Source organism: Blastomonas sp. AAP25, from assembly GCF_001295965.1.
Classification (GTDB): Bacteria; Pseudomonadota; Alphaproteobacteria; order Sphingomonadales; family Sphingomonadaceae; genus Blastomonas; species Blastomonas fulva.
Window position 1 is genome coordinate 57,001 of the sequence record NZ_LJHP01000014.1, and the last position, 53,556, is coordinate 110,556.

Below are 53,556 nucleotides of genomic sequence, written 5' to 3' on the forward strand. Positions count from 1 at the left end.
GGAATTGATGTCCGCAGGCGCGGGCACCACCCGCAGCACGGGATCGCGACACTCGGTCAGGCGATCGGTGGTCTCAGTCATGGAATTACCCCCCGGTTGGCACCCGGCACTCCGGCCCCCGGTCACGGAGACTCGGGATCGAGCGCGTCGTCTATCGATTCGTCATGGCCGGTGCCGCTGGAAAGGAACACCAGCCCCATCAGCGCCGCGGTCAGCAACATCGTGAAGCCTATGCCCAGCGCCGCAGCGATGTACATGTGGATCGAGACCGTTCCGTGCAGCATGAACAGCACGCCCAATATGCTCACCACCGCCAACGCCGTGGCCGCCGCCATCCAGCCCATCACCCGCCAGTAGCGGCGCCAGGCGAAGCGGGCATATTCGGGATCATCGAGATTGGAAAAGCGGGGCATGGAAGGGGATATAGGTCGAGATGCCTTTTCTTTCCAAGCATTTCGTGGGACCATCGCTCTGCTTGAGTCGCCATGGCGGACCTCGTTGCATTGCCGCCTTTGTCAGAGGGACCGGGCGTAACGCTTAGGAGGGCGCATGTCATGACCATTGCCAATATTCTGTCCGGGCGCGATGGCGCGGTCCACCAATGCACCTGCAATGCCACCGTGCGCGATGCGGCCAACCTGCTCGCGGAAAAGCGCATCGGCGCGCTGCCGATCGTGCGCGACGGCGAGGTGGTTGGCATCTTCTCCGAGCGCGATCTGGTCTACCGGCTGCATTCCGACGGCCCCGATATTCTCGATCAGCCGGTCGAAAAGGCGATGACCGCGCCCGCGATCACCGTTGCCCCCGACACTGCGGTGATGTCCGCGCTCTCGCTGATGACGCGCAGGCGGATCCGCCATCTGCCGGTGGTCGAAGGCACGACTTTGATCGGCTTCGTCTCGATCGGCGATCTGGTGAAGTACCGCATCGACAAGATCGAAAGCGAGGCCGCGGCGCTGAGGGATTACATCCAGAGCGTTTGAGGGCTGCTGTTCTCCAGTTTTTTGCCCGTCATTCCCGCGAACGCGGCAATCCCGCTTTGTCTGGCCCCTCGGGCAGAAGCGGGCCCCCGCCTTCGCGGGGGGTGACGACAAAAGGGCTTGGGCCGAGCACCAACCCCTATCGCATCAGCCCGCCCAGCAGATTGCGCGCGAACCGGCCGAGGCCCGGAAAGCCGAACGCCTTGCCCAGTTCGGTCGCGACCGTGCCCGCAGCGGCACTCGCCGCGCTGGCACCCGGGCGCGCGCTGCTCTTCTTGCCGCGGATGGCGCCTGCAATCACCGCGCCGGCCGAGGCGGCTGCCGCCCCGGCTGCGGCATTGCCCGCCTTGGCCCAGATCGATGTCGTCTTGCGCGGCTGCTTCGCAACTTCGTCCTTGCCCTTGGCCTCGACTTCCTCGGCGACCGCGGCAGCGTCGGCTGCCTTCTGTGCGAGCACCTCCATCGCCGATTCGCGCTCGATCCGCGTGTCGTACTTGCCGTCATAGGGCGAGACCGACTGGATGATCGCGCGCTCCTTCGGGGTCAGCGGGCCGAGCCGCGAGCGCGGCGGCTTGATCAGCGTGCGCTGGGTGATCGAGGGCGAGCCGTCCTCGAGCAATGTCGAGACCAGGGCCTCGCCGGTCTTGAGTTCGGTGATCGCGGTTTCGACGTCGAGATCGGGGTTGATTCGGAAGGTGTCCGCTGCCGCCTTGATCGCCTTCTGGTCGCGCGGGGTGAAGGCGCGCAGCGCGTGCTGCACCCGGTTGCCCAGCTGGCCTGCGACCTTTTCAGGAATATCGATCGGGTTCTGGGTGATGAAATAGACGCCCACCCCCTTGGAACGGATCAGCCGGACGACTTGCTCGATCTTCTCCTCGAGCGCCTGGGGGACGTCATCGAACAGCAGATGCGCCTCGTCGAAGAAGAACACGAGCTTGGGTTTTTCGGGATCGCCGACCTCGGGGAGAGTCTCGAACAGCTCGGACAGCAGCCACAACAGGAAGGTCGCATAGAGCTTGGGGCTCTGCATCAATTTGTCGGCGGCAAGCACGTTGATATAGCCACGGCCCTGGTCGTCGCAGCACAGGAAATCGTCGATCTCGAGCGCGGGTTCACCGAAGAACTGGCCTGCACCCTGGCTTTCCAGCTGGAGCAGTTGCCGCTGGATGGTGCCAACACTCGCCTTGGTGACATTGCCGAACCGGGCGGACAGCTCGCTCGCATTCTCGGCGGTATAGGCGAGCACCGATTGCAGATCGGCCAGATCGAGCAGCAGCAGCCCCTTTTCATCGGCATAGCGGAAGGCGATGTTGAGCACGCCTTCCTGCGTGTCGTTCAATCCCATCAGCCGCGCGAGCAGCAGCGGCCCCATCTCGCTGATCGTGGTGCGGATCGGGTGGCCCTGTTCGCCGTAAAGGTCCCAGAAGATCGCGGGGTTGTCCGAATAGGCAAAGCCCTCGAGCCCGATCTCGGCGGCGCGCGAGACAAGCTTGTCATGCGCCTTGTGGGTGGGCGAGCCCGGCATCGCGATCCCGGCAAGGTCCCCCTTCACATCGGCGACGAATACCGGAACGCCCTCGGCCGAAAAGCTCTCGGCGATCCCCTGCAATGTCACGGTCTTGCCGGTGCCGGTGGCGCCCGCCACCATGCCGTGCCGGTTGGCACGGGCAAGCACGAGCACCTGCCGCTCCCCGCCGCCAAGGCCTAGAAAGATATCGGACATAGGTGGTGCTCCCCGCAGCTGCTGTTTGCGGATGTATGCCGCGAGAGCAGGGGCAAGTCGAGGGAGGTTACAAGAGTATGCACGTTGCGCGGCAGTTCAGGCCCACCCCGGCTTCGGCTTTGCCTCAGCCACCCCTCCCGCAAGCGGTAGGGGAGAATGTTGCGCTGTCCCTCTCCCCTCCCGCTTGCGGGAGGGGAGAGGGACAGCGCGGCTTGCCGCGCGGGGTGGGCGTGTAAAGACCTAGATCCACCCGCCCAGTTCGCGGCGCACCAAAGTCTCGAGCATGTCCATGCCCTCGCCGCTGGCGTTGAGGCACGGCAGGTAGGCAAACTTCTCGCCGCCGGCGTGTTCGAACTGCTCGCGGCCCTGGATCGCCAGCTCCTCGAGCGTCTCGAGGCAATCGACCGAAAAGCCGGGCGCGACCACCGCGATGCGCTTGACGCCCTTCTTGCCCAGCGCCTCGAGCGTCGCGTCGGTCGCGGGCTCGAGCCATTTGGCGCGGCCGAAGCGCGACTGGAACGAGACGACCAGCTCGCGCCCCATCGCCTCGCTCAAAAGCCGCGCGGTCTTGCGACACTGGCAGTGATAGGGATCGCCCAGATGCAGCGTGCGCAATGGCATGCCGTGGAAGCTGGTGACGATTTCTTCGGGCTCGAAATCGAGCGAGGCGATCGCGTGCTCGATGTTGCGCTTGAGCGCATCGATGTGCGCCGGGTCATCATGATAGGCGGGCAAAGTGCGGATCGCGGGCTGCCAGCGCATCGCCTGCAGCACCTCGAACGCCTTGTCGTTGGCGGTGCCGGTGGTCGCGCCCGAATATTGCGGATAGAGTGGGGCGAGCAGGATGCGGTCGCAGCCTGCCTCCTTCATCGCCTTGATCCGCGATTCGATCGAGGGCTGGCCATAGCGCATCGCGTAATCGACCAGCACCGCATCGCCCAGTCGGCCTTTGAGCGCCTCGGCCTGCCTTCGCGAATACACCGCGAGCGGCGAGCCCTGGTCGGTCCAGACCTCGGCATAGGCAGCCGCCGATTTCTGCGGGCGGGTGTTGAGGATCACCCCGCGCAGCAAGGGCTGCCAGACGATCGCGGGGATTTCCACCACGCGCTTGTCGGAGAGGAACTCGCCCAGATAATCGCGCACCGCCTTGGTGGTCGGCGCGGCAGGTGTGCCCAGATTGATCAGCAGCACGCCGATGCGGGGCTTCAGGATCGGCGGGTGATCGGCATCGGGCTGCATCCCCGACCTGGAAATATCGAAATCGCTCACAGGCCACCTGACAGCAATGGCAGCTGGCGGAAGCGCAGGCCGGTGGCAGAGGCGAGCGCGTTGGCAATCGCGGGTGCGACAGCAGGCACGCCGATCTCGCCAAGGCCCGCAGGCGGCTCCTGGCTCTCGATAAAGTCCACGCGGATCTCCGGTATGTCGGCCAGTTGCGGCAGGGAAAGGTCTCTCAAGGCTCTGGCATCGGGATAACCATCGGTCCAGCCGGTGGCGCACCCCATCGCCATCGCAAGGCCGAATATCATGCCGCCCTCGATCTGTTGCAAGGCTATGTCGTGATTGATGATGCGCCCGGCATCGACCACCGCGGACAATCGCTCGACCCGAAAGCCGCCGCGCGCGCCTGCGCCATCTGTGCCGCTGCCGCCGCGCGAGGCGCTGGCGACGACCGCGATGTGCGCGCCGTTCCAGCTGCAGCAGGCGACGCCCTGGCCGCTGTTGTCGAGCCCGCCATCCCATTCTGCCAGCCCCGCGACGCGCGTCAGGCAGTTGGCAAGGCGGATGTTCTGCCCCAGCATCTGCACCCGGTACGACAAGGGCTCGCGCCGCGCCTGGGCGGCCAGCTCGTCGATGAACGATTCGGTGACGAACACGCCATAGCTCGCGCCATTGCCGCGCCAGCGCCCAGTGGGGATGTCGATGCGTACCGGATAATGATCGATCGCAAGGTTGGCGATGTCATAAGGCACCATCGCGCCGGAAACCGCCATCCGGTCGGCATCGCCGCTGGTGTCGGCAATCGCCTCCATGCCGTGCGAATCGTTGAACAGCCGCTGCGCCGATTCGCGCGCGCTGGGCGGGCAGGCGATCTTGACCGAGAGCGCGGCGATGTTCGCCTGTTCGTCGATCAGCGCCGCGACGCGCGCCGCGACAGGCGTGCGGACGGGATCGCGCACCGCCTCTTCCTGACGCGAGCGGGTGAGCTGCACGGGCCGACGCAGGTCGCGCGCCAGGATCGCGGCAGGCGCGACCAGATCGTCATCGAGCCTGCGGTCGAACGATCCCCCTGCGGGCATGGGATAAATCTGCACATTGGCCAGCGCGATGCCCAGCGCCTTGGCCGCGCGCCGCCGTGCGGCTGCCGGGGCCTGACTCGCCACCCACAGTTCCAGCCGGTTGTCGGCAAAGCGCGCGGTGACCGCGCCGGTTTCGAGCGTCGCATGCGGCGCGGCGGCGATGGCATAGCGCGCCGCCAGCCCCCCGCCCCCGGCAAAGCCCGCATCGCCCTCGCCGCGTTCGATCATCCGATAGCCGGTGCCCGAATCGCCGCCCTTGCCCTCGATCGCCTTGGCGAGCAATTCAGCGACATCTTCGCCGCTGCGCCGTTTGCCGCTGTGGCGGAAGCGCGGGCGCAGGCGGTTGACCGCCCTGTCCGCCGCCCACCAGCTGGTCGCCGCCGCCGCGACCCAGTCTTCGCTCTGGACGATGTCGATCAGCCCGGTCACCCCATCGGCCAGCTTGCGGTCGACGCTGACCAGGGCGGTCGCGCCTACCGGTCCCTGACGAATCGCGGCATAGACCATGTCGGGCAGGCGGACATCGCCTGCAAAGGTGGCGCTGCCATCGACCTTGCCGGGAAGATCGAGCCGCGCAAAGGGCGGCGCATCGCCCACCGGCTCGGCGCGGACATTGCCCGGCAGCGTGGTGCGCAACGGCGCAGGATCGGGAACGGCATAGCCCACTGCCTCGGCAGCGAGTTCGGCGAAGCGCAGCTTCTCGTTGCCCCAGACGACGAAGCCGTCGCGGGTATCGGTTTCCTCGACCGTTGCGCCCCAGCGGTCCGCTGCCGCCTGACACAGCAGCGAGCGCGCGGTCGCAGCCGCCGCGCGGTATCCCGCCTCATAAGCGGTGACCTCGGTATCGCCTGCGGTCACCACGAACTCGCGCATCGCGGCCCAGCGGCGCACCAGAATGTCGTTGGCATCGGGCTGCAGCGCCAGCACCGGGGGCAGCAGCAGCGGCGCCCATTCGCTCGCGAGCATGGTGTTGGCGAACACCGGAACCGGCGGCGCGGGCTCTATCGCGATCGTCCGCCAGTCCGCGCCCAGCTCTTCGGCAACGATCTGCGCGAGCACGGTGCCCACCCCCTGCCCCATTTCGCAATGCGGATTGCTGACGATCACGGTGCCGTTGGCGGCGATGCGAAGATAGGCGCCGAACACCGCCTCGTCGCCGATCAGCGCGGGCGGATTGTCATAACGGCGCGGCCACAGCGCCCAGGCGACCGTCAGTCCGGTGCCCGCGGCTGCGGTGATCAGCAGGCCGCGCCGCGTGATCTGCACCATGTTCAGCCTGCCGGCCCGAACCGGTTGTCGATCCAGGTCGAGATGCGGCCTGCAATCGCGGCGAAGCTGTCGGAGATCAGCCCCTCGCCCGATGCCGGCGGCACGCCCGCATCGCTCGACCGGCGGATCACCATGTCGAGCGGAACGCGGCCCAGGAACGGCAGGTTCATCGATTTGGCCGCCGCTTCCGCGCCGCCGATGCCGAAGGGATCGGACAATTCGCCGCAATGCGGGCAGACATAGCCCGCCATGTTCTCGATCAGCCCGATGATCGGAATGCTGCCCTGTTCGAACAGGCTGATCGCGCGCACCGCGTCCATCAGCGCCAGATCCTGCGGGGTGGAGACGATCACCGCGCCAGCCGGCTTGTGCTTCTGCAGCATCGAAAGCTGCACATCGCCGGTTCCCGGTGGCAGATCGACGATGATGTCGGTGACATCGCCCCATTGCGCGTTGATCAGCTGGTCGAGCGCCTTGCCCGCCATCGGCCCGCGCCAGGCGATGGCCTGACCCTGCGGCACGATATGGCCCATCGAGAGCAGAGGCACGCCATAATCGTTGGGCACCGGCACCAGTTTGTCGTCGCGCGCGGTGGGTTTGACATCCTCGCAATCGAACAGGCGCGGCTGGCTGGGGCCGTAGATATCGGCATCGACCAATCCGACCTTGCGCCCGGCGCGGTGCATCGCCACCGCCAGATTGGCGGAAAAGGTGGACTTGCCCACCCCGCCCTTGCCCGAGCCGACCACGATCAGCCGCGGCGGGCGGCGCTCTGCGGTCATCGCCACCTGAACCTTGGTGACGCCCTCGATCTTGAGCAGCGCGCCCTTGAGCGCGATCTCCATGCGGTCGCGCGCGAGGCCATCGAGCCCGCCGACATCGAGCACCAGCGAGACCACGCCGCCTTCGCGCAGCCGCACGCCACTTGCCCTGCCCTCGCTCGCCGCGGCTGCAGCGGTTTCAATTTCGTTCAGCTCTGCCATATTCGTCCCAAGCGCATAAAGCGGCGCACCATCATCCGGCAAGCCCCTGCCCTGCCTAGACGAAATGCGCGTGTCCGCAAAACAGATGCGCATGAAACCCCTGTTTTTATCGGAGTCACGTCCTATAAAGAGAGTATGACAAGACTGACCGGCTGGTTTTCCAACATTGCGACTATGGCCAACAACAGCCCCTGGGGCGGCGGATCGGGAGGTTCGGGCGGCCCCGGCGATTCCGGATCCGGCGGTGGCGCAGACAATGGCAGCGGTGGGGGTCCGCGCAATCCGTGGCAGCCCGCAGGGGCCAGTCCGACCGGTGGCCGCAAGGCATCCAATATCGAAGAGCTGTTCAAGCGGCGCGGCGGTGGCGGCGGCGGTTTTGGTGGCGGCGGCTTTGGCGGTCTGCCCCGGCGTCCCAACGGCAAGAGCTATCTTCCCATCGCCATCGGCCTGATCTTCGTGCTGTGGCTGCTGCTCACCAGCATCCACCGTGTCGGCCCGCAGGAGCGCGGCGTGGTCTCGTTCCTCGGCTCCTATTCGCGCACGCTGGAACCCGGCATCGCGATGACGCTGCCCTCGCCGGTGGAATCGTTCGAGGTCGTCGATGTCCAGAACATCCGCACCATCGATATCCCCGCCGCAGGCACGCAGGAAAACCTGATCCTTACCGGCGACCAGAACCTGGTGGACCTTGCCTATTCGGTGCGCTGGACGATCAAGGACCCCACGCTTTACCTGTTCCAGCTGGCCGATCCTGAAGCGACCATCCGCGAGGCGGCAGAAGCCGCGATGCGCGCCAGCGTGGCCGAAGTGACGCTCGATGATGCGATCGGCCCTGGCCGTATCGAGGTCGAGCAGAAGGTTGAGCAGCGGATGAAGGAGCTGCTCGACGGCTATCGCTCGGGCATTCAGGTGCAAGGCGTCGCGATCAAGAAGGCCGACCCGCCCGAAGCCGTCAACGAAGCGTTCAAGGCGGTGTCCGCCGCGCAGCAGGAAGCACAGACCTTCCTCAACGAGGCGCGCGCTTATGCCCAGCAGCTCACCGCTGCCGCGCAGGGCGAGGCCGCCGCGTTCGATAAGGTCTACGAGGAATACCGCATGGCGCCCGAAGTGACGCGTCGGCGCATGTATTACGAAACCATGGAGCGGGTACTGTCCAAGCTTGACAAGACGATCATCGAACCGGGCAATGTCGTCCCCTATCTGCCGCTGCCGGAACTGCGCAAGCGGGTGGAAGCGACCCCTGCGCCGCCTGTGCCAGCGACCGGGGAGGCACGCTGATGGGATCGATGATGCAACGCCCGATGCTGCTGCTCGGCCTGCTCGCATTGCTGCTGATCGTGCTGGCAAGTTCGGTCGCGGTGGTGCCCGAAACCAAGCAGGCGGTGATCGTCCGCTTCGGACAGCCGGTGCGCACCTTCAACGTCTATCGCGAGAACGAGGAATTCGGCCAGACCGGCGCGGGCCTCATCGCGCGCATCCCGTTTGCCGAACAGATCGTCTGGGTCGACAAGCGCGTGATCGCGGTCGAGATGGAGCAGCAGCAGGTGCTCTCCACCGACCAGTTGCGGCTTGAGGTCGATGCCTATGCGCGCTTCCGGATCGTCGACCCCGAGCGGATGTACGTCTCTGCCGGAAGCGTCGAGCGCGTCGCTGCTGAGCTTCGCCCGATCCTGGGATCGGCGCTGCGCAACGAGCTGGGCAAGCGCCAGTTTGCAGCCTTGCTGAGCCCCGAGCGCGGCGGCATCATGGACCGCATCCAGGCCGGGCTTGACCGCATCGCATCGCAGTACGGCGCGCAGATCGTCGACGTGCAGATCAAGCGCGCCGACCTGCCGCAGGGCACCCCGCTGCAGAGCGCGTTTCAGCGGATGCGCACCGCGCGCGAGCAGGAAGCACGCACCATCACCGCGCAGGGCCAGAAGAACGCGCAGATCATCCGCGCCGAGGCCGATGCATCCGCATCGCGTACCTATGCCAACAGCTTTGGCAAGGATGCGTCCTTCTATGAATTCTACCGTGCAATGCAGAGCTATGAACGGACGTTCCTGGGTGGATCGGGCGAAACCTCGATCATCCTGTCGCCCAACAACGAATATCTGCGCGAATTCCAGGGTCGGGGTAATCGCTAAACCGGTGCGGCGCACCTGATGCGCCGCATCATTCAATCTGCGTTCAGGCGCGGGTTGCAAACCGGACGTACCAAGGTTTTGCACCGGCTTGTCGGTGTTCTGGGGAAGCCGGTGGTCGCGTCTTAAGACATGAAGAGGAATCACACGTGCGATACGCTTATGCAGTGACGTCAGCCCTTTTGCTCGGTGGCAGCGCCGTCGTGCTGGCCACCGGCCAGCCACTGGGCGCGCAGGTCGCCCAGAACGACCAGAGCGCGATGATGGCAGCCGCCCCGCGCCCCGGCGCGCCGATGAGCTTTGCTGACCTCACCGAACAGCTGCAACCTGCGGTGGTCAACATCTCCACCCGCCAGCGGGTGCGCGTGGCCAACAATCCCTTTGCCGGAACCCCGTTCGGCGGCCTGTTCGGCGCGCCCGAAGGCGGTGGTGGTGGCGGCACCCGCGAGGCGCAGTCGCTGGGATCGGGCTTCATCATCTCGGCCGATGGCTATGTCGTCACCAACAACCACGTGATCGCAGCCGAAGGCAATGCCTCGGTCGAATCGATCACCGTGACCATGCCCGACGGCACCGAATACCCCGCCCGGCTGATCGGCCGCGATCCGCAGTCGGACCTTGCCGTGCTCAAGATCTCGGGCACCAGGCCCTTCCCGTTCGTGCGCTTTGGCGATTCGACCAAGGCGCGTGTCGGCGACTGGATCCTCGCGATCGGCAACCCCTTCGGCCTGGGCGGTACGGTGACCTCGGGAATCATCTCGGCGGTCTATCGCAACACCGGCCAGGGCGGCGCCTATGACCGCTATCTGCAGACCGACGCCGCGATCAACCGGGGCAATTCGGGTGGCCCGATGTTCGACCTCAACGGCAACGTCATCGGCATCAACAACGCGATCATCTCGCCCACCGGCGGCAGCGTCGGCATCGGCTTTGCGATCCCTGCCGAAGTCGCCGCACCCATCGTCGAGAAGCTGCGCAGCGGAACCGCGATCGAGCGCGGCTATCTGGGCGTCGGCATCACGCCGCTGACCGATGATCTTGCCGCCTCGCTGGGCCTGCCCAAGAAGCGCGGCGAGTTCATCCAGCGCGTCGAACCGGGTGAACCGGCGGAGAAGGCCGGGCTGAAGGCCGGCGATGTCGTGGTGTCGGTCGACGGCAAGGACGTGACTCCCGATCAGACGCTGTCGTTCATCGTCGCCAACACCGCCCCGGGCAAGCGTATCCCCGTCGTGGTGGTGCGCAACGGGGAGCGGATGACGCTGACCGCCACGGTCGGCAAGCGTCCGAGCGAAGAGGAGCTCAACGCACAGGCGTTCAACCCCGAAGCTGCCGAAGACTTCTCCGATCAGGACGAACAGGTTAGCGAGCAGGCCACCCGCCAGGCGCTGGCCATGGCGGTGACCGAACTGACCCCGCAGATCGCGCGGCAGATCGGCGTTCCGCCCGAGCTCAAGGGTGTCGTTGTGGCCGCGGTCGATCCTTCGGGCGATGCCGCGACCAAGGGCATCCGCCGCGGTGACGTGATCCTCTCGATCAACAACCGTCCGGTCGCGACCGGAGCGGATGTCGACCGGGTGATCGCCGAGGCGCGCGCTGCCAACCGCGAAGCCGTGCTGCTGCGCGTCCAGCGCCGCACCGGCCAACCGCAGTTCCTGCCGGTACGCCTGCGCACGAAGTAAGGGCGGCTCAGGGCGAAAACGGACAAGGGGCGGTACCATAGGGTGCCGCCCCTTTTCGTTGAGCATTGGGCTAGCTTCATCGCCGTCACCCCCGCGAACGCTGGGGTCCCGCTTTTGTGAAGCCGTTTGTGCAGAAGCGGGATTCCCGCGTTCGCGGGAATGACGAGATCGTACACCCACCGCGCCCACGCTTTTCGCGAGCGTCAACTTGTCTTGCCTGCCGCGGCTTCCTAGTGTGGCCGCGAAAGCCTTGATTCACGGGCGAGACAGGAGAGTATGCATGGGCAGAATTGCAATCGTAACCGGCGGAACGCGCGGCATTGGCGAGGCGATCAGCCTGGCGCTCAAGGATGCAGGCGCACGGGTTATCGCCAGCTACGGTGGCAATGACGAAGCCGCCAGCGCCTTTTCCAAGCGGACCGGTATCGCTGTGCAGAAATGGGATGTCGGTGACCACCAGCAGAGCATGGATGCGGTCGCCAAGATCGAAGCCGATCACGGCCCTGTCGACATCCTGGTTAACAATGCCGGCATCACCCGCGACGCGACGATGATGAAGATGACCTGGGAGCAGTGGGACGAGGTGATCCGCGTCGACCTCACCGGTTGCTTCAACATGGCCAAGGCGTGCTTCCCCGGCATGCGCACCCGCGGCTGGGGCCGCATCGTCAACATCGGATCGGTCAACGGCCAGGGCGGCCAGATCGGCCAGGTCAACTATGCCGCTGCCAAATCGGGCATCCACGGGTTCACAAAGTCGCTGGCGATGGAAGGCGCGCGCTATGGCGTCACCGCCAACGCGATCGCGCCGGGCTATATCGCCACCGAAATGCTCTCGACCATTCCGCAGAACGTGATGGACAAGATCGTGGCGCAGATCCCGGTCGGACGTCTGGGCCAGGCAGAGGAAATCGCGCGCGGCGTCGTCTTCCTCACCGCCGAGGAAGCCGCGTTCGTCACCGGATCGACGCTGTCGATCAACGGCGGCCAGCACATGTACTGATCGCCCACAAGGCACAGATCACCAAAGGGCCGTGCAGCGATGCGCGGCCCTTTTGCGTTTCAGGGCCAGTGTCGTTCAGGGTTTCGCCATCAGCCCGGCGATCAGCCCGCGCTTTGCGCCGCCGCCCGATTTGAGCACATTGCGCCGGAACAGCCGCGCGCCGAAGCGGATCAGCAGCAGCACCCACGCCGCCTGCCAGCCCAGGGCCAGCAGATGCTGCAGCACATCGGGCTCCTGCGCCGCGCGCGCCAGCATCGCGAAAGGCGAGCTGAACGGGAACGCCGCTGCAAAGATCTCGATCGGTTCGCCCAGCCGGGTGACCGAATAGGACGCGAGGAAGAAGAACAGCAATTGCCCCATCGTCGCGGGCATCGACAGCGTCTGCACCTCGCGCACCGTGGTCGCCATCGCGCCGATGCCGAGGAACAAAGATCCCAGCAGCAGATAGGCCATCGCGAAATAGGCAACGCCAAGGCCCAGGAACAAAGGCCATCCGGTCGCGGGCGCGGGCAGCTGCGGCATGCCGTTGCCCGCCGCCAGAATCGCAATCACCGCCAGCCCCGCCCAGCAGGCGATGCCGATCAGCGCCATGCCCAGCATCGCGAACAATTTGCCCAGAAAGATCGCATCGATCGGCACGGCGGCCGCGAGGATCTCGATGATCTTGTTGGTCTTTTCCTCGACCAGATTGGAGAGCACCATGCCGGCCAGCAGCATGGTGAGCAGCACCAGCAGGGCCTGACCGACCTGCGCGGTGACTAGACGCCCCTGCTCCTGCGCGCCCGAGCTTTGCGCGACCGCGCGAGTCTCAAGCTTTGCGGGCTTTGCCGCCTGCCCGGCGCGCGCGCGCTCGACCAGCAGCTCTAGCGGACCCTGCCAACGCTCGATCTCGGCTGCGGTGCCGATCAGCTGCGGGTCTGCGAGGCTTCCGGTGAGCACGCCCAGAAAGCGGGTGTCCTGTGTCGCATCGAGCAGGCGTTCGGGCTGCTCGGCCTGGCGCGCCACCAGCACCGGCACCCTGCCCTCGCCCAGTTGCGTGGCGAGTGCGGTGCGCGCCGCCAGCGCAGCCTCTGAATCGGGAGCGGACATCACCAGCGCGAAGCTGGGCCGGTCGATATCGCGTGCGACCTGCCCGCCGATGCTGCCCGCCGCAATGCCGATCGCGAGCGGAAAGACCGGGCCGAGCAGGAAGAAGAAGAACGCCTTGGAAAAGATGATCGCGGCGAAATCGCGCCTGGCGATCACCCAGGCAGCGCGCAAAAGTTCAGGCATCGGAACCCTCCTGCAGCGCTTCTTCCTCAAGCTGTCGCGCGGCATCGGCGCCTGCGATCGCGACAAAGGCATCGTGCAGCCCGGGGCGTTCGATCGACAGCGACTGGATCCCCGCCTCGCCTTCGATCAGCGCGCGCAGCAAGGGCTCGACCCCGGTTTCGGGAAGCGTGAAATGCCAGAAATGCCCCTCAGGCGCGGCATCGGCGGGCAGCGCCGCGCGCCATGGCCCGTCGAGCGACCGCGTCTCCAGCCGCACCTGCGGGCGCAACCGGTCGCGCGCCTCGGACACCGATCCGGTGAACGGCACCTTGCCGCCGGCAATGATCGCGATACGCTCGCACAGCCGTTCGGCATGTGCGATGACATGCGTGGAAAAGATCACGGTGACGCCCTTGTCGGCCTGCGCGCGGATCAGCCGCTCGAGCTTGGCCTGGTTGAGCGCGTCGAGCCCCGAGAACGGCTCGTCGAGCACGATCAGCTCGGGATCGTGCACCAGGGTGCCGAGCAGTTGGACCGTCTGCGCCATGCCCTTGGAGAGCGTGCGCACTTCCTTGTCGGCCGCCTTGCCCAGGCCATGCTCCTCGAGCATCGCCCTGCCCCGTTTGCGCCCCTCTGCGAGCGGCAGTCCGCGCAGCGCGCCCATGAAGGCGATCGCGTCATAGGCCTTCATCGAAGGATACAGCCCGCGCTCCTCGGGTAGATAGCCCACGCGCTTGGCGACATCGAGCGGATGATCGGTGCCCAGCAATGTCCGCGTGCCCTCGTCCGGATCGACGATGCCCAGCAGCATCCGCAAGGTGGTGGTCTTGCCTGCACCATTGGGTCCCAGGATGCCGAAGATGCTGCCGGCAGGAACGGTGAGGTCCACCCCGTCGACCGCGCGCTGACGCCCGAAGATCTTGACCAGCCCGCGCGCTTCGATGGCATTGGCGGTCACGGCTGGTCCTTGGGCATTGGGGTTTTGGGCGGGGTCAACGGATAGCCCATCGGTCTTGGTGGAAAGGCCTTAATCGGGTAGCGGACAAATATGGTTAGCGGCAAGAAAAACCTTGAGGCGGACATTGCAGCTGAGGCCGCGCGGCTGGGCTTTGCCGATTGCGCGATTGCGCCCGCGAGCCTGGGGCCGCAGACTGCCGCGCGGCTGCAAGACTGGCTCGCCAAGGGCTGCCATGGCGACATGCTGTGGATGGAGGCGCGCAGCGACCAGCGCGCAGACCCGGCCACCCTGTGGAGCGATGTCCGATCGGTGATCATGCTGGGGATGAGCTATGCGCCCGGTCGCGATCCCTTCGCGCTCGCCGAGCATCCGGGCCTAGGGCGGATATCGGTCTATGCGCAGGGCGGCGATTATCACAAGACGGTCAAGACCGCGCTCAAGGCGCTCGCGCGCTGGCTGGTCGAGCAAAGCGACGACGTTCAGGTCAAGGTGTTCGTCGATACCGCGCCGGTGATGGAAAAACCGCTGGCGATGGCGGCGGGGCTGGGCTGGCAGGGCAAGCACACCAATCTCGTCAGCCGCGAGCATGGTAGCTGGCTGTTCCTGGGCGCGATCTACACCACGCTCGAACTCGCGCCGAGCGGTGCGAGCGCCGACCTTTGCGGATCGTGCACCGCCTGCCAGGACGTCTGCCCGACAAACGCTTTTCCCGCGCCTTACAGGCTCGATGCGCGACGCTGCATCTCGTATCTCACGATCGAGCATGCCGGACCCATCCCCGCCGAATTGCGCGCTGGCATCGGCAACCATGTCTATGGCTGCGACGATTGCCTGGCGGTCTGCCCGTGGAACAAGTTTGCCGATGCCGCGCACCGCAACCAGGCGTTCCTGCCGCGCGCCGAGCTTGCCGCGCCCTCGCTCGCCGATCTGCTCGCGCTCGACGATGCGCAGTTCCGCGCTGTGTTCTCCGGATCACCGATCAAGCGCAGCGGGCGGGTGCGGATGGTGCGCAATGCGGCCGTGGCGGCGGGCAACAGCGGGGATCCGGCATTGGCCCCGGCGGTCGTGGCGCTGCTCGACGATGCCGACCCGGTGGTACGCGGCGCGGCGGTGTGGGCGCTGGCCGAGCTCGACTCGGCGCGCTGGGAGGCGGAGCGCGCTGCCCGCATCGCGCACGAGCAGGACGCGGACGTCCAGGCCGAATGGCGGCTTGCCGACGCGCCCGCGCCGGTCTAGGCGCAATTCCATCATGCGCCCGCCCTTCGATCACGTCCGCACCTGGATCTTCGATCTGGACAACACGCTCTACCCGGCGGAGACGGACCTGTTCGCGCTGATCGACGAGCGCATGGGGGCGTATGTCGCCGATCTGATGCAGGTCGATCTGGTCGAGGCGCGGCGCATCCAGAAAGACTATTATTACCAGCACGGCACCACGCTGGCCGGGCTGATGCTCGACCACGGCGTCGATCCGCACCATTTCCTCGATTATGTCCACGATATCGACATGGGCCGCATCGAGCCCTGCCCGGTTACCGCAGCAGGGCTGGCGCAACTTCCCGGGCGCAAGCTGATCTTCACCAACGGCGACGTGACCTATGCAGGCCGCGTGCTCGACCGGCTCGGCCTGCGCGACCAGTTCGAGGCAATCCACGACATCCACGCAACGCAATACCAGCCCAAACCGCATGCCGCAGCCTATGCAAGCCTGGTCGACAGCCTCGCGATCGATCCTGCAGCGGCGCTTTTCGTCGATGATCTCGCGCGCAACCTCAAGCCCGCCAAGCTGCTGGGCATGACTACGGTGTGGATGAACAACGGATCGGATGGCGGCACGCATGAGGCCGAACACGACTTTATCGACCATGAGATAAGCGCGCTGGGCGAGTGGCTCACCGCGCTGACACAGGAGACTGCCCGATGACCGACACACTCCAGACCCGCATCGAAGCCGCCTGGGACGGCCGCGACAGCCTCGACACCAGCCCCGGCAGCGCGGTGGGCCGTGATGTCGCTGAAGCCATCGCGCTGCTCGACAGCGGCGTGGCGCGCGTCGCCGAGCCCGACGGCAAGGGCGGCTGGCAGGTCAACCAGTGGCTCAAAAAGGCGGTGCTGCTCTCGTTCCGTTTGAACCCGATGGCAGAAATCAGCGGCGGCCCCGGCGGCGCGCACTGGTGGGACAAGGTGCCCAGCAAATTCGACGGCTGGCAGGCCGACGAGTTCAAGGCAGCGGGTTTCCGCGCGGTGCCCGGCTCGATCGTCCGCCGCGGCGCGTTCATCGCCAAGGACGCGGTGCTGATGCCCAGCTTCGTCAACATCGGCGCGCATGTCGGTGAAGGCACGATGGTCGACACCTGGGTCACCGTGGGCAGCTGCGCGCAGATCGGCCGCAACGTCCACATCTCGGGCGGCGTCGGCATCGGCGGCGTGCTCGAGCCGCTGCAGGCGGGCCCGGTGATCATCGAGGACAACTGCTTCATCGGCGCGCGCTCCGAAGTCGCCGAGGGCGTGATCGTCGGCGAGGGCGCGGTGCTTTCGATGGGCGTGTATCTGGGTTCGTCGACCAAGATCGTCGACCGCGCCACCGGCGAAGTGCATTACGGCAAGGTGCCTCCCTATGCGGTGGTCGTCCCCGGATCGATGCCCGGCAAGCCGCTGCCCGATGGCTCGCCCGGCCCGTCGCTCTATTGCGCGGTGATCGTCAAGACAGTCGATGCGCAGACGCGTTCGAAGACCGGAATCAACGAGCTGCTGCGCAGCTGACCTCTCGTCATTCCCGCGAAAGCGGAAATCCCGCTACTGCCGAAACGACAGCGCACAAGCGGGACCGCCGCGTGCGCGGGGGTGACGAAAAAGAGGAAAGACACGAAAAAGGGCGGCCTGCGCGAAGCAGACCGCCCTTTTCGTTCATCCCTGCGGCATGAAGCCGCAGGAGCAGAAGATTACTTGAGCTCGACGGTGCCGCCGGCTGCTTCGATCTTCGCCTTGATGTCTTCGGCTTCAGCCTTGCTGACGCCTTCCTTGATCGCCTTGGGAGCGCTTTCCACCAGGGTCTTCGCTTCGGTCAGGCCGAGCGAGGTGATGGCGCGGACTTCCTTGATGACCTGGATCTTCTTGCCGCCGTCGCCGGTCAGGATGACGTCGAATTCGGTCTGCTCTTCAGCAACCGGTGCAGCAGCGCCAGCAGGCGCGGCAACAGCGACAGCAGCGGCGGCCGAAACGCCCCATGCTTCTTCGAGGGCCTTCGAGAGTTCAGCGGCTTCAAGAACGGTCAGCTTCGAGAGTTCTTCGACCAGGTTTGCGATATCTGCCATTTTAAGTCTCCAGTTCTAAATCATGATAGGTGCCGCATCCGCCCGGACAGGCGAGACGCGACGAAGTTTGAAAAGCTTATGCGTCTTCCTTGGTCGCATAGGCGCCGAACACGCGGGCAAGCTGCCCAGCCGGTGCCTGAATGACCTGGACAACCTTGGTTGCCGGGGCATTGACGAGACCAATGATCTTGGCGCGCAGTTCGTCGAGCGAGGGCATCGAGGCAAGCGCCTTGACACCTTCGGCATCCAGAACCGTGTCACCCATTGCGCCGCCGACAATCTCAAGCTTTTCATTGTCCTTGGCGAAGTTCACCGCAACCTTTGCAGCCGCGACCGGATCGGTCGAGGTGGCAAGGGCAATCGGTCCGGTCAGCAGGTCGGCGATGGACTCATAGGGAGTGCCCACCGCAGCCAGCTTGGCCAGGCGATTCTTGGTGACTTTGTAGCTGGCGCCTTCTGCGCGCATCTTCGTGCGAAGCTCGGTCGACTTGGCAACGGTCAGACCCAGATTACGGGTCACCACCACCACACCGGCTTCACCGAAGGTTGCGTTCAGCGAGGCAACAGCGGCTTTTTTATCAGCACGATCCATGCTGGTCTCCTTCCACATGAGCGCATCGAACATACAGTGTGCACTGCCCGCCGGTGCGCCCGGTTCATTGCGCAGCGCCCTTGCCCTTGTGGGGGTCAAGCACTGCAGATCAGTCCGTGGGGGTGTTTGCCGAGCCGTTGCCCCGATCCGATTGGAGGGGCGAAAATGGCAGCGTCTGTCCTGATCAGATCAGGAGCAGTGAAAAACATATCCCCGTCTAGGCTGGACATTAAGCGGAGCAAATCCCCCGCACCAACTGTCTCGGACGGCGATCGGCGCGGCCTTGCGGCGTTACCGGTCAGGGCGGGCCAATAGCAGGTGGGGGCGCAGAGTCAAGGCGGGTGGCATGGTTTGCCGTCGCGCTCACGCGGAAACCATCCCTAACCCACCGGTTTTCCGTCACCCCCGCGCAGGCGGGGGTCCCGCTTCTGCGCCACCGTCCCTCCGAAGCGGGATTCCCGCGTTCGCGGGAATGACGGCATTGGGCTATTCAGCCCTTGTCACGCTGACGTTCTGCTCGACCAGCACCACCGTGCCGAAAGCGGTGAGGAAGGCGACGTCGAGCGCGTCGCGGCCGACGCCGATCTTCACCATATCGGCGGCGGTTGCCATCCCGGTGGGGTCGATGAGATGCCACGAGCCGCCAACGCCCGAGGGATCTGCAAGGAACACTTCTGCGACCGCGTGGAAATCGGGCGGGGTGACATCGGGCGCGTAGACGCTGGCGAACCGCGCCGGGATCGAGCAGGCGCGTGCGAGCACGATCATGACATGCGCATAATCGCGGCAGACGCCATGGCGCATCACGAAGCTGTCGAGCGCGGTGGTGGTTCCGTCCGACGAGCCGGACTCATACACGAAATGTTCGGTGATCCAGTCGCGCATCGCCGCGATCCGCGCGCCGCCCTGCAGCTCGCCAAATTCGGTGTCGACGAAGCTGTGGAACTTGGTGGCGGGGCAATAATGCGAATCGAACAGATACTGCACGGTTTCGCCGGGCAGCTGGTGCAGCGGCATCTGCGGCAGCGTTGCGACATCGACCAGATCGCGCAGCACCGTCATCCGGGCCCGGTAGTCGATGCTGAGCCTGCCGCTGGTGCGCAGCCAGATCCGGTCGCCGATTCCGTCCAGCGCCGCCACGCGGACGAAATGCTCGCACCGCGATGCCTCGATATGCGCCCATTCGATCCGTTGTTCGGGGATCGCGGCGGCCTCGACCTGCAGCAGGATATCGGTCGGCACATCCATGTCATAGGTGAGCGTGATGTGCAGATCGAGGGTCATCAGGGAAGCTCCAGCGGGCGGATGTGGGGGTCTGTGAAAGCCAGACACCAAAAAGGGGCCGAGGTTCCCCCCGGCCCCTGATTTAGGCTTTTAACAGCAGAGTGTGACGATCAGCCTGCGTGCACTTCCGACAGGTCCACCTTCAGGCCGGGGCCCATCGACGAGCTGACCGAGATCTTGCGCAGGTACTTGCCCTTGGAGCCCGAGGGCTTGGCACGCACGATGGCTTCGACGAACGCATCGAAGTTCGCGCGCAGCGCCTCATCGGTGAAGCTCGCCTTGCCGATGCCCGAGTGGATGATACCGGCCTTTTCGACGCGGAATTCGACCTGGCCGCCCTTGGCAGCCTTGACCGCTTCAGCGACGTTCGGGGTGACGGTGCCCAGCTTCGGGTTCGGCATCAGGCCCTTGGGACCCAGCAGCTTGCCCAGACGGCCGACCACACCCATCATGTCGGGGGTGGCGATGACGCGGTCATAATCGACCTTGCCGTTCTGCATTTCTTCCATCAGGTCTTCGGCACCGACGCGCTCGGCACCAGCGGCGAGAGCCGCATCGGCCTTGTCGCCGCGAGCGAACACGGCAACGCGCACGTCCTTGCCGGTGCCCGAGGGCAGCGACACGACACCGCGGACCATCTGGTCGGCGTGACGTGGGTCGACGCCCAGGTTCAGCGCGACTTCAATGGTTTCGTCGAACTTCGACGTCGCCAGTTCCTTGATGGTCTTGATGGCTTCGTCGACGCCGTACAGCTTTTCAGCATCGAGCTTGGCGGAGAGGGCCTTTGCCTTCTTGGTCACTTTTGCCATGATAATCAGCCCTCCACCACTTCAAGGCCCATCGACGTCGCCGAGCCTTCGATAATCTTCGTTGCCGCTTCAATGTCGTTGGCATTGAGGTCGGCCATCTTCGCCTGGGCGATTTCCGCCAGCTGCGAACGCTTGATGGTTCCGGCGCTTTCCTTGCCCGGCAGCTTCGATCCGCTCTTCAGGTTGGCAGCCTTCTTGATCAGATAGCTGGCAGGCGGGGTCTTGGTGACGAACGTGAAGCTGCGATCGCCGAACACGGTGATCACGGTGGGCAGCGGGGTGCCCTTTTCGACCTCCTGCGTCGCAGCGTTGAACTGCTTGCAGAATTCCATGATGTTCACGCCGCGCTGACCCAGAGCCGGGCCGATCGGCGGAGAGGGGTTGGCAGAGCCCGCAGGCACCTGCAGCTTGATATAGCCTTCAATCTTTTTTGCCACGATGGCACTCCTTCATTCTGTCGGGCGAGCGGCGGATGCCGGATGCCCTCAAATTAAGCGGTCAGACAACAGGTTTTAAGGCCTGTCTCCCGCACTAAACCCTCTCCCTTTACGGGAGAGGGACAGCTTCACGAAGTGAAGCAGGGAGACGGCTGGGAGCACGACCGGTGCGCCGAAGCCCTCTCCAACTTCGCCTAGGCAGCACGCTGCCAAGGCTGCGTATCCTCTCCCGTAAAGGGAGAGGATAAATCCTATGCGACCTTATTTCGCCAGTTCGACATGCTCGAAGTCGAGATCGACCGGTGTTGCACGGCCGAAGATCGAGACCGAGACCTTGACGCGGGCCTTGTCGAAATCGAGCTCCTCGACGATGCCGTTGAAGCTCGCGAACGGGCCTTCGAGCACTTTGACCGAATCGCCGATCTCGTAATCGACATCGATGCGCTGGCGCGGGGCGTTGGCGGCTTCTTCCTTGGTGTTGAGGATGCGGGCAGCCTCTGCGTCGCTGATCGCCTGCGGCTTGCCGTTGGGGCCCAGAAAGCCGGTGACCTTGGGCGTGTTCTTGACGACGTGATAGACGTCATCGGTCATCGCCAGCTTGGCCAGCACATAGCCGGGGAAGAACTTGCGCTCGGTCTGCACCTTCTTGCCGCGGCGGACTTCGGTCACGGTTTCGGTGGGCACCTCTACCTGTTCGACCAGAGCCGACAGGCCCATGCGCTCGGCATCGGCGAGAATCGCGTCGCGGACCTTGTTTTCAAAGCCCGAATAAGCGTGAATGATGTACCAGCGCGACATTCAGTTCTCTTTCAATAATCAGCCAAGCAAAATCAGGCCGCCGCGATCATGCAAGCGTGAGCAGCCATTTCACGATGGCACCGAACACCGAATCGACTGCCAGGAAGAAGATCGCCAGGATCGTCATCAGGATGAACACCATGATGGCGGTGGTGATGGTTTCCTGGCGGCTCGGCCACACGACCTTCGACGCCTCGGTCTTCACCTGGTTCACGAACTCGCCGGGACTGGTCTTCTTGCGCTCAGTGGCCATGGCCGTCTAACTTTCCTGTTTCCGATTCGCGGGGCATCATCATGCTGCAGGCACATCGCCGCCAGCCTTGCCCGGCTGAAACACGATATATGCACCCTGTCGGAGAAAGACAGCCCCATAACCGCGCCAAGCCGCAGAGGCAAGGGGATTCAGAAACTCGCGGGATTCAGAAAGCCGGGGAAGGGCCGCTGGCAGGAGTGGAGGGATTCGAACCCCCGGCATTCGGTTTTGGAGACCGACGCTCTACCAGCTGAGCTACACTCCTGTGCGGGCAGGCCGTCGCCATTAGCGGCTGCACGCCCGGTGCGCAAGCGCTGCTGTGCGGTTTTGCACCCGCCAGACGCACAACGGGGTGACCGCTTGCCCATGATCCGCGCCACAAGGGCACTGCCATGGGGGCGATCACCCCGTGTGAATTCAAAGCCGGTAGGCGCCAGGCCCCAAAAGAGCCCGGAGCCAGGACCAGATCAGCGCTTCGAGAACTGGAAGCTCTTGCGCGCCTTGGCCTTGCCGTACTTCTTGCGCTCGACGGTGCGGCTGTCGCGGGTCAGGAACCCGGCCGACTTGACTGCGCTGCGCAGCGTGGGCTCGTACTTGCTGAGCGCCTGGCTGATGCCGTGCTTGACGGCGCCGGCCTGGCCCGAAAGACCACCACCCTTGACGGTGCAGATGACATCGTACTGGCCGCGACGATCGGTGATGTCGAACACCTGGTTGATCACCAGACGCAGCGTGGGGCGTGCGAAGTACACTTCCTGGTCGCGCTTGTTGATGATGATCTTGCCGGTGCCGGGCTTCAGCCACACGCGGGCCACGGCGTCCTTGCGGCGACCGGTGGCATAGGCACGGCCCTGCTTGTCCAGTTCCTGCTCGCGGATCGGAGCCGGCGCGCCGCCACCGCCGGTGTGGGCGGGGTTGATCGGGGTTTCGACGTCGGCGGCGATGTCCTTGAGATCGGACAGGGATTGCACGGTATCAGACATTATGCACCCACCTTGTTCTTGCGGTTGAGCGAGGCAACGTCGAGCGCTTCGGGCTGCTGGCCGTTATGCGGATGTTCGGTGCCGGTAAAGAGATGCAGGTTGCGCATCTGCTGGCGGCCCAGAGGACCACGGGGAACCATGCGTTCCACCGCCTTTTCAAGCACGCGCTCGGGGAAGCGGCCGTCGAGCACCTTGGCTGCGGTCACTTCCTTGATGCCACCGATATAGCCGGTGTGCTTGTAATAGACCTTCTTGTCGCGCTTGTTGCCGGTCAACACCACCTTGCCGGCGTTGATGACGATGACATGGTCACCGCAATCGACGTGCGGGGTGTAGCTCGGCTTGTGCTTGCCGCGCAGGATGTTGGCGATGATCACCGCAACGCGGCCGACCACCAGTCCGTCGGCATCGATAATATGCCACTTCTTTTCCACGTCCGCCGGTTTGATCGACTTGGTGGTCTTGAGCAAAGCCTTCATGGCCTTCAACCTTCCAAAACATCAGCCAGGCATCTGACGGGCCCTGATCGGGCCGCCCGCCGGTCGGCTGACACGTTTCTATGAAACGAACAGGCCTTTATCGGCCTGAGCGAAGCGCGGCTAATGACGATGAGGGCCCGTTTAGTCAAGCATTTTGGGGGGATTGCAAAGAGGTAAAATGATACCTTCCTTATCCGGGGTCGGTCGCCGGCGCCTCCAGCGTGAGCGATTCGCGGAACAAGCGGCTGGTGCCCTCGACCGTGCTGGTCATGCGCCGATCCTGGTTTTCGACCAGCCCGCTGCGCAAGGACAGCGTGCCGGCAATGCTGGTGGAAAGCTGCGCGCCATCGGGCCGGGTTTCGTCCTGCGCGCTTGAAAAACCGAGGGTTTCACCGGTGAGCGATCCCAGGCGAAAGCGCGCGCCATCGGCCGAGGTCAGCTGCCCCGAGCGGCACGGGCGTCCGGCCAGCATCAGCAGCCGCGATGCCTTGACCATGTGCACCCCGGCACGCTCGGGAGGGGGCAGCGCCGCGAGCCGATCGAGGACCGCCGCGATCGCCACTTGCTCGCGCTCCGGCCGCGCAACCAGCGCGGGATCGCTGCGCAGGCGATCGATCGCCTGCCTGAGTCGCTCGGGCGCGTCAGGCGATTCGGTCACTCCCAGCAGCGTGCCGCCTGCATCGATCGTGAAGTCGAGAATCTCGTCAGCCGCGCTTTCGCCTTCGAGCGAGAGCAGCCGCAGCAATTCGGACGGAGCCTCGACCTGCTGTCCGGTCTGCTGCCAGCGCATCCGATACCCGCGGCCCGAATGGGTGAAGGACACGGCGTAGGTGACCGTCTGGATGAAGATTCCGTTCGCCAGCGGACGCTCGATCCTGCGGATCAGCACGAGCGGGGTGTCAAGCGGCGGCGCGAAGGTGATTGTGGCTGCGGGGCAGGGGGGCGATTCGGGAGGGGCAGCAAGGGCAGCGTCGGGCTGGGCGAGCAGCAGCAGCGCGCCCGCCAGCATCAGTCGATCGCCAGCGTCTGGCCCAGCACCCAGGCACGGAAGCTGGGCGGACAATAGTCCACCGGCAGCACCAGCACCGCGGGCTCGTCATAGCTGTGCAGATGGACAATCCGCGCGACCAGCGCCTTGGACTGGGGCAGTGCGGTCTTGAACAGCACCGGGACCTCGGCGGTTTCGGTGAGTTCGCCCTGCCAGTGGCAGATCGCAAGGGCAGGGGCCATGATGTTGGCACACGCGGCAAGCTGTTCGCGCACCACCGTCCGCGCGATGGTCCGCGCCTCCTCCTCGTCGGCAAAGGGGCAATAGACCAATCGGATGTCCGATCCGTCGCCCGGCAGGTCGCCGATCATGCAGCCACGGCCACTTGGCGTTGGAGCGTATCGCGCTGGCCCAGCCGGTGCGCGCCCCACGCCGTGGTCGCAACCAGGATCGCGCCCACCGCCTGGTGCAGCACCGCCAGATGCAGATCGACGCTGGTCATCACCGTGGCGATGCCAAGCAGGATCTGCAGCCCGAAGGCGGTGTGGATGGCGAGCGAGATCCGCCGGTCGACCCGGCGCACCGCGCGGCCCATCACCACCAAAGCGGCAACGGCGACGAACGCCCACCAGCGATGGATGAAGTGCAGCAGGAAGGGGTCATGCGTCAGCGCATGCACCAGCCCCTGCGACCAGTCGACATCGACGGGGAAGAACGCCCCGTTCATCAGCGGCCAGCTCTTGGCGGCATAACCCGCGTTGAGCCCGGCGACCCAGGCGCCGAACAGCAGTTGCAGGAACAAGACGCCGATCACGATCAGGCTGAGCCCCGTCATCCGCGCCGGCCTTGCTGCGGGATCACGCGCCAGTGCCTTCAGGTCGAGCGCGGTCCAGATCAGCCCGGCCATGATAAACAAGGCGTTGAGCAGATGCACCGCGAGCCGGAAATGGCTGACATCGGTGCGCTCGGACAGGCCCGATGCCACCATCCACCAGCCCACCGCGCCCTGCAGTCCACCCAGTGCGAACAGAGCGGTCAGCCGCCAGCCATAACCCTGCGGAATCGCGCGGCGCACGGCGAAATAGAGGAACGGAAGCGCGAACGCGACGCCGACCAGGCGCCCAAGCAGCCGGTGGATATACTCCCAGAAATAGATGGTCTTGAACTCGGCCAGCGTCATGCCGGCGTTGACCTCGATGTATTCGGGGATCAGCTTGTACTTCTCGAACTCGGCGACCCAAGAGGCCTCGCTCAGCGGCGGCAGCGTCCCGGTGACGACATTCCATTCGGTGATCGAGAGCCCCGATTCGGTCAGCCGGGTGATTCCCCCCACCACCACCATGGTGAACACCAGCAGTGCCACGCCATACAGCCAGTTGGCGATGGCCGAGGGGGCGGCGCGCGCGTCCAGGCGTGCGGCAGAGACAGGTGCGTGCGACAGGCTGGTCATGGTATCGCATTTCGGATGCCGCCGCCCCGCTTGCAAGGTGTTTTTTGCGCTGCGGCATCGCCGTCGGTGCTTTGCCCTCACCGCTTGGCTTGTCATGATGTTTTTGCAATCCCGCGCTCAAGCGACATTGCGCAATGATATCATATAACCTATGTGCCAGACATGTTGTCTCGTATCACCAAGTCCGGCCAGCTCGATTCTGCAGCGATTGCGCTGTCGGCATTGTGCATGGTGCATTGCGCTGCGGGCATCTGGCTGGTGGCGGGATTCGCCTCATTGGGCGGCATCCTGCTCGCCCCCTGGGTGCACGAGATCGGCTTTGCGCTTGCCGCGATCATGGCGGCGCTGGCGCTAGGCCATGGCGTCCGCTCGCACGGGGCGCGGCTGCCGCTGGCAATCGGGGTGATCGGAATCGCCTCGATGCTGATGGCGATGACCGTGCCGCACGGAAGTGCCTATGAATATGCGCTCACCCTTGCAGGCGTCGCCGCGCTGAGCGTCGCGCACCTGCTCAACTACCGCGCCGCGCGCCAGAACTGAGTTCTGCGCAAGCCGGGCACCAACATTCGCACTTGCCCTTTGCCCGTCATCCGCGCCAAGAGTTTCGGCCTATGACCAGCACCACCCACACCTCCGCCCAGATCAACCTCCACATCAATGGCGAGCCGCGCCGCGTGTCCGCCGGGCAGAGCATCGCCGCTCTGGTGACTTCGCTCGGGCTTGATCCCGCCAAGGTCGCGGTCGAGCGCAATCTGGAGATCGTGCCGCGCTCAACGCTGGCGGATGTCATGGTGGGCGAAGGCGACCGGCTCGAGATCGTGCATTTCGTCGGCGGCGGCGACCATGCAGCAGCAGACGACAACTGGACGGTGGCAGGCCACACCTTCCGTTCGCGGCTGATCGTCGGCACCGGCAAGTACAAGGACTTTGCCCAGAACGCCGCTGCCGTGGAAGCCTCGGGCGCCGAGATCGTCACCGTCGCGGTGCGCCGGGTCAACGTCTCGGACCCCAGCGCGCCGATGCTGACCGACTTCATCGACCCGATGAAGATCACCTATCTGCCCAACACCGCAGGCTGCTTCACCGGCGAGGACGCGATCCGGACGCTGCGGCTGGCGCGCGAGGCAGGCGGCTGGGATCTGGTCAAGCTCGAGGTGCTGGGCGAGGCCAAGACGCTCTATCCCGATATGCACGAGACGCTGCGCGCCACCGAGATTCTCGCCAAGGAAGGGTTCAAGCCGATGGTCTATTGCGTCGATGACCCTATCGGCGCCAAGCGGCTCGAGGATGCAGGCGCGGTCGCGATCATGCCGCTGGGCGCGCCGATCGGATCGGGGCTGGGCATCCAGAACCGGGTGACCATCCGGCTGATCGTCGAGAATGCCAAGGTCCCGGTGCTGGTCGATGCCGGCGTCGGCACCGCATCGGACGCGGCGATCGCGATGGAACTGGGTTGCGATGGCGTGCTGATGAACACCGCGATCGCCGAAGCCAGGGACCCCATCCGCATGGCGCGCGCGATGAAGCTTGCAGTAGAGGCGGGACGCGATGCGTATCTTGCCGGCCGCATGGGCACGCGCAAATATGCCGATCCCTCGAGCCCGCTCGCCGGTTTGATCTGACCGGGCACACCGGTTCCACGTGGAACCGGTGCACTGCCCTTGAAAACCTCTCTGCCTCCCGCATCGCCCCCGCGCATACGGGGCTTCTGCTGCCGCGCCGCTGTCGCCTGTCGCGACTCCCGCCATGCGCGGACATGACAAGGGCGTGTGGGAACTCCCACTTTCCCTAGCGTCAAGCTGAAACGATCATACCGATTCGGTGACAGTTTCTTTGCATATGTTACATTCGTCGACGACCCGCTGTCGTTCGTCGACGCTTGTAGTCGTTGAGCGACTCATTCGCCGATTTGGTCGAGCACCCCGCGACCCGCGCAAACCGATCTCCTATCCAGATCATGTCGCGGATGACCATAGCTCCCCAGGCCGGGCATCCGCGGCAAACCAGACGGACCGGCCCTGATGGGCCCCTTAACCAGCAGGGCCGGTCACTGTTCAGTTTGCACCATCGAAAGGACCCCTCCCCATGTTTGCCCCCGCAACCGCATCGATTTTCACTCGCACCCTGGCCGCCGCTGGCGCTGCTGCCGTTCTGTTTTCCGCCTCTGTCCAGGCCAGCCCGGTCAAGACCGTCGAAACCGCCAACGGCCGCATCGTGCGCAGCGTCGAAGTGCCGTTCGTCGACCTGGACCTGGCCAGCGCTGAAGGCGTCGCCGCACTCGAATCGCGTCTCAAGGTCGCATCGCAGCAGGTCTGCGGCGTCACCGAGCGCGTCCCGCTGCAGCAGCAGATGGACCACCAGGCCTGCATCGCCGATACTATGGCAAGCTCGAAGCGCGCGATCGTGACGCTCGTCGCCCGCGCCGAGGCCGGTGACCGCTTCAAGGCCGGCGAACGCATCGCCGTCGGCAGCTGATTTTCACCCGTTTACCACCCTTGGTAAAAGTCGAGACTGGACCGGTGGCCCCCAAGCCACCGGTCTTTTTTTCGTTGCGAACGATCAGTCGTAATGCACCATGCCGGGTGCGGTGAGCGCGATCCAGCGGTGCTTGCGCTGTTCGTACACCGAATATTCGGGCGCGGGAAACAGCGGGTCGGCAAAGGTTCCGACCGGTACAGCGATCAGGCCGGGCAGCGAATCGGCGCGATACGCCACGGTCGTCCCGCAATCCGCGCAGAAGGTGAACGTTGCAGCGGAGCCACTTTCGCCCTGCTTGGTCCACCATGCGGTTCTTCCCGTGATCGCAACACGCTCCTGCGGCCAGCGCGCCTGGAACGCAAAGGCGCTTCCGCTCCGCCGCTGGCAGTCGAGGCAGTGGCATATCGATACGCGTTGCGGATCGCCCTGGCATTCCACCGAGACCTGACCGCACGCACATCGCGCTTCCCGAATGGTCATCCACTCCTCCTCCTGAGCCTGTCGCCACGCGCCGAGGCTGCACGTCCGGCAGGCAAAAGTCGAGGCGGACGCATGAATGCGCCCGCCTCAGTCCTTCGCGACCCAAAGGACTAGCTCTCAATATCCGATCAGGGGCCTGCAGCGCTCGCTACAGGCCGTGCCGATCAGCGATAGAAGACGTGATTGTCGACAGCGGCGAGGCGCTGCATGCGCCAGCCGGGGGAGACGTGACGCGCATGGAAGAACAGCGCGCCTTCGACCGGGCTTTCCCAGGCGTCCTTCATCGCGATCTGGGCGATGGCGACAGCCTCGGCCCAGTCACGGCTGGTGGTGGGGATGGCAGGCATCCGGCCGCCCCGCACGAACGAGAACTGGCTGGGCTGATAGACCACGCCGCACAGGCTGCTGGCAAAGCGGCCAGAATCGCGCCGCGCAATCACCACCTTGGCGACCGCAAGCTGGCCGTTGAGCGTTTCGCCCTTCGATTCGAAGTACACCGCGCCTGCCAGGCACCGGGTTTCCTCGTCGATATCTGCGGGAAGATCGTGCATCGCCACAAGCTGCGTCAGGCTTTCGGCCCTGAGCGGCGGCTGGGCGGACTGGGTGTCGATCTGCTGGGGGGCGGTTTCAGCGTCTGCGACGGTTTCGACAGCGGCATCGGATGCGCCGGAAACGGTTTCATCGCTGGTCTGGGCTGGAACCGGCTGGATCATGTCGGCGATCAGCGGCGATGCAAAGGCGGCTGAAGCGTCGGTAAAGGTCAGGGTGGCGATCGAGTAGATGGCCACGGCAGCCATGCTGGCGGCCTTGAGAATGGTACTCATCAAAGTCTTTGACTGTGCGGTGAGTCACCTTGATCAGGGCAACATGCTGGCAGATCTGCATCTGCTGGCCGGTCCCGATGGGCTTCCCCCCGTCTGCGTGCCTGCCTGTTGAATTTCCGTCCGTGGATTTTCGGATGGAACCGCCGGGCCGCCTGCGCGTTTCTGGTGGACGCGCCCTTCTGTCAGGTGGGCTGACGAGTCAACCAAGCTGACCCGATATCGCGTCGAACTGTGCGCGGTTGGCGACATCCAGTTCAATCACCCATATATCGGGGTCCCTGGACCTGCGACGTGCCAGATATTCGGTCAGTGTGCCCTTGGCAGCGATGGTGTCCTCATCCTCGCTCCAGATTTCCTGCCAGGCGATGCCGCTATCCAGCGCCGATATGCCTTCCAGCACGCCGTTATCGCCGCCGCGCACCGTGCGCACGATCAGGATCGCGCCCGAGACCGGATCACCCCTGGAGAGCAGTGTCGCAAAGCCGCCCGCGGCCTGGGTCAGGCGTTTGAGCGCCTCTATCCGGATATGCGCGGCCAGCCGCGCCTCGATCATGCCGAAGCGTCCGGTGACGATGTCTGCTGCGGCAGGCTGTAGCCCTCAAGCCCCGACAGGCCGATATGCGATCGCATGAAGGTGCCGGTGCCGCGCGCGATTTCCTCGCCATGGCTGTCAACCAGCCGGGCTTCACCCACGAACACCCGCCTTTTGCCGCTGACCCAGTGCCCCTCGGCATGGACCGGGCCTGCGCGCACCGGCGCGGTGAAGTGCAGGTTGAAGGCAGTGGTGAGCAGGAAGCGGTCGGTGACCAGCGCGTTGCACGCATAAAAGGCCGCATCGTCGAGCATCTTGAAATAGAGCGTGCCGTGCGCAGCGCTGGCGGCGTGGAAATGCTCGGGCGTCACGTCGAAGTCGATCCGCGCGCGACCCTGGCCGGTAATGCTCAGCCGGGAAGGGAACAATCGGTTGATCGCCGCGGCCGCGTAAAGCCGCTCGAGCGCGCGATAATGCGCCTCGGCCCCGGTCCCGGGCGCCGCTTCAGGCAGCGTCACGGTCCAGCTCGGCGGTCACCAGCGCAAAGATGGCGTCCGGATCGTCGGCGCCCTTGATCTTGGCGAGCGTCTTTTCATCGCGGGTCAGCCGCGAGATATGCGCCAGCGCCTGCAGATGCATTGCGCCGGTGGCGATGGGCGAAATGAGCGCGATCACCAGATCGACGGGCAGATTGTCGATCGATCCGAAATCGATCGGCTTGCCCAGCCGCAGCAGCACCGCGACCGAATGATCCAGCCCCTCGATCTTGCCATGCGGGATCGCGACGCGTCGTCCGAAGCCGGTGGAGCCCAATTGCTCGCGCTCGAGCAGGCACGAGAGCACCTTGTCGGTGTCCAGACCATAGCAATGGCCGAACTGTTCCGCCGCCAGTTCCAGCGCCTGCTGCTTGTCGGCGACGCGCGCAGAGATGAGCACCGCCTGCTTGTCGAGTTCGAACCACGCCATGATATTCAAGTTTCTCGATTCTGGCATGCGGCCCCGATCGTTGTCGAGGCCGCCACGCATGAATGTCCATCAGGTCCAGCGTCGTTCCCGCCGGGGAGGTTCTGACCTCATCCCGCCAACGCATATCTGGGGCGCCCATGCACCAGATTGCCGCAAAAACCAAGCGGCTCAGTGCACGGGCGCACAGCTATTCGCTTATTTCTGCGGTTCGACCCAACCGATCGAGCCATCGACGCGGCGATAGACCATGTTGTGGCGCCCGGTCCCGGCGTTCTTGAAGAACAGAGCATTGGTGTTGCGCAGGTCGAGCATCATCACCGCATCGGAGACGGTGGCCTCGGGCACATCGACCCGGGTTTCGGCGATCACCACCGGGAAATCGACGACCTCTTCCTCCTCGCTGCCGGTATCGAACACGGTATAGGCAGCCTCTTCCTCGGCCAGCGCGTGCTGGACCTGCTCCTGGCGGCCCTTGAGGCGGCCCATATAGCGGCGAAGCTGCTTGTCGATCTTTTCGGCGGCGCCATCGAAGGCGACATGCGCGTCGTGCGCGGTGCCCTGGCCCTTGAGGATCAGGCCCTGCATGACATGGGTGACGATATCGCACTGGAACTGGTCGTGAGGCCCTCGCCCGAAGGTGACCTGGCTGGATATCGCCTTGGAAAAATACTTCTCGACAATCGCATTGAGCCGGTCGGAAACATGCACCTTGAGTGCCTCGCCAGTATCGACCTGATGACCTGAAATACGAATGTCCATGATGTTCTCCATTTTTATGGCCAGCCACAGGTTCACAACCGCAGCGGGCCGGACAGATACGCTTCTGCGCAATCGCAGAAGGGGATTATGGGACCGGGTTCAGACCTCCTTTCGTGAGAGGATGTGCGTTCAACGCTTGGACAGCCACAAGGGCTGCTTGATCTTGGCGAGAAACTCCTGATGCACCGCCAGCTCCTCGGCGGTGGCGGCAAACTGGCGGGGCAGCCGGTGCGGGCGCTGGACCGCCGGGATCAGCCGCGGCCGTGCCGGAATGCCCGAACTGTCGGCATCGCTGTCGTCGGCCAGCCCCAGCCCGATCTGCCGCCCGCCGGTAAGTTCGATATAGACCTGCGCGAGCAATTCGGCATCGAGCAGCGCGCCGTGCAGCACGCGGTGGCTGCGATCGACCCCGAAGCGCTTGCACAGGGCATCAAGGCTGGCGGGTGATCCGGGGAACTTGGACCGCGCCATCGCCACGGTATCGACGACCCGCGCCATGGGAATCGGCGGCAGCTCGATCCGCGCCAGCTCGGCATTGACGAAGCGCATGTCGAACCCGGCATTGTGCGCGACCAGTTGCGCATCGCCCAGGAACTCCAGCAGTTCGCCTGCGCGCTCGTGAAACAGCGGCTTGTCCGCCAGAAACGCGTCCGAGTGCCCGTGCACGCGCTCGGCCTCGGGCGGCATCGGCATCTGGGGGTTGAAAAAGGCGTGGAAGGTGCGGCCCGTGGCCATCCGCCCGACCATCTCGATGCACCCGATTTCCACCATCCTGTGTCCTTCGTCGGGGGACAGGCCGGTGGTTTCGGTATCGAAAATGATCTCTCTCATTCCGGTCATTATTGGCCTGATTTGATCAGCGCGCAAGAGACGACCGCAAATTCCCCAGCAGCTTTCGCACAGCCTGCCGCGTCGCCAATTTGGTCCCCCCGGTGGGGATGATCCAGTCGGCATGGCTACGCTTGTGATGATCGGCCATCTGCAGGTGGCGGATGTGCCGCAACCGCGCCGCGGTCATGCCTGCACGCGCCATCACCCGCTTGCGCTGCTGCCACAGCGAGGCGGACACGACGATGATGCCGTCGACATTCTGCGTGCCGCCTTTCTCGAACAGCAAGGGGATATCGAACACGATGATCCGCCGCGCGCGGTTGGCGCGGACGAAGGCGGCGCGCGAGCGTCCGACCGCGGGGTGGACGATGTGCTCGAGCGTCTTGAGCGCGCCTGCATTGCCGAACACCGCCGCGCCCAGCTTGGCGCGATCGACGCCCTTCGGACCGGTGGTGCCGGGAAACGCCGCCTCGATCGCCGGCAACAGCGCGCCACCAGGGCCCTGCAGCACATGCACCTCGGCATCGGCATCGAACACCGGCACCCCTTCGGCGCGGAGCATCTTGGCCACCGCGGACTTTCCCATGCCGATCGATCCGGTCAGCCCGAGCACCATGGGGCGGTGACGGTGGTGCGGAGGCAGCCGCTTGACATGGGTGGTCATGCGATCAGCAGCGCGCGCAGTTCGTCGTCGTGATCACGCGGCGGGGCGACATCGAAGAAGATCTCGAACGCGAGCGCAGCCTGGCCGATCAGCATTTCCAGCCCATCGACGGTGTCGAGCCCCAATGTGCGCGCCTGTTTGAGCAAGGCGGTCTCGAGCGGGGCGTAGACGATGTCATAGACCAAAGCGCTTGTCGGCAAAGGCGACAGATCGACGTTGAGCGGGTCGAAGCCCTTCATGCCGAGCGGGCTGGTGTTGACCAGCAGGTCCACCTCGCCCAGCGAATCCTCCATGCCGCGCACCTGGCCCTTGAGCCCGAAGCTGGCGAGCAGCCCCATGGCCTTGAGCGCATTGCGCGCATGGATCGTCACGCTGGCGACATCCATCCGCGACAGCGCGAACAGCACCGCGCGCGCCGCACCGCCTGCACCGATGACCGCGACATTCGCGCCTGTAAAATCGCTTTGGCCGAGCGGCGCATAAAAGCCCCCGGCATCGGTGTTGGTACCGAACAGCGCGCCGGTGGCATCGCGCGCGATGGTGTTCATCGCGCCGATGCTGGTGCGCACGTCCCCCGGATCGGCGACATGCTCCATCACCGAAAGCTTGTGCGGGATGGTGACATTGCACCCGCGCCACAAGGGATCGTCGCGGCGGCTGTCGATATAGGCGCCAAGCGCATCGGGGGGGACATGCGCGGTGCGATACTCTGCGTCCATACCCAGTTGCCTGAGCCAGAAGCCATGGATCAGCGGCGATTTGCTGTGCGCGATCGGGTCGCCGATCACCTCCGCATAGGGACGGGCGGCATGGGGTTTTTCCACAGGGTTCACGCTGCGATCAGCTCGGCATCAGTTCGCGCTCGCGCAGGAAGCCGAGCAGCGGCAGCAGCGGCATGCCCAGGACAGCGAAATGATTGCCCTCGATATGGCTGAAAAGCTGGGCGCCTGCGCCCTCGATCTCGTAACAACCCACCGTGTATCCGATCGATTCCCAGTGCTTATCCACATAGTCGCGCACAAAGGCGCTGCCCAGCGGGCGCACGTGCATCACGGCCTTTTCCACATGCCGCCAGATCGGGCGGCCGCCCTCGACAATGACGGCGGCGCTCCACAATTTGTGCGCCTTGCCCGACAATGTCTCGAGCTGGCGGATCGCGTCTTCGGGGGTCTGAGGCTTGGACAGCATCTCGCCGGTCGACGTTTCGAGGATCTGGTCCGATCCCAGCACCATCGCTTCGGGCCGCTTGGTGCCCACGCGCATCGCCTTGGCCTCGGCCAGCGCATCGGCGATATCGCGTGGGCTTGTGCCCTCGGCGTGCAGCGAGGCGCGGATCGCCGATTCATCGATGTGCGCGGCAACAACGGTGAAGGGCACATCGGCCTTGTCCAGCATGGTCCGGCGTGATGCACTCTGCGATGCGAGTATCAGCATGTCTTTTCGTCCTTACACTTCATCTGCCGCCAGCCCCGCCTGGCGACGGCTTTCGCGCGCCGCCTCGCGCTCGTTGAACAGGTTGATGATCGCCGCGGCCGATTCCTCGATCGACCTGCGGGTCACATCGATGACCGGCCAACCATTATCCGCAAACATCCGCCGCGCAAAGGCCAGCTCTGCCTTCACCTTGTCATCGTTGACATAGTCGGTTTCGGGGGCCTGGTTCAAGGACAACAGCCGGTTGCGCCGCACCGCGATCAACCGTTCGGGATTGGTGGTCAGCCCGACGACCAAAGGGCGGTTGAGCGAAAACAGCGCTGAAGGCGGCGGGGATTCGACCACGATCGGGATATTGGCGGTCTTGTAGCCGCGATTGGCCAGATAGATCGAGGTCGGCGTCTTGGACGAGCGCGACACCCCGGCGAGCACGATATCGGCCGCCTCCCAGTTTTCCCAGTTCTGCCCGTCATCGTGCGCGATGGTGAACTGGATCGCCTCGACGCGCGCGAAATACGCGGCATCGAGCACATGCTGGCGACCCGGGCGCGCCTTGGCAGCCTGACCCAGCAGGTTGGACAGCGCATCGCTGACCGCATCGAGCGCGGGCACCATCGGCAGCCCGAGCACGCGGCAGCGGCGCTCGAGCTTGGCGCGGATATCGGGATTGACCAGGGTGAACAGGACCAACCCGGGATTGGCCGCGACCTCGTCCAGGATCCGGTCGAGATGCGTTTCGGAGCGGACCATCGGCCAGAAGTGCTTGATGATCTCGACCGCATCGAACTGCGCCAGCGCGGCCTTGGCGATGTTTTCCAGCGTCTCCCCGGTGGAATCCGACAGCAGATGGAGGTGGAAGCGGCTCATGGCGATGGTCTGTGGGTTGTAGGGGGATAAATCAAGGCATGATCTTGTGGGCAAAACCGGGGACGAAAACGCTCCCCCCTGCCCGTCATTCCGTCCGCATGCTTGTCCACAGCTGACAAGGTTATCGACAGGCTGTTGAAAGCCGGGATAAAATTTCCGACTCGTGGCGGCCATGCGATTTGCCGACTGTCAATCTGTCGATACATGAGGCAAGAAAGCGTCTTGCCGGTTATCAAGCGGCCTTCTTCAACAGATTCCTAATTAAAGGATATAAGATAAAGTATGGGCGGGGACACAGTTCAGACCGCAGTGCGCACAGCGCCGCTGCTAGAGTGCTTGGCAGGTAAGGTTCACGAGACGCCGCCGATGTGGATGATGCGTCAGGCCGGGCGCTATCTGCCCGAGTATCGCGCTCTCAGGGCGGAAAAGGGCGGTTTTCTGGAGCTCGTCTATGACAGCCCGTCCGCTGCCGAGATCACGCTGCAGCCGCTGCGCCGCTTCGATCTTGATGCCGCGATCCTGTTTTCCGATATCCTGATCGTTCCTTACGCGATGGGCCAGAACCTGCAGTTCCTGGTGGGCGAAGGTCCGCACCTCTCCCCGACCCTGGTCGATCATGCACTGGAGAGCCTTGTGCCGGCCTATGAGCGGCTCGATGCGATCTACGAGACCGTGCGCCTGGTCAAAGCCGAGCTTGCGCCTGAGAAGGCCTTTCTGGGCTTTGCAGGGTCTGCCTGGACGGTCGCGACCTACATGGTCAACGGCGAGGGCAGCAAGGACCAGCACGCCACCCGCGCCTATGCCTACAGGGATCCTGAAGGCTTCCAGGTGCTCATCGACGCGATCGTCGATCTGACGATCACCTATCTCATCGGCCAGATCGATGCCGGGGTCGATGCGGTGCAGATCTTCGACAGCTGGTCGGGCTCGCTTGCGCCCTCGCAGTTCGAACGCTGGGTCATCGCGCCCAATGCCCGGATTGCAGCGGCGATCCACGAAGCGCGCCCGGGTGTTCCGGTGATCGGTTTCCCCAAGGGTGCGGGCGAAAAGCTTGCCGCTTATGCGCGGGAGACCGGTGTCGATGCGCTCGGGCTCGACGAGACGATTGATCCGGTCTGGGCCGCGGCCAACATCCCGGCGCATCTGCCGGTGCAGGGCAATCTCGATCCGCTGGCGTTGCTGGCGGGCGGCGAGCAGATGGAAAGCGCGGTCAGGCACATCATCCGCACCTTCGAGGGACGGCCGCACATTTTCAACCTGGGCCATGGCATATTGCAGCAGACGCCCATTGAACATGTTCACGCACTGCTTACACTGGTGAAGCAGGGCGCATAATCGCGCTGCCTAACGAGCTGGCGGGTTTTCCTGCCCGCGCACATGGCATGGCATCATGAACGAGCTCCTCCTGACAACGGATTACGTCTTAGCAATGCTCTATCTCTGGCTGAAAGCGGCGCACCTCATCTTCGTCATCTTCTGGATGGCGGGCCTGTTCATGCTGCCGCGCTTCCTGGTCTATCATCAGGAGGCCGAGCACGGATCGCCCGAGGCCACCCGCTGGATCGACCGCGAAGCCAAGCTCAAGAACATCATCCTCAACCCCTCGCTGATCATCGTGTGGTTGCTGGGGCTGGTGCTCGCGGTGCAGATCGGCGCGTTTTCGCAAGGCTGGTTCCACGCCAAACTGCTCTTCGTGCTGGTGCTCAGCGGCTATCACGGCTGGATGATCGGCTATGCCAGGAAGCTGGCCAAGGGCGAGCGCAAGCTGACCGGCAAGCAATTGCGGCTGATCAACGAAGTGCCGGGGATCGCTGCAGCGGTGATCGTGATTTTGGTGATCGTGAAGCCTTTCTGACCTCTTTCTCCCCTCCCGCTTGCGGGAGGGACAGGCCCGGTTTTCCGGGCCGGGGTGGGCCTGGAGGTCACAACGGTACAGGCCCACCCCGGCTTCGGCTGCGCCTCTGCCACCCCTCCCGCAAGCGGTAGGGGAGAAGTTACCCCCCCTCGCCCCGTCGCAGGCCCGATTGACTTTGCGCAGGGCCGCGCCTAGATCGGTCGCCGTCCCGTCCGGGACCGTCGACGACCCTTATCCACCAGTGACCGGATTACCGGCTGGGCGTCCCACAGATTTTCCCATGACTGCCGTCTGATTTTTTGCGGCACCTTTTCTTCACGGACGATTGCACCTCATGCATCTTAAAGAACTCAAGCAGAAAACCCCCGCTGAACTCGTCACCATGGCAGAGGAGCTGGGCGTCGAAAGCGCATCGACGCTCCGGCGCCAGGACCTGATGTTCGCGATCCTCAAGGAACTGGCCGATGATGGCGAGCTCATCATGGGCCTCGGCACCATTGAAGTGCTGTCCGACGGGTTCGGTTTCCTGCGCAGCCCCGAGGCGAACTATCTCGCCGGGCCCGACGACATCTACGTCTCCCCCAACCAGGTGCGCCGCTTCGGCCTGCGCACCGGTGACACGGTCGAAGGCGAAATCCGCGCACCGCGCGATGGCGAGCGCTATTTCGCGCTGACCAAGCTGACCGCGGTCAACTTCGACGATCCCGATGTCGTGCGTCACCGCGTCAACTTCGACAACCTGACCCCGCTTTATCCTGATGAAAAGCTGCGGCTCGACACGCTCGACCCGACCGTCAAGGACAAGTCGGCGCGCGTCATCGATATCGTCTCGCCGCAGGGCAAGGGCCAGCGTGCCTTGATCGTCGCTCCGCCGCGCGTGGGTAAAACCGTGCTGCTGCAGAACATTGCCAAGGCGATCACCGACAACCACCCCGAAGTCTTCCTCATCGTGCTGCTGATCGACGAGCGGCCCGAGGAAGTCACCGACATGCAGCGCAGCGTGAAGGGCGAGGTCATTTCCTCGACCTTCGACGAGCCTGCGCAGCGCCACGTCCAGGTCGCTGAAATGGTGATCGAAAAGGCCAAGCGTCTGGTCGAGCACAAGAAGGATGTCGTCATCCTGCTCGATTCGATCACCCGTCTGGGCCGTGCCTACAACACCGTCGTCCCGTCATCGGGCAAGGTGCTGACCGGTGGTGTCGATGCCAACGCGCTGCAGCGTCCCAAGCGCTTCTTCGGTGCTGCGCGCAACATTGAGGAGGGCGGTTCGCTCTCTATCATCGCCACCGCGCTGATCGATACCGGCAGCCGCATGGACGAGGTCATCTTCGAAGAGTTCAAGGGTACCGGAAATTCGGAAATCGTTCTGGATCGCAAGGTCGCCGACAAGCGTATCTTCCCCGCGCTGGATGTCGGAAAGTCCGGCACCCGCAAGGAAGAGCTGCTGGTGGAAAAGGATATCCTGTCGAAGATGTGGGTGCTGCGCCGCATCCTCATGCAGATGGGCACCATCGATGCGATGGAGTTCCTGCTCGACAAGATGAAGGATTCGAAGACCAACGAAGACTTCTTCGACTCGATGAACCAGTGATCTTCCCAGAGACCCTGTTTAAGGCCTGCGACCTGCCATGATGGAACTTTGGAATCATATCGTTGCCGATTTCTCGAATATCGGCTCCCCCGCTGCGCTGGCTGCATTTGGCCAGGTGCTCATGATCGACATCCTGCTCGCCGGCGACAACGCGATTGTCGTCGGTGCGCTCGCGGCGGGCCTGCCTGCCGACCAGCGGCGCAAGGTGATCCTGATCGGGATCATCGCGGCTCTCGTGCTGCGTATCGCTTTTGCGCTTGTCGTCACCCAGCTGATGCAGGTCGTCGGGCTGATCTTTGCAGGCGGCCTGCTGCTGCTTTGGGTATCGTGGAAAATGTACCGCGAGCTCCAGCCCGCAGGCAGCTCGCCCGGTTCGCCCGAAATCGAAGGTGACGAATCCAGCGGTGTCCGCCCGGCCAAGAGCTTTGCCGCGGCCGCCTGGGCCGTTGCGGTTGCCGATGTCAGCATGAGCCTCGACAACGTGCTCGCGGTGGCCGGCGCTGCGCGCGACCATCCCGGAATCCTGATCGTCGGGCTGATCCTTTCGGTCGCGCTGATGGGCATCGCTGCCAACTTCATCGCCAAATATATCGAGCGCTATCGCTGGATCGCCTATTTCGGCCTCGTCGTGATCCTCTATGTCGCCGGCAAGATGATCTATGATGGCTTTGTCGATCCCAGCGTTGGCATCACCACGCTGTTCTAGACGCCTGTTCCCGGCCATGGCTCGCAACACGCCTATCAGCTGTGTTAACAGCGGGCATGGCCGGGATAACATCGCTCCATGACTGACGCGGCCACAGATCTGCGACGGCAACTCGGCATGCTGCTGGGGCAGCGCCGTGCGGCAGACGCAGTGGCGCTGCTCACCACCCGGTCGCAGGCGAGCGACGCCGCAGCACAATACGAGCTCGGCCTTTGGCGGCTCTATGGCCAATGCGTCGAACGCGATCCATCAGCGGCGCTCGACCTGTTCCGCGATGCCGCCGCGCAGCATCATCTAGAGGCAGTCGCCGCCGAGATCGCGCTGCTTGGCAATGGCATGGCAGGAACCGCCGACCCTGCAGCAGCGCAGGCGCGCGTCGCTGCGCTGGCAGCATCCGATCCCTTTTATCGCCACCAGCAGGATTTGCTGGAGCAGATAGCAGCCGCGCCGCTGCCGCCCGCTGAGGTGTTGAGCGTCGACCCCGATATCCGGTTCTACTCAGATTTCCTGCCACCAGCGTTGTGCGATCATGTGATGGAGGCGGCTCGCGTGCGGCTCGCGCCCAGTTTCGTCATCGATCCGGTGTCTCGCCAGCGCGTGCCGCACCCGGTTCGCACCTCACACGGCACCAATTTCGGGCCGGTGGATGAGGATTGCGTGATCAATGCGATCAACCGGCGGATCGCGGCCGTCACAGGCAGCGACTGGCGCGCGGGCGAGATGCTGCATGTCCTGCGCTATACCCCCGGCCAGCAATACCGGCTGCACCATGATGGCCTGCCGAATGTCACCAACCAGCGGCAGTGGACCGCGATCGTCTATCTCAACCACGGGTTTGACGGCGGTGCCACCGACTTTCCGCTGCTCGGGCTGGATGTCGCGCCCCGGCGCGGCGGGTTGCTGGTCTTTGCCAACACGCATGGCAATGGCGCCATCGATCCGCGCACCCGGCACGAGGGCAAACCCGTTGACACCGGCGAGAAATGGGTCGCAACCCGCTGGATCCGCACCCGGCCATGGTCTCCCTGGGACGATGGCCCCGCGCGTTGAGGCATGGCTGCCGAAACATTTGTTGGTTTCGAAGGTTCGAATCCTGATAGTCTGTTGAAAAAGACCGATAAGCGATGGAGGCGAGGGTGATGATGCGGATTTGGCTGGCGGGAATCGCGGTGGTTGCGCTTTTGCCCTCGATGGCATCGGCGAAAGAACGCGCGCAGATCGCCGCGTCTGCCGAAATATCCGACAAGGTGACGCTGTTCGAGCTGCCCAAGGGGTCGCGCCCGCATGACGTCGCGCCCGCGCCTGATGGCAAGATCTGGTACACCGCGCAGCGCCAGGGGGCTCTGGGCATTCTCGATCCGGTCTCCGGCCAGGTGGTGCAGGTCCCGCTGGGCCCCGAATCCGCGCCGCACGGCGTGATTCAGGGGCCCGACGGGATGGCGTGGATCACCGATGGCGGGCAGAACGCGATCGTCCGCTACAACCCCGCCAACGGCAAGATCGACGTGTGGAAGCTGCCAGCCGATACCGGCTACACCAACCTCAACACCGGCGCGTTTGACGGCAAGGGCGTGCACTGGTTCACCGGGCAGAACGGCATTTATGGCCGGGTCAATGCGGCGTCGGGCAAGGTCGAGGTGTGGAAGGATCCCAAGGGTCGCGGCCCCTATGGCATCGCCACCGCGCCCGATGGCACCGTCTGGTACGTCTCGCTCGCCGGCAGCCACCTCGCCAAGATCGACAGCGCCAGCGGCGAGATCAGCGTGATCGAACCGCCGACGCCGGGCGCGGGGCTGCGCCGGGTGTGGGCGGACAGCAAGGGCGATCTGTGGATCACCGGCTGGAACAGCGGCGAACTCTACCGCTATCGTCCCTCGACCAGGAGCTGGAAGACGTGGAAGCTGCCCGGCGCCAAGCCCCAGGCCTATGCAGTCTATGTCGACGAGCGCGATCATGTCTGGGTCAGCGATTTCGGCGACAATTCCACCCGCGTGTTCGACCCGCGCAGCGAGACGTTCACCGCGCGCTATCCCGGCAGCGGCGAGGGGGCCAATGTCCGCCAGATCCTGGGCCGCAAGGGCGAGGTGATGCTGCCCGAATCGGGTACCGAGCGGATGATGGTGGTGCGGACCGAGGGCAAGTGATCCGCTGGCTGGGCGCATTCGCGCTGTTGGTACCCGGCATCGCCTGGGCCCAGACGACCAACCAGATCGGTGAACGCGCCTTCCAGCGCTGCTACAGCTGCCATTCGGTGGTGAAGGGCGAGACGGGGCTAAGCGGACCCAATCTCGCCGGTCTGTCCGTGCGCGCGATCGCTTCGGACCCTGATTTCAAATACTCCAAAGCTTTCAGTAAGTTCGCTCAATCCAACCGTCGGTGGACACCCGTTCTTCTGGAGCGGTTTCTGGCCGATCCGCAAAAGCTTGTGCCGGGGAATGATATGGGATTCTTCGGGCTGAAGAAGGCCGATGAACGCTCCGCGATTGTCACCTATCTGATGGAGATAAGGTAACCCAACTGGTTATCCTCACCGTTACCCCCGCGAAGGCGGGGGTCCCGCTTACGTGCAAGCGTCGTGCCAAAGCGGAATTCCCGCACTCGCGGGAATGACGGTGAACAGGATAACACTAGCCCGCCTTCGCCAACATCTCGCCCATTTTCTCCCAGACCTTGTTCATCGCCTTCATCGGGCGGACCATGACCTTGAAGTCCTCGATTTTCCCGTCCGCATTCCAGCGGATGATGTCGACGCCGTTGACCTGGATCCCGTCGAGCACGAGCGCGAATTCGAGCATCGCGCTGTCGCCGTCGATGATCTCGCGGACATAATGGAAGCTGTCATTGCCCAGCACATGCGCGGCAGCGTGGAGGTACGCGAACACCTTGGCCTTGCCTTCCTGCGGGGTGTGGACCACCGGCGAGTGGAACACCGCGTGCTCTGCCAGCATAGCGTCCAGCTTTTCCGGCGTGGAGCCGCCATGCATGTAGTCATGCCAGGCCGCGACCCCTGCCACCGCCGCGCTCATGCGAGATGCTCGGCAAAGAAGGCCGCGGTGCGACCATCGGCGAGCTGCGCGCCGGCTTCATCGCGGCGGTTGCCCATTTCGGCGGCGAAGCCGTGATCGAGCCCTTCATAGTCGTGCAGCGTGACGCGCGGGTGGCTGTCCAGCCCGGCGTGCACAGCCGCCTGCGCTTCGGGTCCCACCAGATGATCGGCGGTCGGAATGTGCAGCATCAGCGGGTTGGCAATAGCGTGCGATTCATCGAGCATCTGGTCGATCATCACGCCGTAATAGCCGACGCTGGCGTCGATGTCGGTACGGGCCGCGACCATATAGGCAAGCTTGCCGCCCAGGCAGTAGCCGACCGCGCCCACCTTGGCGACGCCGCCGAGCCCGCCGATTCCGGCCCGGATCGCGCGGATCGTCGCCTCGATGTCCTGAACGCCGTCATTGGGGTCGTACTGGCCGAAATAGCCGAACGCCTCCTGCAACTCGGCTTCGACATCGGGGTCGAGCTCGAGGCCTGGCTTGATCCGCCAGAACAGATCGGGCGCGACCGCCAGATAGCCTTGTCCGGCCCAGCCATCGCATTTCTGGCGTATGCCCGGATTGACGCCGAAGATCTCCTGAATCACGATGATCGCGGCCTTCGGGGTGCCTTCAGGCGCGGCGACATAGGCGCTGAACGTGCCTTCATGGTCAAAAGTCTGGATGTTGTGCGTCGAACCCATTTTGCTCTCCATCATCAATTCGTTTGCTTTGGCGGCCATTTATACCCACTTTGATCAGGCTGATAAGCGTGAAACTGGGGCTTGGGGGCCTTGCGCTGCTAGAAGGTTGATTGCCATGAAAGTGAATATCGAAGTCGATTGCTCCCCCGAAGAAATGCGTCGTTTCATGGGGCTGCCTGACGTATCGGATGTCAACAAGACCTATGTCGATGGTGTCGTGAACGCGATGAAGGGCACCAGCAACGTCGACCAGCTGCAGACCATGGCAAAGAACATCGCGCCGATGGGAGAGATGGGTCTGCGCTTCTTCCAGCAGATCATGGAAGCCGCCGCAGCCGGTGCCAGCGGCAAGCCCAAAAGCGGTAGCTGACCGCCCTTTCTGACGATGCACGCAGGCGATACGATCTTTGCGCTGTCGAGCGGCGCGCCGCCTGCTGCATTGGCCATCATCCGGATCAGCGGACCTGAGGCAGGCGCCGTACTGACCACACTCGGCGGAGCGCTGCCATCGCCGCGCCGTGCCGTGCTGCGCGATCTGTGCGATCCAGGTGATGGCAACCTGCTCGATCGCGCTCTGGTCTTGTGGTTTCCCGGCCCCGCGACTGCAACCGGTGAGGATCTGGCTGAGCTTCATCTGCATGGTGGGCGAGCGGTCGTGCGTGCTGTGGAAGCTGTGCTGACCCGCGTGCCCGGACTTCGGCTTGCCGAGCCCGGAGAATTCACGCGCCGTTCATTCCTCAACGGGCGGATGGATCTGGCCGAAGCCGAAGGGCTCGCAGACCTGCTGTTCGCCGAAACCGAAGCGCAGCGCGTGGCCGCAATTCGCATGGCGAGCGGGCATCTGTCGCGCCAGGTTGAAGGGTGGCGGCGGGCGGTGCTGCAACTCTCCGCACAGGTCGAGGCGGAGCTCGATTTTTCCGATGAGGATGATGTCGGCGAAGGGGGCGGCAACGCCACCAAGCAGGGCATTGCCGCGCTGGCTGGCGAGATCGGCACCGCGCTGGCACGACCTCGCGCCGAGCGGCTGCGCGATGGCGTTCGCGTGGTGCTGGCGGGGCCGCCCAACAGTGGCAAGTCGACCTTGCTCAACGCACTGGTCCAGCGCGAGGCGGCGATCGTCTCCGATATCGCGGGAACCACCCGCGATCTGATCGAGGCGCCGGTGGCGCTGGGCGGGATACCCTTCGTGTTCACCGACACCGCCGGGCTGCGCGATGAGTGTGCCGAGGCGATCGAAGCGATCGGCATCGACCGCGCGCGCGATGCGATGGCCGGCGCGGATCTCGTGCTGTGGCTGGGTCCGGAAGGGCAGGGCGGTCCGATGAGCTGGGAGATCGAGGCGCAGGTCGATCGGCAAGGTGTTTCACGTGAAACAAAAGCTGCGCCGCGACACCGTCTGTCGGCGCGCACCGGGGAGGGGCTGCAGGGCCTGGTTGACGATCTGGTGGCAACCGCGCGCACCCTGCTCCCCGGCGCAAGCGACGTGGCACTCAATCAACGCCAGCACCGGCTGCTGTCCGAGTGCCGAGATGCGCTGGAGCAGGCGGTGTGCCAGCCCGACCTGCTGCTCCGCGCAGAATCGCTGCGACTGGCGCGGCTGGCGCTCGACCAGCTCTTGGGCCGCACGCATGTCGAGGACATGCTCGACGCGCTCTTTGGAAACTTCTGCATCGGGAAGTAGACCTTTCCCCTCCCACTTGCGGGAGAAGACAGATGGTCTTCCAAGATCTCCCACCCCCTCGACCGAATCCCGCAATTGGGCTATGCGCCGTGCCATGGTAGAATTTGATGTTCTTGTTGTCGGCGGCGGACACGCCGGGTGCGAGGCTGCGGCAGTGGCCGCGCGGATGGGCGCCCGCGTTGCCCTTGTCAGCTTCACCCGCGACGCGATCGGCGCGATGTCGTGCAATCCCGCGATCGGCGGTCTGGGCAAGGGGCATCTGGTGCGCGAGGTCGATGCCTTTGACGGGCTGATCGCGCGCGCCGCAGACGAGGCCGCAATTCACTACCGGATGCTCAACAGCTCCAAGGGCAGTGCGGTGCAGGGACCCCGTGTCCAGGCCGACCGTACCCTCTACAAGGCGGCGATCCAGCGGATGCTGGCTGCGCAGGACAATCTCGAGATTGTGGAAGGCGAGGTCGCTGCGCTTCGCATGGACGGCGGCGCGATCACCGGCGTGGACATGGCCGACGGCAGCGCAATCGCCGCGCGTGCGGTGGTGCTGGCGACGGGAACCTTTCTGGGCGGACGGCTGTTTCGCGGTGAAGAGCGGCTCGAGGGCGGGCGCATCGGCGAGCCGGGTGCGAGCCTGTTGGCGCAACAGTTGCGTGCCGCAGACCTGCCGATGGCGCGGCTCAAGACCGGAACCCCGCCTCGGATCGACGGGCGCACGATCGACTGGGCCATGCTCCACGAGCAGCCCAGCGATGGCGAAGCGTGGACCATGTCGCCGCTGAGTGGCGGGCGGACCGTCCCCCAGGTCTTCTGCGCGATCACTCGGACCAGCCAGCAGACGCACGACATCATCCGCGCCAGCCTCGATCGCTCGCCTTTGTTCAGCGGGGCGATCGGTGCGCAGGGCCCGCGCTATTGCCCGTCGATCGAGGACAAGATCCACCGCTTCGGCGATCGCGATGGGCATCAGGTGTTCCTCGAACCCGAGGGGCTAAGCACGCATCTGGTCTATCCCAACGGGATTTCGACCTCGCTCCCGACCGATGTCCAGCTCGCCTTCGTCCGCTCGATGGCTGGGCTCGAGCGCGCCGAGATCGTGGTGCCGGGCTATGCGGTCGAATATGACCATATCGATCCGCGTGCACTCGATCATCGCCTGCAGGTGCGCAGCATGCCGGGTCTGTATTGCGCAGGCCAGATCAACGGCACCACCGGCTATGAAGAGGCTGCCGCGCAGGGGCTGGTCGCCGGCATGGCCGCAGCAGCCCAGGTGCTGGGCTGCGAGGTGGAGTTGCCCGATCGGGCAACCAGTTATCTCGCGGTGATGATCGACGACCTCGTGCTGCAGGGCGTCACCGAGCCCTATCGCATGCTCACCGCGCGGGCTGAATACCGATTGAGGCTGCGCGCAAACAATGCCTCGGACCGTCTGACCGGCATCGCGATTGCCAATGGCTGCGTGGCATCCCAACGCCGGAGCTGGTACGAACAGCGCCAGCGCGCCAAGGCAGACATGATGATCGCGCTCGCGCGCCAGGCGAGCTGCGCCGAGCTTGCGGCGCTGGGTCTGCCGGTCAAGGCCGATGGCGCGCGCCAGAGCCTCTATAACTGGCTGCGCTTCCCCGCAGTGTCGCTTGCCTCGCTGGCGCCGCTGATCGAAGGCGATCACGATCTCGCCGACGACCTGATCGCCGAGATCGAGGAGGATGCAGTCTACGCTCCCTATCTGGCGCGGCAGGATGCGGAGCTGCGCGACCTGCGTGCCAATGAGCGGGTCGCGCTGGGTATGGACATCGACTACCGAATGATTACCGGGCTATCGAACGAGATGGTCGAGCGGCTGACGCTCGCGCGGCCCGAAACGCTGGCCGAGGCCAGTCGCGTTCGGGGAATAACGCCGGCAGCGCTTGCCGCTATCCTGGTCCATGCCCGCCGCCGTGCGGCGTGAGACCGTGATGCTGATCCAGGATGAAGAGGGCGCCAAGGCGTGGCTGACGGACACGCTGGGCGTTTCACGTGAAACAATGGCGTTGCTGGAGCGCCTCAACGCGTTCGTTGTCGCTGAGGCCGAGCACCAGAATTTGGTTTCTGCCTCGACGCTGGCGCACATGTGGCAGCGGCATATCGTCGATAGCGCGCAGCTGCTGCGGTTTGCCGATCCAAAAGTTGATGAGCACTGGATCGATCTGGGCAGTGGGGCAGGGTTCCCGGGGCTGGTGATTGCTTTGATCGCGCCATGCCGGGTGATGCTGGTCGAATCGCGCGGTTTGCGGATTGCCTATCTCGAGCGCGCGATCGCGCATCTCGGACTGGGCGATCGGGTGCACGTCGCTGGAGCAGCACTTGAACGGGTTCCGACAGGTGCAGCCGACTATATTTCCGCGCGCGCCTTTGCACCTTTGCCGCGGCTGCTTGAAGGCGCTGCACGGTTTTCCACAGAAAACACCCGCTGGTTGCTGCCGAAGGGACGAAATGCGCGCACGGAACTGGAAAGCGTCCCGGCTGCGTGGCAAAGTGTGTTTCACGTGGAACAGAGCCTGACCGACGCCGATGCCGCGATTCTGGTCGGTACCGGCAGCGTCCCATCCAGCAATCCGCCGCGCAGCGTCCCTCAACGACCCATGCGCAAGCACAGGAGCAGATCATGATCCGCATTGCGGTTGCGAATCAGAAGGGTGGGGTGGGCAAGACCACGACCGCGATCAATCTGGCGACGGCGCTGGCTGCGACCGGGCTCAAGGTGCTGCTGATCGATCTCGACCCGCAGGGCAACGCATCGACGGGTCTGGGCATCGCGCGCAACGACCGCGAGTTCTCGAGCTATGATCTGCTCACCAATGAAAGCTCTCTGGCGCAATGCGCGGTGCCGACGCAGATCCCGGGGCTGGATATCGTGCCTGCCACGGTCGATCTGTCGGGCGCGGAGATCGAGTTGGTCGATCTCGAGCATCGCACCCACCGGATGAAGATGGCGATGGACAGTGCGCATCAGCAACGCTGGCAGGTATGCCTGATCGACTGCCCGCCCTCGCTCGGCCTTCTGACGCTGAACGCGCTGATCGCGACCGACCAGGTGCTGGTCCCGCTGCAGTGCGAGTTCTTCGCGCTCGAAGGGTTGAGCCAGCTGCTGCAGACAGTCGAGCGGGTGCAGCAGCGCTTCAACCCCGATCTGTCGATCATCGGCGTGGTGCTGACCATGTACGACCGGCGCAACCGGCTCACCGACCAGGTCTCGGACGATGTCCGCGCGGTACTTGGCAAACTGGTGTTCGATACCGTGATCCCGCGCAATGTGCGGCTGTCCGAGGCGCCGAGCCACGGCATGCCGGCGCTGATCTATGATCACCGCTGCGTCGGTTCCGAGGCCTATATTGCGCTCGCACGAGAGTTCATTTCCCGGATGCCCCGGGTCGAAGAGGAAGCCGCCTGATGGCCGAGGAACACAGCGACCTGCCCGATATCGCCAAGGCCCTGGGACGCAAGCGACCCTCGGGTCTGGGCCGCGGGCTCAACGCGTTGCTCGGCGAAGCGGTGCGCGAAGAGCCGCTGGTGCGGCGCGAGGACGGCACGCCGGGTCAGGCAGCCACGATCACCGGTCTGCGCACGCTGCCGCTTTCCGAAATCCGCCCGCACCCCGGCCAGCCGCGGCGCTGGTTCGACGAGGAGGCGCTCGATGATCTGGCGCGCTCGATCGCGCAGCGCGGCGTGATCCAGCCGGTCATCGTGCGTCCACGCACAGGCGGCGGTTATGAGCTGGTCGCGGGCGAGCGCCGCTGGCGCGCGGCGCAGCGCGCGCGGCTGCACGAGATCCCTGCGATCGTCCGCGAACTCAGCGACCCCGACACCTTTGCGCTGGCGCTGATCGAGAACATCCAGCGCGAGGACCTGAACCCCGTCGAGGAGGCCGAGGCCTATCAGCGGCTGGTGGGTGACCAGGGCTACACCCCGGTCGAGGTCGCGCGGATGGTCGACAAGTCGCGCAGCCACATCGCCAACCTGATGCGGCTGCTGGCTCTGCCGCAGCCGGTGCTCAAGATGATCGCCGACAAGAGCCTGAGCATGGGCCATGCCCGCGCGCTGATCAACGTGCCCGACGCCGAGAGCATCGCTGCCGAAGTGGTCGATCGCGGGCTGTCGGTACGCGATGTCGAAAAATTGGTGCGGCGTGCGCGCAGCGATGCGGCGGGCAAGTCGGGGAGCAAGCCCCGCGTCCGTCAGGGCGGCGAGGATGCGGCGAGCAATGCGGATATCGCGGCGGTCGAGCGGCATCTGGAAGACCTGCTCGGGCTCAAGGTCAAGATCACCGCCGATGCCAACCAGCGCAGCGGCGCGGTGACCGTGCGCTATGGCAATCTGGATCAGCTCGACCTGATCTGCCAGCGGCTATCCGGCGAGATTATTTAGATTTATCAATAAGTTATTTTATATTTTCGGCATTCCCGCGAATGCGGGAATCCCGCTAGCCGATAGGTGCGACGCGCAAGCGGGACCCCCGCCTTCGCGGAGGTGACGGAGCTCCCCTAAGACGAAATCCGCCTCGGATCGTTGAGCACGTTGATCGCGGCGTGCACCCGCGCCTCGATCTCCTCGCGCGGCAGGCCCGCCGGGATGATCTCGCCGAACTTGTAGGTGACGACGCCGGGGTGCTTGATGAAGCCGCGCCGGGGATAGAGATGCCCGCTGTCGAGCGCGATCGGCACCACGGGCAGCTTGGCGAGCTTGTACAGCCCGGCAAAGCCCGCCTGCAGCGGCGGCTGCTCGCCTGGCGGGATGCTGGTGCCCTCGGGATAGATCACGATCGAGCGGCCCTCGGCGACGAAGCGGCGGACCTCGGTCATCATGGCGCGCAGCGCGACGGCACCGCCCGCGCGATCGATGAAGATCATGCCATAGGTGCGCGCAATCTGGCTCCACAGCGGAATGCGTGAAAGTTCGATCTTGGCGACCACTGCGGGGCGGTTGAAGATGCGCAGCAGCTCGATGGTCTCGAAAAAGCTCTCGTGCTTGATCGCATAGAGCACCTGGCCTTGCGGTATCTCGCCGTCGATCCGCGCGCGGATTCCCAGAAAGGTGCGCGCGCACAGATAATGATAGCCGCCCCAGGCGCGCGCCATGCCCTGCAGCCGATGCCGCGAGAACGGCAGGATGATGAAGGCGATGATGACGATCGGCACCGATCCGCCGTAAAAGGCGATGGTGAACAGGATCGACCGGAACAGGGCAAGCGCGGTCCGCATGGTCACACCCCGAACAAACCGGCGAGCACGCGCAGCACCAGCTTGTTGTACTCGCGCCACAGCGTCATCAGGCTGGGCTTGCTGGCGACCGCATCGGTATAGATCGCGATGTCATCGGGAAGCGCGCGCTGCAGCTCGTATTCGGCGCGGCGCATGTGCCAGTCGGTGGTCACCAGCCGTACCGATGTCACCTTGCGCTGCTTGGCCCAGCGCGCCGTTTCAATGCCGTTCGACCGGGTGTCATAGGCGCGAAAGCCCAGATCCACGCAGCAGTCGAACAATTCGGTGGAGCCGGGATACTGCGCGCTGAGTTCCGCCGGACGGACATCGCGGTCGACGCCCGATATCAGCAGCCGGTCGGCCCATTTGTTGCGCAAAGCCTCGAGCCCGCGATCGATCCTCAGCGGCCCGCCGGTGGGCACCACCACCGCATCGGTCTGCTGCTCGCCCAAGGGCTGCGGCAGCAGGATGGCGAACCAGGCAAAGCCCAGGATCCAGGCCAGCAACACCGATGACAAGAGGCGGACAATCACAGTTTTTTCCTGAGCGCGCCAAGAACGGCCATGCGCGCGGTGACCACTGCCAGCGCAATACCGGCAATCGGCACGGTTGCAAGCAGCAGCCAGTCGAGCGGCCCGAAGGATCCGGCCGACACCAGCCCCGAATCAAGCCGCGCGGCGGCCTGGCCCAGCAGCCACAGCACCGGCGCGGCAAGCAGGCAGGCGATCAGCGCACCCAGCGCTGCGTCCAGTGCGATGCGGCGCTGGAACAGCCGCGCGATCTGCGCATGGGTGCTGCCCAGGAGATGCATGATGTCGATGGTCTCGGCATGCGCGGCAAAGCTGCTGCGCGCCGAGAGCACCACCGAGGCGATGCTGGCGAGCGCGAGCAGCGCGACCAGCGCGATCGCCAGCCAGCGCAGCGTGCCGATCAGATCGAACACCGGGCGCAGCCACTGGCCGTGCGCATCGATCCGTGCATCGGGCGCCGCCTCGCCCAGGGCATCGCGCAACCGGCCCAGCGTCGCTGGATCGGCCTTGGCACGGAAGTTCACGTCGATCAGGCTGGGCAGGGGGATGTCCTCGCTAAGCGCGCCGCTACCCAGCCAGGGCGAAAGCAGCGAGCGTACCTCGGCATCGCTGACTCGGGTGACCGCTGCAACCGCGCGGTCGGAACGCAGCACGGCCTGCGCGGCATCCGCCTGGCGCTGGCGGACATCCGCATCGGCGTTGACGATCTGCACCGTCGCGCGTCCGGCAAGATCGGCGTTGATCTGGTCGGCGGCGCTGCCCAATGCGAGCGCGGCGGCGCTGGCGAGCAGGGTGAGGAACAGCATCACCGCGATCACCCACGGCATCGGCCCGGTAAGCCGCGCCTGCGGGATCAATCGGCGGTCGTGCGCGGTGGGAAACAGCGCGCCCAGCATCAGCGGCTCTCCCCGTCCCAGCCGCGCAGATCGGAAGGCTTGGGGGGGTAGCGCAGCGCACCTGTCGGGTCGAACAGCCGCCCACCCTCGAGCCGCATCATCTGTCCGCGCTTGATCCGGGTCATCAGATGGATGTCGTGGGTGGCAACGATGATCGTGGTGCCCATTCGGTTCAATGCCTCGAACAGCCGCAGCAATTTGACCGCCATGTCGGGGTCGACATTGCCGGTGGGCTCGTCGGCGACCAGGATATCGGGTCGGGTGATCACCGCGCGGGCGATCGCCACGCGCTGCTGCTCGCCGCCCGACAGCGTCGCGGGCAGCGCATCGCCGCGCGCGCTCAGCCCCACCCAGTCGAGGATCTCGCGCACCGGGGTGGCCAGATCGGCATCGCGCATCCCTGCGATCCGCAGCGGCAGCGCAATGTTGTCGAACGCCGAAAGGTGCGGCACCAGCCGGAAATCCTGGAACACCACCCCGATCCGGCGGCGGAACCCCGGCAACCGGTCGCGGCTCAAGGTCACCAGATCGCTGTCGAACAGCCGGATCATCCCGCGGCTGGGGCGCTGCGCCAGATAGAGCAGCTTGAGCAAGGAGGACTTGCCTGCGCCCGAGGGCCCGGTGAGGAAGTAGAACTGGCCCGAAAACAGCGTGAAACTGAGGTCCGACAGCGCCTCGGGACCGGTGCCATAGCGCAGCCCGACATTCTCGAACTGGACGATGCTATCCATGGTCGCGCTGCTCATCCTGTCGCGATAGCGCGCCGCGGACGGGGCAGGCAATCGGAAAGGCGCACAGGCGGTGATCCGCGGTCATGATCGCATCGAATGGGGTGCCGGACAGTCTGCCAACCCGTTGAAAAATCTCTGGCCAGCGCAAACTCCGGTGGAAAAAGGGCCGACAGGGCTTGGCAGCCGGTGCAAGCCCCTTGCGGCGATTCGCCCGGCGTGGTTAGAAACGCCATGATTATTGCGTGCCCCGCGTGCAACACCCGTTATGCGGTTCCGGACACTGCCATCGGTATTGATGGCCGATCGGTGCGATGCGCCAAATGCGGGCACAGTTGGTTCCAGCATGGCCCGGACGTCGCCCGCCCACCCGAAGCAGCGGCAGCAGCGCCCGTCGCAGCGCCAGCACCTATTGCAACCCCTGCTCCGGCACCGACACCAGCCACAGCAGCAACTCCTGCGCCTGCACCTCAGGCTGCCCCCGAAGCAGCACCCGCGCCCAGCCCTGCCGCGCCGCCCCCGGCTCCCGCGCCTGCCGCTGCGCCCCGGGCCGCACCGAGCGATCCCGAGCCCGACCTTCCGCCGTTGCCGCGCCCCGTTCCGCCGATCAGCCGTCCGATCGTTGCCAGCTATGCGGATGATTCGCTGGCCGATCGCCCGAGCAGCTTCAACCATGAGCCACCCTTCCGCCCGCGCCGCAACCCGGCCAAGCTGTGGATGCTGGGCGCGGTCGCCTTTGCGCTGATCGCCTCGGCGACCGCGGTGGCGATCTCGGTCTTCGGCCTGCCCAGCGCGCTTACCAGCTACAGCCTGCCCTTTGCCGAGGTGGAGCCCGATCTGCAGATCGATTTCCCGCCCGCCAAGCAGGAACGGCGCACGTTGCCCAACGGCACCGAGTTCTTTTCCGCATCGGGCACCATCCGCAATCTGAGCAAGACCGCGCAGGATGTTCCGCCGATGCTGGTGGTGCTGCGTGATGCGCAGGACCGGGTGGTGTTCAATTGGATCATCAACCCGCCGGTGGAGACGCTGCAGCCGGGTCAATCGGCGGATTTCCGCCAGGCGATGGTCGATGTGCCGCGTTCTGCCAGCTCGGCCGAGATCGCCTGGG

General features: G+C 64.9%; 62 protein-coding genes, 1 tRNA gene and 1 pseudogene (2 of these 64 cut by a window edge). 26 read left to right on the forward strand and 38 right to left on the reverse strand.

What is annotated here, in order from left to right:
• Positions 1 to 81: the 5' end (the start) of an acyl-CoA thioesterase gene (locus IP68_RS11490; protein ID WP_171900259.1), read on the reverse strand. It extends 327 nt beyond the left edge of the window; 81 of the gene's 408 nt are visible here — the first part of the coding sequence; it begins with the start codon at positions 79 to 81; its stop codon lies off the left edge, out of view.
• A 41-nt stretch (positions 82 to 122) separates the two neighbouring features.
• Complete coding sequence (locus tag IP68_RS11495; RefSeq protein WP_054135137.1) at positions 123 to 413, reverse strand: hypothetical protein; 291 nt, start codon at positions 411 to 413, stop codon at positions 123 to 125.
• Between the two features lie 141 nt (positions 414 to 554).
• On the opposite strand from IP68_RS11495, the gene IP68_RS11500 reads away from it, so the two are divergent.
• Positions 555 to 983, forward strand: coding sequence for a CBS domain-containing protein (locus IP68_RS11500; RefSeq protein ID WP_054135138.1), 429 nt, complete (start codon positions 555 to 557; stop codon positions 981 to 983).
• Between the two features lie 136 nt (positions 984 to 1,119).
• On the opposite strand, the gene IP68_RS11505 is transcribed toward IP68_RS11500, so the two are convergent.
• The 4 genes from IP68_RS11505 to IP68_RS11520 form a co-directional block, all read right to left on the reverse strand.
• Complete coding sequence (locus IP68_RS11505; RefSeq protein WP_054135139.1) at positions 1,120 to 2,703, reverse strand: helicase HerA-like domain-containing protein; 1,584 nt, start codon at positions 2,701 to 2,703, stop codon at positions 1,120 to 1,122.
• A 240-nt stretch (positions 2,704 to 2,943) separates the two neighbouring features.
• Entirely contained in the window at positions 2,944 to 3,942 is a 999-nt protein-coding gene (hemH, locus tag IP68_RS11510) for a ferrochelatase (RefSeq protein ID WP_054135188.1), read from the reverse strand.
• A 26-nt stretch (positions 3,943 to 3,968) separates the two neighbouring features.
• Positions 3,969 to 6,272 carry a molybdopterin cofactor-binding domain-containing protein gene (locus IP68_RS11515; RefSeq protein ID WP_231683946.1) on the reverse strand — a complete coding sequence of 768 codons (2,304 nt, stop codon included), beginning with the start codon at positions 6,270 to 6,272 and terminating at the stop codon, positions 3,969 to 3,971.
• 2 nt (positions 6,273 to 6,274) lie between these two features.
• On the reverse strand, positions 6,275 to 7,255 hold the full coding sequence (locus IP68_RS11520; RefSeq protein ID WP_054135190.1) for an Mrp/NBP35 family ATP-binding protein: 981 nt from the start codon (positions 7,253 to 7,255) through the stop codon (positions 6,275 to 6,277).
• A 135-nt stretch (positions 7,256 to 7,390) separates the two neighbouring features.
• Between IP68_RS11520 and hflK the strand changes: the two genes are divergently transcribed.
• The 4 genes from hflK to phbB all read left to right on the forward strand — a co-directional run bounded on the left by hflK (position 7,391) and on the right by phbB (position 12,063).
• Entirely contained in the window at positions 7,391 to 8,533 is a 1,143-nt protein-coding gene (gene hflK / locus IP68_RS11525) for an FtsH protease activity modulator HflK (protein WP_054135140.1), read from the forward strand.
• A complete protein-coding gene (hflC, locus tag IP68_RS11530) occupies positions 8,533 to 9,384 on the forward strand; it encodes a protease modulator HflC (RefSeq protein WP_054135141.1) in 852 nt (283 codons plus the stop codon). The genes hflK and hflC overlap by 1 nt, the downstream gene beginning before the upstream one ends.
• A gap of 146 nt (positions 9,385 to 9,530) precedes the next feature.
• On the forward strand, positions 9,531 to 11,060 hold the full coding sequence (locus tag IP68_RS11535) for a Do family serine endopeptidase (protein WP_197275788.1): 1,530 nt from the start codon (positions 9,531 to 9,533) through the stop codon (positions 11,058 to 11,060).
• 280 nt (positions 11,061 to 11,340) lie between these two features.
• Positions 11,341 to 12,063, forward strand: a complete 723-nt coding sequence (gene phbB / locus IP68_RS11540) for an acetoacetyl-CoA reductase (RefSeq protein WP_054135142.1) — start codon at positions 11,341 to 11,343, stop codon at positions 12,061 to 12,063.
• 75 nt (positions 12,064 to 12,138) lie between these two features.
• On the opposite strand, the gene IP68_RS11545 is transcribed toward phbB, so the two are convergent.
• Both IP68_RS11545 and IP68_RS11550 read right to left on the reverse strand, forming a co-directional pair.
• Positions 12,139 to 13,335, reverse strand: a complete 1,197-nt coding sequence (locus IP68_RS11545; RefSeq protein WP_054135143.1) for an ABC transporter permease — start codon at positions 13,333 to 13,335, stop codon at positions 12,139 to 12,141.
• Positions 13,328 to 14,272 carry an ABC transporter ATP-binding protein gene (locus IP68_RS11550; protein WP_054135144.1) on the reverse strand — a complete coding sequence of 315 codons (945 nt, stop codon included), beginning with the start codon at positions 14,270 to 14,272 and terminating at the stop codon, positions 13,328 to 13,330. Before IP68_RS11550 ends, IP68_RS11545 begins: the two co-directional genes overlap by 8 nt.
• A 90-nt stretch (positions 14,273 to 14,362) precedes the next feature.
• On the opposite strand from IP68_RS11550, the gene queG reads away from it, so the two are divergent.
• The 3 genes from queG to dapD are packed head-to-tail and all read left to right on the forward strand — an operon-like array spanning position 14,363 to position 17,035.
• Positions 14,363 to 15,508: a tRNA epoxyqueuosine(34) reductase QueG gene (queG, locus tag IP68_RS11555; RefSeq protein WP_054135145.1), complete on the forward strand. Its 1,146-nt coding sequence runs from the start codon at positions 14,363 to 14,365 to the stop codon at positions 15,506 to 15,508.
• A 13-nt stretch (positions 15,509 to 15,521) separates the two neighbouring features.
• The gene (locus IP68_RS11560) at positions 15,522 to 16,196 is read left to right on the forward strand and encodes a pyrimidine 5'-nucleotidase (RefSeq protein WP_054135146.1); all 675 of its coding nucleotides are present in this window, start codon (positions 15,522 to 15,524) and stop codon (positions 16,194 to 16,196) included.
• Positions 16,193 to 17,035, forward strand: coding sequence for a 2,3,4,5-tetrahydropyridine-2,6-dicarboxylate N-succinyltransferase (gene dapD, locus IP68_RS11565; RefSeq protein ID WP_054135147.1), 843 nt, complete (start codon positions 16,193 to 16,195; stop codon positions 17,033 to 17,035). Before IP68_RS11560 ends, dapD begins: the two co-directional genes overlap by 4 nt.
• A gap of 179 nt (positions 17,036 to 17,214) precedes the next feature.
• Here dapD and rplL read toward each other — a convergent pair whose 3' ends face one another.
• The 13 genes from rplL to IP68_RS11630 form a co-directional block, all read right to left on the reverse strand.
• On the reverse strand, positions 17,215 to 17,586 hold the full coding sequence (rplL, locus tag IP68_RS11570; RefSeq protein ID WP_054135148.1) for a 50S ribosomal protein L7/L12: 372 nt from the start codon (positions 17,584 to 17,586) through the stop codon (positions 17,215 to 17,217).
• 76 nt (positions 17,587 to 17,662) lie between these two features.
• Positions 17,663 to 18,178 (reverse strand): 50S ribosomal protein L10, encoded by a 516-nt coding sequence (rplJ, locus tag IP68_RS11575; protein WP_054135192.1) that lies wholly within the window; start codon positions 18,176 to 18,178, stop codon positions 17,663 to 17,665.
• Between the two features lie 486 nt (positions 18,179 to 18,664).
• Positions 18,665 to 19,462: a transglutaminase family protein gene (locus IP68_RS11580; RefSeq protein ID WP_054135149.1), complete on the reverse strand. Its 798-nt coding sequence runs from the start codon at positions 19,460 to 19,462 to the stop codon at positions 18,665 to 18,667.
• Positions 19,463 to 19,572: 110 nt separating this feature from the next.
• Positions 19,573 to 20,271: a 50S ribosomal protein L1 gene (gene rplA, locus IP68_RS11585; RefSeq protein WP_054135150.1), complete on the reverse strand. Its 699-nt coding sequence runs from the start codon at positions 20,269 to 20,271 to the stop codon at positions 19,573 to 19,575.
• A gap of 5 nt (positions 20,272 to 20,276) precedes the next feature.
• Positions 20,277 to 20,708, reverse strand: a complete 432-nt coding sequence (gene rplK / locus IP68_RS11590; RefSeq protein WP_054135151.1) for a 50S ribosomal protein L11 — start codon at positions 20,706 to 20,708, stop codon at positions 20,277 to 20,279.
• Positions 20,709 to 20,969: 261 nt separating this feature from the next.
• On the reverse strand, positions 20,970 to 21,506 hold the full coding sequence (nusG, locus tag IP68_RS11595; RefSeq protein ID WP_054135152.1) for a transcription termination/antitermination protein NusG: 537 nt from the start codon (positions 21,504 to 21,506) through the stop codon (positions 20,970 to 20,972).
• A 46-nt stretch (positions 21,507 to 21,552) separates the two neighbouring features.
• Positions 21,553 to 21,759, reverse strand: a complete 207-nt coding sequence (gene secE, locus IP68_RS11600) for a preprotein translocase subunit SecE (protein WP_054135153.1) — start codon at positions 21,757 to 21,759, stop codon at positions 21,553 to 21,555.
• A 189-nt stretch (positions 21,760 to 21,948) separates the two neighbouring features.
• Positions 21,949 to 22,024 (reverse strand) — tRNA-Trp (locus IP68_RS11605).
• 202 nt (positions 22,025 to 22,226) lie between these two features.
• On the reverse strand, positions 22,227 to 22,742 hold the full coding sequence (gene rpsI / locus IP68_RS11610) for a 30S ribosomal protein S9 (protein WP_082382312.1): 516 nt from the start codon (positions 22,740 to 22,742) through the stop codon (positions 22,227 to 22,229).
• Entirely contained in the window at positions 22,742 to 23,221 is a 480-nt protein-coding gene (gene rplM, locus IP68_RS11615) for a 50S ribosomal protein L13 (protein ID WP_054135154.1), read from the reverse strand. Before rplM ends, rpsI begins: the two co-directional genes overlap by 1 nt.
• A 190-nt stretch (positions 23,222 to 23,411) precedes the next feature.
• Complete coding sequence (locus IP68_RS11620; protein ID WP_054135155.1) at positions 23,412 to 24,230, reverse strand: hypothetical protein; 819 nt, start codon at positions 24,228 to 24,230, stop codon at positions 23,412 to 23,414.
• Positions 24,230 to 24,580, reverse strand: a complete 351-nt coding sequence (cutA, locus tag IP68_RS11625) for a divalent-cation tolerance protein CutA (protein WP_054135156.1) — start codon at positions 24,578 to 24,580, stop codon at positions 24,230 to 24,232. The genes IP68_RS11620 and cutA overlap by 1 nt, the downstream gene beginning before the upstream one ends.
• A complete protein-coding gene (locus IP68_RS11630; protein ID WP_054135157.1) occupies positions 24,577 to 25,659 on the reverse strand; it encodes a COX15/CtaA family protein in 1,083 nt (360 codons plus the stop codon). The genes cutA and IP68_RS11630 overlap by 4 nt, the downstream gene beginning before the upstream one ends.
• Positions 25,660 to 25,821: 162 nt before the next feature.
• Between IP68_RS11630 and IP68_RS11635 the strand changes: the two genes are divergently transcribed.
• The 3 genes from IP68_RS11635 (at position 25,822) to IP68_RS11645 (ending at position 28,134) form a co-directional block, all read left to right on the forward strand.
• The gene (locus IP68_RS11635) at positions 25,822 to 26,199 is read left to right on the forward strand and encodes a MerC domain-containing protein (protein WP_054135158.1); all 378 of its coding nucleotides are present in this window, start codon (positions 25,822 to 25,824) and stop codon (positions 26,197 to 26,199) included.
• A 71-nt stretch (positions 26,200 to 26,270) separates the two neighbouring features.
• Positions 26,271 to 27,281 (forward strand): sulfur carrier protein ThiS, encoded by a 1,011-nt coding sequence (thiS, locus tag IP68_RS11640; RefSeq protein WP_082382313.1) that lies wholly within the window; start codon positions 26,271 to 26,273, stop codon positions 27,279 to 27,281.
• A gap of 463 nt (positions 27,282 to 27,744) precedes the next feature.
• Positions 27,745 to 28,134: a UrcA family protein gene (locus tag IP68_RS11645; protein WP_054135159.1), complete on the forward strand. Its 390-nt coding sequence runs from the start codon at positions 27,745 to 27,747 to the stop codon at positions 28,132 to 28,134.
• An 84-nt stretch (positions 28,135 to 28,218) separates the two neighbouring features.
• Here the strand turns inward: IP68_RS11645 and IP68_RS11650 are convergent, their stop codons facing one another.
• From IP68_RS11650 to IP68_RS11700, 11 genes are all read right to left on the reverse strand, one after another.
• Positions 28,219 to 28,617: a GFA family protein gene (locus tag IP68_RS11650; RefSeq protein WP_054135160.1), complete on the reverse strand. Its 399-nt coding sequence runs from the start codon at positions 28,615 to 28,617 to the stop codon at positions 28,219 to 28,221.
• A gap of 164 nt (positions 28,618 to 28,781) precedes the next feature.
• Complete coding sequence (locus tag IP68_RS11655) at positions 28,782 to 29,441, reverse strand: cell wall hydrolase (RefSeq protein ID WP_054135161.1); 660 nt, start codon at positions 29,439 to 29,441, stop codon at positions 28,782 to 28,784.
• A gap of 199 nt (positions 29,442 to 29,640) precedes the next feature.
• Positions 29,641 to 29,994 (reverse strand): DUF1491 family protein, encoded by a 354-nt coding sequence (locus tag IP68_RS11660; protein ID WP_054135162.1) that lies wholly within the window; start codon positions 29,992 to 29,994, stop codon positions 29,641 to 29,643.
• Positions 29,991 to 30,491, reverse strand: coding sequence for a PaaI family thioesterase (locus IP68_RS11665; RefSeq protein WP_054135163.1), 501 nt, complete (start codon positions 30,489 to 30,491; stop codon positions 29,991 to 29,993). Before IP68_RS11665 ends, IP68_RS11660 begins: the two co-directional genes overlap by 4 nt.
• Positions 30,478 to 30,966 (reverse strand): PTS sugar transporter subunit IIA, encoded by a 489-nt coding sequence (locus IP68_RS11670; RefSeq protein WP_231683947.1) that lies wholly within the window; start codon positions 30,964 to 30,966, stop codon positions 30,478 to 30,480. The genes IP68_RS11665 and IP68_RS11670 overlap by 14 nt, the downstream gene beginning before the upstream one ends.
• Before the next feature lie 168 nt (positions 30,967 to 31,134).
• A complete protein-coding gene (hpf, locus tag IP68_RS11675; protein ID WP_054135196.1) occupies positions 31,135 to 31,698 on the reverse strand; it encodes a ribosome hibernation-promoting factor, HPF/YfiA family in 564 nt (187 codons plus the stop codon).
• A gap of 129 nt (positions 31,699 to 31,827) precedes the next feature.
• Complete coding sequence (gene dnaQ / locus IP68_RS11680; protein ID WP_054135164.1) at positions 31,828 to 32,529, reverse strand: DNA polymerase III subunit epsilon; 702 nt, start codon at positions 32,527 to 32,529, stop codon at positions 31,828 to 31,830.
• A 25-nt stretch (positions 32,530 to 32,554) separates the two neighbouring features.
• Positions 32,555 to 33,193 carry a dephospho-CoA kinase gene (gene coaE, locus IP68_RS11685; RefSeq protein ID WP_197275789.1) on the reverse strand — a complete coding sequence of 213 codons (639 nt, stop codon included), beginning with the start codon at positions 33,191 to 33,193 and terminating at the stop codon, positions 32,555 to 32,557.
• Entirely contained in the window at positions 33,190 to 34,017 is an 828-nt protein-coding gene (aroE, locus tag IP68_RS11690; RefSeq protein WP_054135165.1) for a shikimate dehydrogenase, read from the reverse strand. The genes coaE and aroE overlap by 4 nt, the downstream gene beginning before the upstream one ends.
• Positions 34,018 to 34,033: 16 nt before the next feature.
• On the reverse strand, positions 34,034 to 34,627 hold the full coding sequence (locus IP68_RS11695) for a nucleoside triphosphate pyrophosphatase (RefSeq protein ID WP_082382315.1): 594 nt from the start codon (positions 34,625 to 34,627) through the stop codon (positions 34,034 to 34,036).
• Positions 34,628 to 34,639: 12 nt separating this feature from the next.
• Positions 34,640 to 35,494, reverse strand: coding sequence for a pyruvate, water dikinase regulatory protein (locus IP68_RS11700; protein WP_054135167.1), 855 nt, complete (start codon positions 35,492 to 35,494; stop codon positions 34,640 to 34,642).
• A gap of 282 nt (positions 35,495 to 35,776) precedes the next feature.
• Here IP68_RS11700 and hemE point away from each other — a divergent pair, with 282 nt between their 5' ends.
• The 7 genes from hemE (at position 35,777) to IP68_RS11735 (ending at position 42,158) form a co-directional block, all read left to right on the forward strand.
• Positions 35,777 to 36,829: a uroporphyrinogen decarboxylase gene (gene hemE / locus IP68_RS11705; RefSeq protein WP_054135168.1), complete on the forward strand. Its 1,053-nt coding sequence runs from the start codon at positions 35,777 to 35,779 to the stop codon at positions 36,827 to 36,829.
• A 55-nt stretch (positions 36,830 to 36,884) separates the two neighbouring features.
• A complete protein-coding gene (locus IP68_RS11710) occupies positions 36,885 to 37,349 on the forward strand; it encodes a CopD family protein (protein ID WP_171900255.1) in 465 nt (154 codons plus the stop codon).
• 334 nt (positions 37,350 to 37,683) lie between these two features.
• Positions 37,684 to 38,940, forward strand: coding sequence for a transcription termination factor Rho (gene rho, locus IP68_RS11715; protein WP_054135170.1), 1,257 nt, complete (start codon positions 37,684 to 37,686; stop codon positions 38,938 to 38,940).
• Between the two features lie 37 nt (positions 38,941 to 38,977).
• Complete coding sequence (locus IP68_RS11720; protein WP_054135171.1) at positions 38,978 to 39,646, forward strand: TerC family protein; 669 nt, start codon at positions 38,978 to 38,980, stop codon at positions 39,644 to 39,646.
• A 78-nt stretch (positions 39,647 to 39,724) separates the two neighbouring features.
• The gene (locus tag IP68_RS11725) at positions 39,725 to 40,696 is read left to right on the forward strand and encodes a 2OG-Fe(II) oxygenase (protein WP_082382316.1); all 972 of its coding nucleotides are present in this window, start codon (positions 39,725 to 39,727) and stop codon (positions 40,694 to 40,696) included.
• 89 nt (positions 40,697 to 40,785) lie between these two features.
• Positions 40,786 to 41,790, forward strand: a complete 1,005-nt coding sequence (locus IP68_RS11730; protein ID WP_082382319.1) for a lyase — start codon at positions 40,786 to 40,788, stop codon at positions 41,788 to 41,790.
• On the forward strand, positions 41,787 to 42,158 hold the full coding sequence (locus IP68_RS11735) for a cytochrome c family protein (protein WP_054135173.1): 372 nt from the start codon (positions 41,787 to 41,789) through the stop codon (positions 42,156 to 42,158). Before IP68_RS11730 ends, IP68_RS11735 begins: the two co-directional genes overlap by 4 nt.
• Positions 42,159 to 42,273: 115 nt before the next feature.
• Here the strand turns inward: IP68_RS11735 and IP68_RS11740 are convergent, their stop codons facing one another.
• The gene (locus tag IP68_RS11740; RefSeq protein WP_054135174.1) at positions 42,274 to 42,672 is read right to left on the reverse strand and encodes a nuclear transport factor 2 family protein; all 399 of its coding nucleotides are present in this window, start codon (positions 42,670 to 42,672) and stop codon (positions 42,274 to 42,276) included.
• Positions 42,669 to 43,379, reverse strand: coding sequence for a dienelactone hydrolase family protein (locus IP68_RS11745; RefSeq protein WP_054135199.1), 711 nt, complete (start codon positions 43,377 to 43,379; stop codon positions 42,669 to 42,671). Before IP68_RS11745 ends, IP68_RS11740 begins: the two co-directional genes overlap by 4 nt.
• A 115-nt stretch (positions 43,380 to 43,494) precedes the next feature.
• Between IP68_RS11745 and IP68_RS11750 the strand changes: the two genes are divergently transcribed.
• From IP68_RS11750 to IP68_RS11775, 6 genes are all read left to right on the forward strand, one after another.
• Positions 43,495 to 43,749, forward strand: coding sequence for a DUF6489 family protein (locus IP68_RS11750; protein ID WP_171900254.1), 255 nt, complete (start codon positions 43,495 to 43,497; stop codon positions 43,747 to 43,749).
• 15 nt (positions 43,750 to 43,764) lie between these two features.
• Positions 43,765 to 45,060: a tRNA uridine-5-carboxymethylaminomethyl(34) synthesis GTPase MnmE gene (gene mnmE / locus IP68_RS11755; protein WP_054135175.1), complete on the forward strand. Its 1,296-nt coding sequence runs from the start codon at positions 43,765 to 43,767 to the stop codon at positions 45,058 to 45,060.
• Between the two features lie 94 nt (positions 45,061 to 45,154).
• Positions 45,155 to 47,002 carry a tRNA uridine-5-carboxymethylaminomethyl(34) synthesis enzyme MnmG gene (gene mnmG / locus IP68_RS11760; RefSeq protein ID WP_054135201.1) on the forward strand — a complete coding sequence of 616 codons (1,848 nt, stop codon included), beginning with the start codon at positions 45,155 to 45,157 and terminating at the stop codon, positions 47,000 to 47,002.
• A gap of 7 nt (positions 47,003 to 47,009) precedes the next feature.
• Positions 47,010 to 47,702, forward strand: a complete 693-nt coding sequence (rsmG, locus tag IP68_RS11765) for a 16S rRNA (guanine(527)-N(7))-methyltransferase RsmG (protein ID WP_054135202.1) — start codon at positions 47,010 to 47,012, stop codon at positions 47,700 to 47,702.
• Positions 47,699 to 48,484, forward strand: coding sequence for a ParA family protein (locus IP68_RS11770; protein WP_054135176.1), 786 nt, complete (start codon positions 47,699 to 47,701; stop codon positions 48,482 to 48,484). Before rsmG ends, IP68_RS11770 begins: the two co-directional genes overlap by 4 nt.
• A complete protein-coding gene (locus IP68_RS11775; protein ID WP_054135177.1) occupies positions 48,484 to 49,458 on the forward strand; it encodes a ParB/RepB/Spo0J family partition protein in 975 nt (324 codons plus the stop codon). Before IP68_RS11770 ends, IP68_RS11775 begins: the two co-directional genes overlap by 1 nt.
• A 116-nt stretch (positions 49,459 to 49,574) precedes the next feature.
• Here the strand turns inward: IP68_RS11775 and IP68_RS11780 are convergent, their stop codons facing one another.
• From IP68_RS11780 to ftsE, 4 genes are read right to left on the reverse strand one after another with little or no spacing between them, the layout of a single operon-like run.
• Complete coding sequence (locus IP68_RS11780) at positions 49,575 to 50,291, reverse strand: 1-acyl-sn-glycerol-3-phosphate acyltransferase (RefSeq protein WP_054135178.1); 717 nt, start codon at positions 50,289 to 50,291, stop codon at positions 49,575 to 49,577.
• 2 nt (positions 50,292 to 50,293) lie between these two features.
• Positions 50,294 to 50,824: a YdcF family protein gene (locus IP68_RS11785; RefSeq protein ID WP_054135179.1), complete on the reverse strand. Its 531-nt coding sequence runs from the start codon at positions 50,822 to 50,824 to the stop codon at positions 50,294 to 50,296.
• Positions 50,821 to 51,717: an ABC transporter permease gene (locus tag IP68_RS11790; protein ID WP_054135180.1), complete on the reverse strand. Its 897-nt coding sequence runs from the start codon at positions 51,715 to 51,717 to the stop codon at positions 50,821 to 50,823. The genes IP68_RS11785 and IP68_RS11790 overlap by 4 nt, the downstream gene beginning before the upstream one ends.
• Entirely contained in the window at positions 51,717 to 52,448 is a 732-nt protein-coding gene (ftsE, locus tag IP68_RS11795; RefSeq protein ID WP_054135203.1) for a cell division ATP-binding protein FtsE, read from the reverse strand. Before ftsE ends, IP68_RS11790 begins: the two co-directional genes overlap by 1 nt.
• Positions 52,449 to 52,679: 231 nt before the next feature.
• Between ftsE and IP68_RS20740 the strand changes: the two are divergent.
• Together IP68_RS20740 and IP68_RS20625 are read left to right on the forward strand one after the other, a co-directional pair.
• Positions 52,680 to 52,775: pseudogene (locus IP68_RS20740) on the forward strand (MJ0042-type zinc finger domain-containing protein); the annotation flags it as partial.
• A gap of 255 nt (positions 52,776 to 53,030) precedes the next feature.
• A protein-coding gene (locus IP68_RS20625; protein ID WP_054135181.1) for a hypothetical protein crosses the window boundary here: on the forward strand, positions 53,031 to 53,556 show its 5' portion. The gene runs 14 nt beyond the window's last position; 526 of the gene's 540 nt are visible here — the first part of the coding sequence; it begins with the start codon at positions 53,031 to 53,033; the stop codon falls past the right edge of the window.

What these genes read in the sequence shown, in the direction of transcription:
- IP68_RS11505 (WP_054135139.1), bottom strand. Translation starts at nt 2,703, where the DNA reads ATGTCCGATATCTTTCTAGGCCTTGGCGGCGGGGAGCGGCAGGTGCTC.
- IP68_RS11545 (WP_054135143.1), bottom strand. Translation starts at nt 13,335, where the DNA reads ATGCCTGAACTTTTGCGCGCTGCCTGGGTGATCGCCAGGCGCGATTTC.
- rho (WP_054135170.1), top strand. Translation starts at nt 37,684, where the DNA reads ATGCATCTTAAAGAACTCAAGCAGAAAACCCCCGCTGAACTCGTCACC.
- IP68_RS11780 (WP_054135178.1), bottom strand. Translation starts at nt 50,291, where the DNA reads ATGCGGACCGCGCTTGCCCTGTTCCGGTCGATCCTGTTCACCATCGCC.
- IP68_RS11790 (WP_054135180.1), bottom strand. Translation starts at nt 51,717, where the DNA reads ATGCTGGGCGCGCTGTTTCCCACCGCGCACGACCGCCGATTGATCCCG.
- IP68_RS11495 (WP_054135137.1), bottom strand. Translation starts at nt 413, where the DNA reads ATGCCCCGCTTTTCCAATCTCGATGATCCCGAATATGCCCGCTTCGCC.
- rsmG (WP_054135202.1), top strand. Translation starts at nt 47,010, where the DNA reads ATGCTGATCCAGGATGAAGAGGGCGCCAAGGCGTGGCTGACGGACACG.
- IP68_RS11580 (WP_054135149.1), bottom strand. Translation starts at nt 19,462, where the DNA reads ATGACCCTCGATCTGCACATCACGCTCACCTATGACATGGATGTGCCG.
- hemH (WP_054135188.1), bottom strand. Translation starts at nt 3,942, where the DNA reads ATGCAGCCCGATGCCGATCACCCGCCGATCCTGAAGCCCCGCATCGGC.
- hflK (WP_054135140.1), top strand. Translation starts at nt 7,391, where the DNA reads ATGACAAGACTGACCGGCTGGTTTTCCAACATTGCGACTATGGCCAAC.
- rplM (WP_054135154.1), bottom strand. Translation starts at nt 23,221, where the DNA reads ATGAAGGCTTTGCTCAAGACCACCAAGTCGATCAAACCGGCGGACGTG.
- IP68_RS11695 (WP_082382315.1), bottom strand. Translation starts at nt 34,627, where the DNA reads ATGCTGATACTCGCATCGCAGAGTGCATCACGCCGGACCATGCTGGAC.
- IP68_RS11670 (WP_231683947.1), bottom strand. Translation starts at nt 30,966, where the DNA reads ATGCCAGAATCGAGAAACTTGAATATCATGGCGTGGTTCGAACTCGAC.
- rplA (WP_054135150.1), bottom strand. Translation starts at nt 20,271, where the DNA reads ATGGCAAAAGTGACCAAGAAGGCAAAGGCCCTCTCCGCCAAGCTCGAT.
- rplJ (WP_054135192.1), bottom strand. Translation starts at nt 18,178, where the DNA reads ATGGATCGTGCTGATAAAAAAGCCGCTGTTGCCTCGCTGAACGCAACC.
- IP68_RS11560 (WP_054135146.1), top strand. Translation starts at nt 15,522, where the DNA reads ATGCGCCCGCCCTTCGATCACGTCCGCACCTGGATCTTCGATCTGGAC.
- hflC (WP_054135141.1), top strand. Translation starts at nt 8,533, where the DNA reads ATGGGATCGATGATGCAACGCCCGATGCTGCTGCTCGGCCTGCTCGCA.
- phbB (WP_054135142.1), top strand. Translation starts at nt 11,341, where the DNA reads ATGGGCAGAATTGCAATCGTAACCGGCGGAACGCGCGGCATTGGCGAG.
- IP68_RS11725 (WP_082382316.1), top strand. Translation starts at nt 39,725, where the DNA reads ATGACTGACGCGGCCACAGATCTGCGACGGCAACTCGGCATGCTGCTG.
- coaE (WP_197275789.1), bottom strand. Translation starts at nt 33,193, where the DNA reads ATGACCACCCATGTCAAGCGGCTGCCTCCGCACCACCGTCACCGCCCC.
- IP68_RS11500 (WP_054135138.1), top strand. Translation starts at nt 555, where the DNA reads ATGACCATTGCCAATATTCTGTCCGGGCGCGATGGCGCGGTCCACCAA.
- hpf (WP_054135196.1), bottom strand. Translation starts at nt 31,698, where the DNA reads ATGGACATTCGTATTTCAGGTCATCAGGTCGATACTGGCGAGGCACTC.
- mnmG (WP_054135201.1), top strand. Translation starts at nt 45,155, where the DNA reads ATGGTAGAATTTGATGTTCTTGTTGTCGGCGGCGGACACGCCGGGTGC.
- IP68_RS11620 (WP_054135155.1), bottom strand. Translation starts at nt 24,230, where the DNA reads ATGCTGGCGGGCGCGCTGCTGCTGCTCGCCCAGCCCGACGCTGCCCTT.
- IP68_RS11630 (WP_054135157.1), bottom strand. Translation starts at nt 25,659, where the DNA reads ATGACCAGCCTGTCGCACGCACCTGTCTCTGCCGCACGCCTGGACGCG.
- IP68_RS11720 (WP_054135171.1), top strand. Translation starts at nt 38,978, where the DNA reads ATGATGGAACTTTGGAATCATATCGTTGCCGATTTCTCGAATATCGGC.
- IP68_RS11740 (WP_054135174.1), bottom strand. Translation starts at nt 42,672, where the DNA reads ATGAGCGCGGCGGTGGCAGGGGTCGCGGCCTGGCATGACTACATGCAT.
- IP68_RS11770 (WP_054135176.1), top strand. Translation starts at nt 47,699, where the DNA reads ATGATCCGCATTGCGGTTGCGAATCAGAAGGGTGGGGTGGGCAAGACC.
- IP68_RS11520 (WP_054135190.1), bottom strand. Translation starts at nt 7,255, where the DNA reads ATGGCAGAGCTGAACGAAATTGAAACCGCTGCAGCCGCGGCGAGCGAG.
- secE (WP_054135153.1), bottom strand. Translation starts at nt 21,759, where the DNA reads ATGGCCACTGAGCGCAAGAAGACCAGTCCCGGCGAGTTCGTGAACCAG.
- mnmE (WP_054135175.1), top strand. Translation starts at nt 43,765, where the DNA reads ATGCACGCAGGCGATACGATCTTTGCGCTGTCGAGCGGCGCGCCGCCT.
- IP68_RS11730 (WP_082382319.1), top strand. Translation starts at nt 40,786, where the DNA reads ATGATGCGGATTTGGCTGGCGGGAATCGCGGTGGTTGCGCTTTTGCCC.
- dapD (WP_054135147.1), top strand. Translation starts at nt 16,193, where the DNA reads ATGACCGACACACTCCAGACCCGCATCGAAGCCGCCTGGGACGGCCGC.
- IP68_RS11745 (WP_054135199.1), bottom strand. Translation starts at nt 43,379, where the DNA reads ATGGGTTCGACGCACAACATCCAGACTTTTGACCATGAAGGCACGTTC.
- IP68_RS11515 (WP_231683946.1), bottom strand. Translation starts at nt 6,272, where the DNA reads ATGGTGCAGATCACGCGGCGCGGCCTGCTGATCACCGCAGCCGCGGGC.
- ftsE (WP_054135203.1), bottom strand. Translation starts at nt 52,448, where the DNA reads ATGGATAGCATCGTCCAGTTCGAGAATGTCGGGCTGCGCTATGGCACC.
- IP68_RS11660 (WP_054135162.1), bottom strand. Translation starts at nt 29,994, where the DNA reads ATGATCGAGGCGCGGCTGGCCGCGCATATCCGGATAGAGGCGCTCAAA.
- queG (WP_054135145.1), top strand. Translation starts at nt 14,363, where the DNA reads ATGGTTAGCGGCAAGAAAAACCTTGAGGCGGACATTGCAGCTGAGGCC.
- nusG (WP_054135152.1), bottom strand. Translation starts at nt 21,506, where the DNA reads ATGTCGCGCTGGTACATCATTCACGCTTATTCGGGCTTTGAAAACAAG.
- IP68_RS11710 (WP_171900255.1), top strand. Translation starts at nt 36,885, where the DNA reads ATGAACGAGCTCCTCCTGACAACGGATTACGTCTTAGCAATGCTCTAT.
- IP68_RS11750 (WP_171900254.1), top strand. Translation starts at nt 43,495, where the DNA reads ATGAAAGTGAATATCGAAGTCGATTGCTCCCCCGAAGAAATGCGTCGT.
- IP68_RS11650 (WP_054135160.1), bottom strand. Translation starts at nt 28,617, where the DNA reads ATGACCATTCGGGAAGCGCGATGTGCGTGCGGTCAGGTCTCGGTGGAA.
- IP68_RS11700 (WP_054135167.1), bottom strand. Translation starts at nt 35,494, where the DNA reads ATGAGCCGCTTCCACCTCCATCTGCTGTCGGATTCCACCGGGGAGACG.
- IP68_RS11655 (WP_054135161.1), bottom strand. Translation starts at nt 29,441, where the DNA reads ATGAGTACCATTCTCAAGGCCGCCAGCATGGCTGCCGTGGCCATCTAC.
- thiS (WP_082382313.1), top strand. Translation starts at nt 26,271, where the DNA reads ATGACCAGCACCACCCACACCTCCGCCCAGATCAACCTCCACATCAAT.
- hemE (WP_054135168.1), top strand. Translation starts at nt 35,777, where the DNA reads ATGGGCGGGGACACAGTTCAGACCGCAGTGCGCACAGCGCCGCTGCTA.
- rpsI (WP_082382312.1), bottom strand. Translation starts at nt 22,742, where the DNA reads ATGTCTGATACCGTGCAATCCCTGTCCGATCTCAAGGACATCGCCGCC.
- rplL (WP_054135148.1), bottom strand. Translation starts at nt 17,586, where the DNA reads ATGGCAGATATCGCAAACCTGGTCGAAGAACTCTCGAAGCTGACCGTT.
- IP68_RS11645 (WP_054135159.1), top strand. Translation starts at nt 27,745, where the DNA reads ATGTTTGCCCCCGCAACCGCATCGATTTTCACTCGCACCCTGGCCGCC.
- dnaQ (WP_054135164.1), bottom strand. Translation starts at nt 32,529, where the DNA reads ATGAGAGAGATCATTTTCGATACCGAAACCACCGGCCTGTCCCCCGAC.
- cutA (WP_054135156.1), bottom strand. Translation starts at nt 24,580, where the DNA reads ATGATCGGCGACCTGCCGGGCGACGGATCGGACATCCGATTGGTCTAT.
- IP68_RS11775 (WP_054135177.1), top strand. Translation starts at nt 48,484, where the DNA reads ATGGCCGAGGAACACAGCGACCTGCCCGATATCGCCAAGGCCCTGGGA.
- IP68_RS11635 (WP_054135158.1), top strand. Translation starts at nt 25,822, where the DNA reads ATGTTGTCTCGTATCACCAAGTCCGGCCAGCTCGATTCTGCAGCGATT.